Annotated in this window: 55 protein-coding genes and 2 pseudogenes (2 of these 57 only partly in view); 20 read left to right on the top strand and 37 right to left on the bottom strand. The window is 63.3% G+C overall.

From position 1 onward, the window contains the following. The 5 genes from ARUE_RS09350 to ARUE_RS24655 all read left to right on the top strand — a co-directional run. On the top strand, positions 1-280 hold the 3' end of the coding sequence (locus ARUE_RS09350) for an SDR family oxidoreductase (protein ID WP_014921561.1). The gene continues 461 nt to the left of window position 1, outside the view; only the last 280 of its 741 coding nucleotides appear in the window; its start codon lies off the left edge, out of view; the stop codon is at positions 278-280. A 73-nt stretch (positions 281-353) separates the two neighbouring features. Then, the gene (locus ARUE_RS09355) at positions 354-2615 is read left to right on the top strand and encodes a beta-glucosidase family protein (protein ID WP_014921562.1); all 2262 of its coding nucleotides are present in this window, start codon (positions 354-356) and stop codon (positions 2613-2615) included. Beyond that, the gene (locus tag ARUE_RS09360; protein ID WP_014921563.1) at positions 2612-3583 is read left to right on the top strand and encodes a nucleoside hydrolase; all 972 of its coding nucleotides are present in this window, start codon (positions 2612-2614) and stop codon (positions 3581-3583) included. The genes ARUE_RS09355 and ARUE_RS09360 overlap by 4 nt, the downstream gene beginning before the upstream one ends. Then, a complete protein-coding gene (locus tag ARUE_RS09365) occupies positions 3580-5922 on the top strand; it encodes a glycoside hydrolase family 3 protein (RefSeq protein WP_014921564.1) in 2343 nt (780 codons plus the stop codon). Before ARUE_RS09360 ends, ARUE_RS09365 begins: the two co-directional genes overlap by 4 nt. A gap of 80 nt (positions 5923-6002) precedes the next feature. After that, positions 6003-6131, top strand: coding sequence for a hypothetical protein (locus ARUE_RS24655; protein ID WP_286140327.1), 129 nt, complete (start codon positions 6003-6005; stop codon positions 6129-6131). Positions 6132-6577: 446 nt separating this feature from the next. On the opposite strand, the gene ARUE_RS09370 is transcribed toward ARUE_RS24655, so the two are convergent. Together ARUE_RS09370 and ARUE_RS24660 are read right to left on the bottom strand one after the other, a co-directional pair. Continuing rightward, positions 6578-6757: a hypothetical protein gene (locus ARUE_RS09370; protein ID WP_014921565.1), complete on the bottom strand. Its 180-nt coding sequence runs from the start codon at positions 6755-6757 to the stop codon at positions 6578-6580. A 5-nt stretch (positions 6758-6762) separates the two neighbouring features. Next, positions 6763-7002: a helix-turn-helix domain-containing protein gene (locus ARUE_RS24660; RefSeq protein ID WP_286140328.1), complete on the bottom strand. Its 240-nt coding sequence runs from the start codon at positions 7000-7002 to the stop codon at positions 6763-6765. Between the two features lie 87 nt (positions 7003-7089). Between ARUE_RS24660 and ARUE_RS09375 the strand changes: the two genes are divergently transcribed. Next, positions 7090-7518: a YbhB/YbcL family Raf kinase inhibitor-like protein gene (locus tag ARUE_RS09375; RefSeq protein WP_202949986.1), complete on the top strand. Its 429-nt coding sequence runs from the start codon at positions 7090-7092 to the stop codon at positions 7516-7518. Between the two features lie 103 nt (positions 7519-7621). Here ARUE_RS09375 and ARUE_RS23745 read toward each other — a convergent pair. Further along, positions 7622-7765, bottom strand: a pseudogene (locus ARUE_RS23745) (NADPH-dependent FMN reductase); the annotation flags it as partial. Positions 7766-8059: 294 nt separating this feature from the next. Next, positions 8060-8875: an SDR family oxidoreductase gene (locus tag ARUE_RS09385; protein WP_014921568.1), complete on the bottom strand. Its 816-nt coding sequence runs from the start codon at positions 8873-8875 to the stop codon at positions 8060-8062. A gap of 102 nt (positions 8876-8977) precedes the next feature. Between ARUE_RS09385 and ARUE_RS09390 the strand changes: the two genes are divergently transcribed. Further along, positions 8978-9637 carry a TetR family transcriptional regulator gene (locus tag ARUE_RS09390; protein ID WP_014921569.1) on the top strand — a complete coding sequence of 220 codons (660 nt, stop codon included), beginning with the start codon at positions 8978-8980 and terminating at the stop codon, positions 9635-9637. Between the two features lie 293 nt (positions 9638-9930). Here the strand turns inward: ARUE_RS09390 and ARUE_RS09395 are convergent, their stop codons facing one another. The 9 genes from ARUE_RS09395 to ARUE_RS09440 form a co-directional block, all read right to left on the bottom strand. Next, the gene (locus ARUE_RS09395; protein ID WP_051024952.1) at positions 9931-10668 is read right to left on the bottom strand and encodes an enoyl-CoA hydratase/isomerase family protein; all 738 of its coding nucleotides are present in this window, start codon (positions 10666-10668) and stop codon (positions 9931-9933) included. A gap of 463 nt (positions 10669-11131) precedes the next feature. Next, entirely contained in the window at positions 11132-11542 is a 411-nt protein-coding gene (locus ARUE_RS09400) for a Zn-ribbon domain-containing OB-fold protein (protein ID WP_043470093.1), read from the bottom strand. Between the two features lie 11 nt (positions 11543-11553). Further along, complete coding sequence (locus ARUE_RS09405) at positions 11554-12723, bottom strand: thiolase family protein (protein ID WP_014921571.1); 1170 nt, start codon at positions 12721-12723, stop codon at positions 11554-11556. A 1136-nt stretch (positions 12724-13859) separates the two neighbouring features. Beyond that, on the bottom strand, positions 13860-14489 hold the full coding sequence (locus tag ARUE_RS23375) for a TetR/AcrR family transcriptional regulator (RefSeq protein ID WP_014921572.1): 630 nt from the start codon (positions 14487-14489) through the stop codon (positions 13860-13862). 175 nt (positions 14490-14664) lie between these two features. After that, complete coding sequence (locus ARUE_RS09420) at positions 14665-15792, bottom strand: PrpF domain-containing protein (RefSeq protein WP_051024955.1); 1128 nt, start codon at positions 15790-15792, stop codon at positions 14665-14667. A 361-nt stretch (positions 15793-16153) separates the two neighbouring features. Next, positions 16154-16375 (bottom strand): hypothetical protein, encoded by a 222-nt coding sequence (locus tag ARUE_RS09425; RefSeq protein WP_162486141.1) that lies wholly within the window; start codon positions 16373-16375, stop codon positions 16154-16156. A 14-nt stretch (positions 16376-16389) separates the two neighbouring features. Continuing rightward, positions 16390-17898 carry an aldehyde dehydrogenase family protein gene (locus ARUE_RS09430; RefSeq protein ID WP_014921574.1) on the bottom strand — a complete coding sequence of 503 codons (1509 nt, stop codon included), beginning with the start codon at positions 17896-17898 and terminating at the stop codon, positions 16390-16392. Continuing rightward, positions 17895-19235 (bottom strand): CaiB/BaiF CoA transferase family protein, encoded by a 1341-nt coding sequence (locus ARUE_RS09435; protein WP_014921575.1) that lies wholly within the window; start codon positions 19233-19235, stop codon positions 17895-17897. Before ARUE_RS09435 ends, ARUE_RS09430 begins: the two co-directional genes overlap by 4 nt. Positions 19236-19248: 13 nt before the next feature. After that, positions 19249-20223 carry a CoA transferase gene (locus tag ARUE_RS09440; RefSeq protein ID WP_014921576.1) on the bottom strand — a complete coding sequence of 325 codons (975 nt, stop codon included), beginning with the start codon at positions 20221-20223 and terminating at the stop codon, positions 19249-19251. A gap of 166 nt (positions 20224-20389) precedes the next feature. On the opposite strand from ARUE_RS09440, the gene ARUE_RS23380 reads away from it, so the two are divergent. From ARUE_RS23380 to ARUE_RS09475, 7 genes are all read left to right on the top strand, one after another. Continuing rightward, complete coding sequence (locus ARUE_RS23380; RefSeq protein WP_014921577.1) at positions 20390-21037, top strand: TetR/AcrR family transcriptional regulator; 648 nt, start codon at positions 20390-20392, stop codon at positions 21035-21037. Positions 21038-21095: 58 nt separating this feature from the next. Continuing rightward, complete coding sequence (locus tag ARUE_RS09450) at positions 21096-21710, top strand: TetR/AcrR family transcriptional regulator (RefSeq protein WP_043470102.1); 615 nt, start codon at positions 21096-21098, stop codon at positions 21708-21710. 127 nt (positions 21711-21837) lie between these two features. Next, positions 21838-23079 carry a cytochrome P450 gene (locus ARUE_RS09455; protein WP_051024957.1) on the top strand — a complete coding sequence of 414 codons (1242 nt, stop codon included), beginning with the start codon at positions 21838-21840 and terminating at the stop codon, positions 23077-23079. Further along, entirely contained in the window at positions 23076-23945 is an 870-nt protein-coding gene (locus ARUE_RS09460) for an SDR family NAD(P)-dependent oxidoreductase (protein WP_014921580.1), read from the top strand. The genes ARUE_RS09455 and ARUE_RS09460 overlap by 4 nt, the downstream gene beginning before the upstream one ends. Before the next feature lie 30 nt (positions 23946-23975). Then, entirely contained in the window at positions 23976-24299 is a 324-nt protein-coding gene (locus ARUE_RS09465; protein WP_043470105.1) for a 2Fe-2S iron-sulfur cluster-binding protein, read from the top strand. A 14-nt stretch (positions 24300-24313) separates the two neighbouring features. Then, entirely contained in the window at positions 24314-25579 is a 1266-nt protein-coding gene (locus ARUE_RS09470; protein WP_051024959.1) for an NAD(P)/FAD-dependent oxidoreductase, read from the top strand. Between the two features lie 67 nt (positions 25580-25646). Next, positions 25647-26102, top strand: coding sequence for a nuclear transport factor 2 family protein (locus ARUE_RS09475; protein WP_014921583.1), 456 nt, complete (start codon positions 25647-25649; stop codon positions 26100-26102). Between the two features lie 17 nt (positions 26103-26119). On the opposite strand, the gene ARUE_RS09480 is transcribed toward ARUE_RS09475, so the two are convergent. From ARUE_RS09480 to ARUE_RS09530, 11 genes are all read right to left on the bottom strand, one after another. Then, positions 26120-26461: a hypothetical protein gene (locus tag ARUE_RS09480; RefSeq protein WP_162486142.1), complete on the bottom strand. Its 342-nt coding sequence runs from the start codon at positions 26459-26461 to the stop codon at positions 26120-26122. Beyond that, on the bottom strand, positions 26418-26639 hold the full coding sequence (locus ARUE_RS09485; protein ID WP_014921585.1) for a hypothetical protein: 222 nt from the start codon (positions 26637-26639) through the stop codon (positions 26418-26420). The genes ARUE_RS09480 and ARUE_RS09485 overlap by 44 nt, the downstream gene beginning before the upstream one ends. 552 nt (positions 26640-27191) lie before the next feature. Continuing rightward, a complete protein-coding gene (locus tag ARUE_RS09490) occupies positions 27192-27422 on the bottom strand; it encodes a hypothetical protein (protein ID WP_014921586.1) in 231 nt (76 codons plus the stop codon). Further along, the gene (locus ARUE_RS09495; RefSeq protein WP_014921587.1) at positions 27419-27634 is read right to left on the bottom strand and encodes a hypothetical protein; all 216 of its coding nucleotides are present in this window, start codon (positions 27632-27634) and stop codon (positions 27419-27421) included. The genes ARUE_RS09490 and ARUE_RS09495 overlap by 4 nt, the downstream gene beginning before the upstream one ends. Positions 27635-28532: 898 nt before the next feature. Beyond that, positions 28533-29744 carry a thiolase C-terminal domain-containing protein gene (locus ARUE_RS09500; protein ID WP_014921588.1) on the bottom strand — a complete coding sequence of 404 codons (1212 nt, stop codon included), beginning with the start codon at positions 29742-29744 and terminating at the stop codon, positions 28533-28535. Next, complete coding sequence (locus tag ARUE_RS09505; RefSeq protein WP_014921589.1) at positions 29731-30171, bottom strand: Zn-ribbon domain-containing OB-fold protein; 441 nt, start codon at positions 30169-30171, stop codon at positions 29731-29733. The genes ARUE_RS09500 and ARUE_RS09505 overlap by 14 nt, the downstream gene beginning before the upstream one ends. A gap of 52 nt (positions 30172-30223) precedes the next feature. Further along, complete coding sequence (locus tag ARUE_RS09510) at positions 30224-30976, bottom strand: SDR family NAD(P)-dependent oxidoreductase (protein ID WP_014921590.1); 753 nt, start codon at positions 30974-30976, stop codon at positions 30224-30226. A 10-nt stretch (positions 30977-30986) separates the two neighbouring features. Continuing rightward, positions 30987-31526 carry an SDR family oxidoreductase gene (locus ARUE_RS23385; RefSeq protein ID WP_014921591.1) on the bottom strand — a complete coding sequence of 180 codons (540 nt, stop codon included), beginning with the start codon at positions 31524-31526 and terminating at the stop codon, positions 30987-30989. A gap of 1 nt (position 31527) precedes the next feature. Next, complete coding sequence (locus ARUE_RS09520) at positions 31528-32673, bottom strand: thiolase family protein (protein WP_014921592.1); 1146 nt, start codon at positions 32671-32673, stop codon at positions 31528-31530. Continuing rightward, positions 32670-33110: a Zn-ribbon domain-containing OB-fold protein gene (locus tag ARUE_RS09525; protein ID WP_162486143.1), complete on the bottom strand. Its 441-nt coding sequence runs from the start codon at positions 33108-33110 to the stop codon at positions 32670-32672. The genes ARUE_RS09520 and ARUE_RS09525 overlap by 4 nt, the downstream gene beginning before the upstream one ends. Next, the gene (locus ARUE_RS09530; protein ID WP_014921594.1) at positions 33110-33940 is read right to left on the bottom strand and encodes an enoyl-CoA hydratase/isomerase family protein; all 831 of its coding nucleotides are present in this window, start codon (positions 33938-33940) and stop codon (positions 33110-33112) included. Before ARUE_RS09530 ends, ARUE_RS09525 begins: the two co-directional genes overlap by 1 nt. Before the next feature lie 569 nt (positions 33941-34509). On the opposite strand from ARUE_RS09530, the gene ARUE_RS24950 reads away from it, so the two are divergent. Beyond that, complete coding sequence (locus tag ARUE_RS24950) at positions 34510-34629, top strand: hypothetical protein (RefSeq protein ID WP_353580108.1); 120 nt, start codon at positions 34510-34512, stop codon at positions 34627-34629. A 50-nt stretch (positions 34630-34679) separates the two neighbouring features. Here the strand turns inward: ARUE_RS24950 and ARUE_RS09535 are convergent. From ARUE_RS09535 to ARUE_RS09555, 4 genes and pseudogenes are all read right to left on the bottom strand, one after another. Further along, positions 34680-35711 (bottom strand): annotated as a pseudogene (locus tag ARUE_RS09535) (DUF4192 domain-containing protein). A gap of 909 nt (positions 35712-36620) precedes the next feature. Continuing rightward, positions 36621-38456 (bottom strand): ATP-dependent nuclease, encoded by a 1836-nt coding sequence (locus tag ARUE_RS09540; RefSeq protein ID WP_081589133.1) that lies wholly within the window; start codon positions 38454-38456, stop codon positions 36621-36623. Between the two features lie 1142 nt (positions 38457-39598). Beyond that, positions 39599-40975 carry an MFS transporter gene (locus ARUE_RS09550; protein ID WP_043470118.1) on the bottom strand — a complete coding sequence of 459 codons (1377 nt, stop codon included), beginning with the start codon at positions 40973-40975 and terminating at the stop codon, positions 39599-39601. Positions 40976-41092: 117 nt separating this feature from the next. Continuing rightward, positions 41093-42658 carry a helix-turn-helix domain-containing protein gene (locus ARUE_RS09555; RefSeq protein WP_014921601.1) on the bottom strand — a complete coding sequence of 522 codons (1566 nt, stop codon included), beginning with the start codon at positions 42656-42658 and terminating at the stop codon, positions 41093-41095. Positions 42659-42765: 107 nt separating this feature from the next. On the opposite strand from ARUE_RS09555, the gene ppnP reads away from it, so the two are divergent. Further along, the gene (gene ppnP / locus ARUE_RS09560; RefSeq protein ID WP_017197464.1) at positions 42766-43137 is read left to right on the top strand and encodes a pyrimidine/purine nucleoside phosphorylase; all 372 of its coding nucleotides are present in this window, start codon (positions 42766-42768) and stop codon (positions 43135-43137) included. A gap of 940 nt (positions 43138-44077) precedes the next feature. Here the strand turns inward: ppnP and ARUE_RS09565 are convergent. Then, complete coding sequence (locus ARUE_RS09565) at positions 44078-45085, bottom strand: Lrp/AsnC family transcriptional regulator (RefSeq protein WP_014921604.1); 1008 nt, start codon at positions 45083-45085, stop codon at positions 44078-44080. A 120-nt stretch (positions 45086-45205) separates the two neighbouring features. Here ARUE_RS09565 and ARUE_RS09570 point away from each other — a divergent pair, with 120 nt between their 5' ends. From ARUE_RS09570 to ARUE_RS09580, 3 genes are read left to right on the top strand one after another with little or no spacing between them, the layout of a single operon-like run. After that, on the top strand, positions 45206-45934 hold the full coding sequence (locus tag ARUE_RS09570; RefSeq protein ID WP_014921605.1) for a DUF5058 family protein: 729 nt from the start codon (positions 45206-45208) through the stop codon (positions 45932-45934). A 19-nt stretch (positions 45935-45953) separates the two neighbouring features. Continuing rightward, positions 45954-46685 carry a hypothetical protein gene (locus tag ARUE_RS09575; protein ID WP_071162403.1) on the top strand — a complete coding sequence of 244 codons (732 nt, stop codon included), beginning with the start codon at positions 45954-45956 and terminating at the stop codon, positions 46683-46685. 59 nt (positions 46686-46744) lie between these two features. After that, positions 46745-48232 carry an amidohydrolase gene (locus ARUE_RS09580; RefSeq protein ID WP_014921607.1) on the top strand — a complete coding sequence of 496 codons (1488 nt, stop codon included), beginning with the start codon at positions 46745-46747 and terminating at the stop codon, positions 48230-48232. Positions 48233-48444: 212 nt separating this feature from the next. Here the strand turns inward: ARUE_RS09580 and ARUE_RS09585 are convergent, their stop codons facing one another. From ARUE_RS09585 to ARUE_RS09620, 8 genes are all read right to left on the bottom strand, one after another. Continuing rightward, on the bottom strand, positions 48445-49431 hold the full coding sequence (locus ARUE_RS09585; RefSeq protein WP_014921608.1) for a cyclase family protein: 987 nt from the start codon (positions 49429-49431) through the stop codon (positions 48445-48447). Then, on the bottom strand, positions 49428-49670 hold the full coding sequence (locus ARUE_RS09590) for a hypothetical protein (protein WP_014921609.1): 243 nt from the start codon (positions 49668-49670) through the stop codon (positions 49428-49430). Before ARUE_RS09590 ends, ARUE_RS09585 begins: the two co-directional genes overlap by 4 nt. Before the next feature lie 10 nt (positions 49671-49680). After that, complete coding sequence (locus ARUE_RS09595) at positions 49681-51018, bottom strand: TRAP transporter large permease subunit (protein ID WP_014921610.1); 1338 nt, start codon at positions 51016-51018, stop codon at positions 49681-49683. A 76-nt stretch (positions 51019-51094) separates the two neighbouring features. Then, positions 51095-51886: an NAD(P)-dependent oxidoreductase gene (locus tag ARUE_RS09600; protein ID WP_014921611.1), complete on the bottom strand. Its 792-nt coding sequence runs from the start codon at positions 51884-51886 to the stop codon at positions 51095-51097. Between the two features lie 15 nt (positions 51887-51901). Next, on the bottom strand, positions 51902-52534 hold the full coding sequence (locus tag ARUE_RS09605; protein WP_014921612.1) for an RraA family protein: 633 nt from the start codon (positions 52532-52534) through the stop codon (positions 51902-51904). A 47-nt stretch (positions 52535-52581) separates the two neighbouring features. Next, on the bottom strand, positions 52582-53583 hold the full coding sequence (locus ARUE_RS09610; RefSeq protein ID WP_014921613.1) for a tripartite tricarboxylate transporter substrate binding protein: 1002 nt from the start codon (positions 53581-53583) through the stop codon (positions 52582-52584). Positions 53584-53623: 40 nt separating this feature from the next. Further along, positions 53624-55126: a tripartite tricarboxylate transporter permease gene (locus ARUE_RS09615; RefSeq protein ID WP_014921614.1), complete on the bottom strand. Its 1503-nt coding sequence runs from the start codon at positions 55124-55126 to the stop codon at positions 53624-53626. Between the two features lie 2 nt (positions 55127-55128). Further along, complete coding sequence (locus tag ARUE_RS09620) at positions 55129-55632, bottom strand: tripartite tricarboxylate transporter TctB family protein (protein ID WP_043470122.1); 504 nt, start codon at positions 55630-55632, stop codon at positions 55129-55131. Positions 55633-55756: 124 nt separating this feature from the next. Between ARUE_RS09620 and ARUE_RS09625 the strand changes: the two genes are divergently transcribed. After that, positions 55757-56312 carry the 5' portion of an IclR family transcriptional regulator gene (locus ARUE_RS09625; RefSeq protein ID WP_014921616.1) on the top strand. The gene runs 245 nt beyond the window's last position, so the window shows 556 of its 801 coding nt (coding positions 1-556); the start codon lies at positions 55757-55759; the stop codon falls past the right edge of the window.

Raw genomic sequence — 56312 nt, forward strand, 5'->3', positions numbered from 1 at the left:
GTCTAAATTCGGCCTCCGCGGGCTGACGAAGAGTGCCGCGATCGATTTGGGTCCGTACAACGTGAGGGTGAACACCGTGCATCCGGGTCTCATCAGCACGCCGCTGCTGCAGGGTATGAAGTTTCCCCAGGACCACGTCGCACTTCACCGAATGGGGGAGATGAGCGAGATCGCGAAACTGGTCGTCTTCCTCGCAAGCGATGAGTCGTCGTTCTCGACGGGCGCCGAGTTCGTCGCGGACGGCGGAGAGAGCGCCGGCCTGGCCCACGCCGCCTCGTAGGACCGGTCGCTTCAGCAGTCCAAGGAGACATCGATCGAGCATCCGCTCGTGCACACCGGAGGAGAACCATCAGATGAACAACTACCCACTGATCGAGGGCCTGAGTCTCGAGGATAAGGCCTCGCTCATTTCCGGCTTCGCTTTTTGGAACACCACGGCGATCGAGACCTCGGGCATACCTTCAGTCGTCCTGTCGGACGGCCCACACGGGGTACGCCGCCAAGAGCAAGGGGCCGACCACCTCGGCATCAACGCAGCCAGACCGTCGACGGCCTTCCCGACAGCCTCCGCATCGGCCAGCTCATGGGACCGGGACCTGCTGGGCACTATGGGTGTCGCTCTGGGGGTGGAGGCTCGGGCCCTCGGGGTCGATGTTCTGCTCGGTCCAGGAGTCAACATCAAACGCAGTCCGTTGTGCGGACGCAACTTCGAGTACTTCTCTGAGGATCCACTCCTGTCAGGCGAGCTCGGTGCCGCTTGGGTACGTGGTCTGAAAAGCCAGGGAGTGGGGGCGTCGGTCAAGCATTACGTTGCGAACGACCAGGAGACCGACCGCATGAGCATCAGCGCCGAGGTCGACGAGCGTACCCTGCGGGAGATCTATCTCAAGGCGTTCCATCGAGTAGTAGCGAAATCATCGCCGGCCACAGTGATGGTCGCATACAACGCAGTGAACGGCGAGCCCGTCATCTCCAATCACTGGCTGCTCACTCAGATCCTCAGAGAGGAGTGGGCCTACGACGGCGTCGTCGTGTCCGACTGGGGAGCCGCCGCCTCAGACGTCGTCGCTGCAGTTCGAGCGGGCCTCGATCTCGACATGCCCGGAACAGGGGCGGGATCCGCCGCCCTGATCGACGCGGTGACTAGCGGCACCCTAGACGAGGCGATCCTCGATCGGGCGGCGTCCCGGGTCGTAGAGCTCGCGACGACCTTAGTCGGGAACCGCGCCCACGCGTCTGATCTTGACGTCGATGCGCACCACGCGCTGGCGAGGAAGATCGCCGAGCAATCCGGAGTTCTTCTCAAGAACGAAGGCGTCCTCCCGCTCACCGCAGAAACCGCCGGAACGATCGCCGTCGTCGGGGAGTTCGCGCGGACACCCCGCTATCAGGGTGCAGGAAGCAGTCACATCGTGCCGACCCGGCTCGACTCCGCCCTCGATGCAATCCGTGAACGAGCAGGCGATCGTCTCGTTCACTTCGAACCCGGATTCACCCTGGATGGAAAGCACAACGTCGAACTCGTCGATCGGGCCGTCGCCGCCGCTCACGACGCGACCGACGTGGTCGTGTTCCTGGGCCTGCCCCCCGAGGATGAATCCGAAGCTTTCGACCGCGTCACGATGGACCTTCCCGCCGACCAGCTCGCCCTGCTTCAGCGCATCGCATCGGTCAATGATCGAGTCACCGTGGTGCTCTCCAACGGGGGAGTCGTCTCCGTCGAACCCTGGCGCGGGAGCGTCGCCGCCATCCTCGAGATGTGGCTGGGGGGACAGGCCGCCGGTAGCGCGGCCGCCTCGCTCCTCTTCGGAGACGCGAACCCCTCCGGCAAGCTGGCCGAAACCATCCCCCTCGCCCTCGCGGACACATCCTCCTTCCACAACTTCCCTGGAAATGGCCAGACCGTCCTTTACGGCGAGCGAATCTACGTGGGATACCGGCACTTCGACTCGGTCCGCCACGACGTCGCCTACCCGTTCGGCCACGGCCTCTCATACACCAGCTTCAAGTACCAGGACCTCCGCGTCGATGTCATCGAGGATGCCCTGGAGGTTCAGGTCACCATTACCAACTCGGGACCGCGAGACGGAGCCGAGATCGTGCAGTTCTACTCCGTTCCGCCGAAGTCGGGAGAGGATCGTCCGACCCACGAACTCATCGGATTCGAGAAAGTCACGGTCCAAACGGGAGCCAGTGTCAGGGTCACCACACGCATCCCACTAGGCGACCTGGACTACTGGAGCATTAAATCCCGACAATGGGTGCGTGCCGACGGCGTGTACACGATCCAGGTGGCGGCCTCCTCACGTGACATCCGCTTGGAGGCTGGCATCGAACTTGTCGGCACCGAACCCGCACGGCCACTGACGCTCGACTCCGCCATGGGCGACTGGTTCGCCGACGCGGACGGTGCGGTTGCCCTGCAGGAGATGATGGCCCAGTTCGCGACGCGGGGCTCGGGCGAGTGGGATGACGCCACCCGGCCGCTAGTGCTCCCCATGCCGCTCCGCACCATCCTGCCGATGGCCGCGTCAAAGTTGCCGTTCCCCGTGCTGGGAGAGCGACTGCTTCAACGACTGTCTGAACTCCGGGCAGACCCGATCGGCCGGTCATGACAGCCGCCCGCCTGCCTCGCGCCCGGGTCATCGTCGACAACGACTTCGCGGGTGACCCAGACGATCTCTTTCAGCTGGCTCATCATCTGCTCTCCCCGTCCGTCGAGATCCCCTTCGTGATTTCCTCCCGGCTGCCCGCGAATCCGCCGGAAGCTCAGATCGGATCGATCGAACGGGGAGCCTCGGTCGTGGCCGCACTTCTCGAGCAGATGGGGCTCGAGGTACCCGTTCTCCGCGGATCCGAGCGGGACCGGATCGGCGATGCACCGGTTAGGTCCGAGGCGAGCGACGCAATCGTCGCCGAAGCGTTGCGCGACGACACCGACCTGCCCCTCTACCTCGTTCTGGGAGGCGGACTCACCGAACTCGCGAACGCCTATCTCACCGAGCCCGCCATCTCGCGTCGGCTCACGGCCATCTGGATCGGCGGTGCTGGCTACGCAGAGATCCAGCCTGCCGAACCCGGGGTGTTCGGGGCCGAGTACAACATGGACATCGACGTGCCAAGCGCCCAGATCGTCTACGCGTCATCCATTCCGCTGTGGCAGGTTCCCGAGGACGCCCAACGGCGTTGCCTCGTGTCTTGGTCTGAGCTGCGAGAACGGGTGGGAGGGCTGGGTGGTTTCGGAGCACATCTGATGGCTGCCCTGGACGAGTTCGCCGACCTGGTCGGTGTCCACGGGGGCCTGAACCTGGGGGAGACCTATGCTCTCGGGGACAGCCCGCTGGTCCTGCTAACAGCGCTGCAGTCGGCCTTCGACCCGGATCCGGCCTCGTCGGAGTCGCAGATTGTGCCCCGGCCGTCCATCACGGATTCCGGTTGGTACGGAGCAGCCCAGCCAGACCGACCCCCAGTGCGCGTCTTCACCCGATTGGACACCCGTCTCATGTTCGAGGACATGTACGCGAAGTTCGCCGCGCACGCCCGATCCAGCACGACGTCGTCGACCTCAAAGGAAGCAGAATGACACCCGACCAGATCCTCCGCAAACTCACCCTCGATGAGAAGGTCGCTCAACTCACGGGGGTCATGATGACCGATCTTCTCGCGCCGCCCGTGGAAGGGAGTGACGCTGCGTTCAGCTTCGACGTCGCGCGCCTCGCGTCCCTTCGTCCACACGGCGTGGGGCACCTCTCCATGGCGTGGTTCGCCGGGAGCACCCGCGAACGGCTCCGGAACGACGTGAGCGCCATCCAAGCGCAGATCACCGAAAGCGCTCCCTTCGGCATTGGCGTTCTCGTCCACTTCGAGGCCATCAGCGGCGTCACCCATCAGGCGGCCCCGCAGTTCCCGACCGCCTGGGCGCAAGCGGCGGCTTGGGATCCCGAGCTCATCGAGGCGCAGGCCGCGGTCTCCTCCGCCTACGTGCACGACGTCGGCGGGCACCTCGTCTTCTCGCCCGTCATGGATATCGCACGCGACCCGCGCTGGGGCCGAGTGCACGAAACCTACGGAGAGGACCCTGAGCTCGTCGCGCGGAGCGCGGTCTCCTTCGTACACGGGATCCACGGCCGAGGTGCGGCGCCGTCCGTTCTCGCCACCGGCAAGCACTTCCTCGGCTACGCGGCGTCGGAAGGCGGTCTCAACCAGGCGATAACCACACTCGGCCGTCGTGCCCTCGTCGATGAGTACGCTGAGCCCTTCCGTCGTGCGATCGACGAAGCCGGACTGGCCGTGGTCATGAACTCCTATAACGACATCGACGGAGTGCCGGCCGTAGCCAACCGCTGGCTGCTGACAGAACTCCTGCGCGACCAACTGGGCTTCACCGGCATGGTGGTCAGCGATTACGACTCGGTCAAGATGCTGGAGACGATCTTCCACACCGCCCGCACGCCCGGGGAAGCGGCGGCGCAGGCATTGGCCGCCGGCATCGACGCCGAACTCCCGTCCATGGACAGATTCGCCGGTCTCGCCGACGAAGTGCAATCCGGTCGCCTCGACGAACGAATTGTCGACCAGGCGGTCGAGCGTGTTCTCGACCTCAAGAACAGACTCGGCCTCATCCCCGGCTCGGCGCGGCATGCCGGCAGACCGGCACCTCCCGCTCACGAAACGGCAGCACTGGGAAAGCAGATCGCCGACCAAGCCGTAACCCTTCTCACGAACGACGGCGTGCTGCCGCTGAAACCGGGAACGCGCATCGTCGTCGTAGGGCCGGCCGCCGATGAACTGCGGATCCACTTCGGTGCCTACACCTCAGCATCGGATGCCGAGATGCTGCTCGGTTCGAGGGCACTGGCCGCCGGCGAGATCCCCGGCATCGACCCCGAGACGTTCGTCTTCACGGATATCTTCCAGGCACGCATGCCCGGGATCGAACCCCGTTTCGAAATGAACGCGCGGGCGGCGCACCCCGATGCACCCACTCTCCTGGCATCACTCCGAGCTCGCTCATCGTCCGTGGCGTGCCACCCTATCGGATCGTTCCTCGGGGACGCGAGCTGGGGTGACGAGTCGCTGGCGGCGGTACTCGCCGAGGCAGACGTCGTGGTCGCAGCGGTCGGAGAGCGCACAGGCTGGGTCGGGAACAACACGGCCGGAGAGGGCCAGACAACTGCTGAACCGAGGCTTCCCGGAGACCAGGAGAAACTGATCCACTCGATCGCTCAGTTGGGTGTTCCCGTCGTCACTGTTGTGGTCACCGGGCGGCCGCTGCTACTGGAAGAGGTCTCCCAGCAGTCGAATGCGCTCGTGCTTGCGCCTCTACTCGGCGAGCATGCCGGCCCGGCGATAGCCGACGTGCTCTTCGGAACCGTGAATCCCAGCGGGAAGCTGCCGAGCACATTCCCTCGATCGGTCGGTCAGCTGCCGATCTATCACGGTCACCATTACGGCAGTGGATACGACCATCCGTCGGGCACCCGACATGGGTACAACGATCTCGCGGACTCATCACCACTCTTCGCATTCGGGCACGGGCTGTCCTATACGACGTTCGACGTCACCGAAGCTGCCGATACTTCGGCGAAGGCCGACGAGTTGGCTCTGACGGTAACGGTGACCAACACAGGCAAGTGTGCCGGCTCAACGGTCATTCAGCTCTACGGCCGTGTGACCGCAGCGCCGGTCGTGCGTCCGGTCCGACAGCTACTCGACTTCAGACGGGTCGAGCTCGATCCCGGCGAATCGACTAGCCTAGCGCTCAGCGCCCCGGTGACGCGGCTGTCGTACACCGGTCTGGACGGGTCGCGGTATGTACCTGACGGCACCGTAGCATTGTCCGTCGGCCTAGCCTCCGATGACATCCGGATTTCGAGCACCATCGAACTGCCCCGCTATGAGCGATTGTACGGCCGCGTTTAGGCGGACGTCGCGATGCTCACTACTCCTACTCAATTCTTGCCATGTTCGTGGTCTAAAGCATCATCTCGGTAGGACCGCTGGTGACCTTGGAAGTAGAAGCATTCCAAACACGCCGCCGCGTACGTTCGTGCTGTATTGATAGCCCGGAGGCCGATCTCGGTGATGTGCTGGAGAAAATCAAGAAAGAGAAGTTTCGGGGCCTGTGCTGAGGTAGATCAACGTGCAGAGAGCCCGTAAGGCTGACGTGGCCACGAACAGGGTGGCGGCAGCCAACTAGTCCAAAGCGCCCCGGCGGCCATCCCTGATGGCAGCGAAAAGACGGCTGGTGCCGGCGTTCGAGAACTTGCCGGTGCACATCTGCTGACGTCGCCGCCTCATCAGACCCTGACAGCGTAGCTCTAAGTGCGGGGCTCAAGGGAAAAGCGCACAACCGATCCCCGAGAACAGCCCTTTTTGCAAGGCACTCCCACACTCGGGTTTCAGAAGGCCGATAATGGAAATTCCATAAAGCTGGAGGAGCGGCACCTGAGTTGCCTGAGACGAGCGTTGGCGGCGAACTGTGCGCGAAACCAATGGCGCGGCACCTGGCTGGCGACGTTTTGGGTGCAATAGAAACGTACGGACATCGTTCTGACGTAACCGCGATGCGTGAGAATCAGCCTGCGGCAGACCTGCCTCTGATGTGGATGGAGGTTCCAAGGAAGTCGCCGGCAACCTGAAGCAAGCCCACGGTATCGAAATAGTCCAGCGCCTGCGCCCGATGGAGAGCGTCATTACGGGCATCATTCAAGCGTTTCAGATCCTCGAAAGCCACGTCGAACTCAACGCCGGACACTTGGGCTATGTCAATGGAACGACCCAGCGTTGGTCCTCGGGTCCGCAGGAGAAGATGTCGCAGATCGCTGCGATGACCTGGAGGGCAACGCGTTCGGGTTTCTTACGTCCGCGCTGGCTGAATATAGCGAGATACCGCCTTGCGGACCGAAAAGTCCTCCATTCTCCGACAACACAGGCGTAAGAACTTTGTAGTGTGCATGACCCAAATGCGTATGATGCATATGTTGAGACTTGGGTATTCATTCCTCGTCATCGAGCGCTTGGCGGCCGCGATCATCGATCCCATACAGTGACTAATCCACTTACCTTGGAGGACAAATAGCTGTGCTTGTGACCAGCCCCGACTTCTTGACCGGCGGACGCTTAGACGACCAGTATGCTGCCTCCGGTGGTAATACCGAACCACGTATCCATGTCACCCAGGTGCCCACGGGCACGCGTGAACTCGCGCTTATTGTGCATGACCCAGACGCTCCCATTCCCTATGGGTTCACCCATCTACTTAGGTATGGCCTCGCCGGTGTTTCTGGACTGGCCGGTGCAAGCACTGCTCAGCGAGACGGCCTAAACGACTTCGGCCACCGGGGCTACGATGGACCGATGCCACCTGAAGGGCATGGAATCCACCACTATTACTTCTGGGTGTATGCCTTGGACAAGCCAGTTCTTGGGGAGCCAAGCCGCCTCGAATTCCTCAATGCGTACGCTGAGCGAATAATTGCCCAGGAACGCATGGTCGGAACGTACTCACGCGTCTAAGAAAAACGGTCTCGGTCGCCCCAACGGCAGCAATTGTGGATAACCATAGGAATTGTCCGGGGTCGTCGGCGACGCCGGAGCTACGCCTCTCACTGATTCCGGATCAGGTTCCTACTTCTGGGGCCCAACCCGGCGCGTAGCTGAAGAACGCGGCGGCCTTGTTGTTCCACTCGCCGAAGACGCAGTTGAGGGCGTTCAGCAGCGCCGAGGAGGTGATGTGGTTGTACTCCGGGGTGACGAACACGAAGCCTTCGAAGCGTGTGCTGGTGCTCGTAGGCGCCGAGTAGGGCCGGCACGGCCTGGTTTAGCAGAGGGGAAGGCGACCTCTTCGAGGTTGACGAACTCGTAGGTCGTAGAGGACCTCGCGGCGGACTGATGCTGAATCCAGCGGGCAACGGCCGGCGCCGTTGCGTCCCGGTGGGGTACTGCCCATGACGACTGCGATGTTCATGGAGTCATGAGTCTGCGCCCTCTGCGGATGCTGCTAGGGATCATAGGAATCCGCAGGCGGGTCATTGATCGACCCGCCTGCGATGGAGGACTATTTGCCTTCTGCTTCGCGGGAGATGGGGGCCCACTCGGCCCACTCTGCTAGGCGTTGCTGGTAGATGTGCGGGGCGATGTGGGTGGGCTGCTCACCGAAGAACACGCGCAGCGGGGCCTTCTCGGCGTCGATGACCTTGCGGATCGCGGACCCGAATCCGACGGGCTTCGGCTGAGGGCCACTGACCATTGAGGCCATGGCTGTATGGATGGCCTCGTATTGGGGCTGGGCATCGGCCACAACGGCGGACGCGCTGCCCCAGTCGGTGTCGAACCCGCCGGGCTCGACCAGGGTGACCTTGATACCGAAGCCCGCGACCTCCTGGGACAGGGATTCAGTGAGACCCTCTAAGGCCCACTTGGAGGCGTGGTAGCCCCCAAGGCTCGGGAAGGCGCCCACGCCGCCGATGGTGGAGATCTGGATGATGTGCCCCGAACCTTGCTCGCGGAGGATCGGTAGGACCGCCTGGGTGACATGGAACACGCCGAAGAGGTTGGTCTCGAGCTGGTCCCGCAGCTGCTGTTCGGTGATCTCCTCGACGGTGCCGAAAAGGCCGTAGCCGGCGTTGTTGATCACGACGTCGAGCGAACCGAAGGTGTCATGCGCCTGCTTCACCGCGGCGAAAACGCCGTCGCGGTCGGTGACATCGAGTTGGAGTGGGAGCACGGCATCGCCGTACTTCTCAACGAGATCGTTCAGGGTGTCCGTATTGCGGGCAGTTGCTGCTACCTTGTCGCCCTTCTCAAGGGCGGCGAGAACGAACTCACGGCCAAATCCCTTCGATGAACCGGTGACGAACCAAACCTTGCTCATAATGCTCCTTCAGAACCAAGCGCCCCTCTGGCGCCATAAAGTAACTATATGCCTATACTGACACCGAGTGTCAAGATCGCATCCAGCGGATATAATGGGTGAATGAGCGATACGACCCCGGTTCCGATCAGAGCGCGAACACGCCGTCTCGCGCAGACCGAACTGACCGCGGTGGCGCAGGACCTGTTCGTTGCGCAGGGCTACGACAACACCACCGTCGACCAGATTGCCGCGGCAGCAGGCATGTCCAAACGCACTTTCTTCCGCTACTTCCCCTCCAAAGACGACCTCGTGATCGGCAAGTACGATCTCTTCGCAGACCGGATGGCCGAGGCCTTGGATGCCCGCCCCAAGAGTGAGCCAGTGTGGGAATCTTTGCGCCGCATGTTCGACATCACCCTCGACTACGTTCAGGATGAGCATCAGCGCGCCCGGATCGATGCCATGGATGGGATCGTCAGGAGCACACCCCAGCTTTATGCCCGCTACCTGGAGAAGATGCAACGCGTGCAGGAACTCCTCGTCGGGCGCGTCGCCGTTCGCCTCAATGACGACGAACACAACCCATCGGACCCCAGGCCAGCCGCCATTGTGGGCGCGGCCTTCGCATGCATGCAGGCGGCCCGGCAGGCATGGTTCGCCTCAGATCGCAGCGAAGCGTTCGGCAGCTACCTCGACGACGCGATGGCCGCTCTGAAGATCGACCGCGCCAGTCGAATGACGGCCGTCGCCAGGGAGATCGGCGAACGGGACGTTAACTGACCCTCTGCTGTGAGTAACGCCACCATCCATTCAAGAGTGGCTCCCCGCTCCAGCCGGAGCCCGTCAGCAGATTCTGATACGAGGGGTTTCCGACACTCACCACGTTCGGGATGACGGGTCGATTCGATCAGGATGACTTCAAACTCTCTCGGAAATTGCGAATGGCCTCGGTTAGCTCCTCGGGGGCGTCCGTCTGCACGTTGTGTCCAGCGGGCCGCTCCACTGTGCCCGATGCGGATCGCTTCGTTTTCGACATCGGCCGCGCTCAATTGTGCCCACTTGTAGCGCGGTGGTCACTCCGGGCCCGCCGTTCGACGCGCGGATCCGATAAAGGCTGTCGACCAGGAGCCGTGCAGCAAGGCGTCGTTCCACTCCATGTGCTGCTCCGCGCGAATCGCGGCCTTGGCGACCGACAGGGCGAGGGGGTCGAACGCAGCGATCTTCTGAGCCAGCTCCTCGGCTCTGGGGAGCACTGCATCGGGTTCGACGACCTCGTTCACCAGGCCGATCCGTTGCGCCTCGGCGGCGCTGATCCGCTCGCCGGTGAAGACCATCTTCGCGACGTGCTTCTGGGCGATCCGCTGCACGGTGCTCGGACCTGCCAGCGACCCGTAGATGCCGTAGTTGATCTCCGGAATGCCGAATGTGGCGGTCGTGGAGGCCACCGCGATGTCGGAGTTGTTGACCAGGGTGATGCCGCCGCCGAGCGCGAATCCGTTGACCGCGGCGATGATAACGGCCGGGTGCACGGTGATCCGCTGTTGCGTGGCCATCCAGGTGGTGGGTGCGGCGGCGGTCGACGTCTCGGAGGTGGTGTCCTTGAGGTCCGCTCCGGCGCAGAAGGATATGTCGCCCGAGCCGGTGAAGATGATCGCTCGCGCACCGGCTGCCTCGGCGTCCTCGAGCGCCTTCCAGATGCCCCGCATCGACGCCCTATCGAGGGCGTTGCGCTTCTCGAGGCGGTTGAGGGTGATCACGGCGTAGCCGTCTTTGATTTCAAGAACGATGGATTCGGTGGGTTGGTTGGTCATGGAACTGTCGCTTTCATGTCGTGGTGCTGGCGGAGGGTAGGACGTCGTTGAAACGAACCGGCACGCCCGGCTGCGACGGCGGCGCATCGCCGCCGGGGATGGGCGAGATGAATTCCCTTGGGTGTACTGCGGATCCAGCAGAAGCTCGTTCGAGTCTTACCTGCAATCGGCGACAGAGCTCGTCGCGCGTCACCTGGGAGCACTCCGAGAGCGTCGCCGCGAGCTGATCGCGGTTCTCAATCCGATCCTCTTGCGACGGTGTCGACGTCGACCGGGCGTCGCGCCCCGCCGTTGTCTCTCCCGGTCAGGGTAGGTCCGGATATCGGCCGGCCGCGCTCCACGAGCAGACGCGTCGGCGACGGCGACGCCCAGCTCAGCTCAGCGAGATACTTCCCGCAAATCCCGACAGCCATGGAATCGCCGATCTCGACGACTCGCAGGGACGCGAGCGGCCACGAGAGGGTCACGACCGGGGCCGGAAGACCGGCATGGGCAGCGAGTCCGGACCGAATTCCGCGAACTCCGATTCGACCACGGAGTCGATGACGATATCGTCCTTCTCCACCCCGACGAGGGTGGTGATGAGCAGGGGGCCCTCGTCGAGTTTCACGGCGGCGACGATATAGGGGATTTCATCTTTGAATGCCGGTAGGTATGGCCGGTGGATCGCGATCCACGACCAGAGTCGCCCTTTACCGGAGACGGGAACCCATTCGACCTTGTCGCTCAGGCAGGTCGGGCAATTGCTCGAGGGCGGATACCAGAGCCCCCCACAGTCAACGCACTTCTGCACCGCGAGCACCCCTTCTCGGGCATACTCGAACTGCTTCTCTGTCCAGGGAGTAACGGTAGGGACGGGATGTTCGCTGAACATGGTGAGCCTCCTCAGGCGCGCTGGAGAATGTGAGAGGTGACGATGGGCGACACGCAGATGTACTGCGCGGTGTCGCAGTCGGACACCTGGCGTTCACCCCCTTCGCCGCGGAGCTGACGGACGGCCTCGACTTGCAGGCCCCATCCCTGCATGTAGCCCTCGCTGGTGTGGCCACCGCTCGTATTGACCGGTAGCTCACCGTCCAGAGCGATTCGTCCGTCCCGGATGAACTGCCACCCGTCGCCCTCGTCGGCGAAGCCGAAGTGCTCGAGCGAGAACAGGATGACGGGCGTGAAGTTGTCGTAGATCTGGACCGCGTCTATGTCTTGCGGGCCGAGGCCACTCTTTTCCCGCAGCGCGCGAGCTACCCGAACGGACGGCTCTTTAAAGAAGTCTTCTTTGGTGTAGTACGGTCCGAGGTCGCTGGAGGCCGCAGTCGCGACGATCGACACCGCGGGTTTCTTCAGATCGCGGGCACGTTCCTCGGTGGTGACGATCATGGCGACGCCGCCGTCGTTGATCATGCAGTAGTCGTACAGCCGGAGGGGTTCGGCGATGAAGCGGGACTCGAGGTACTCCTGTTCGGTCAACGGCTTCTGCATGACTGCTACCGGGTTGCGTCGCGCATTCTCGCGGTTGTTCAAGGCAAGTGGCGCGAGGGCGCCGTCCGGGACCGAGTAGTCGTGGGTGTATCGCTGGTACATCATCGACACGTAGGCGCCGGGGGAGGTCATCCCATAGGCTAGGTCGTAGAGGGCGTTGTTCGTGGCAGCGTTGTAGGCGCTGCTGCCTCCGGAGTCTCCGCCGTAGGTCATTCCCACGGCACGGCCGTTGTTTCCGTAGACGAGCGCGATCGTCGTGGCGAGGCCCGCCTCGATCAGGGCAACGGCCTGCTGGACGGCGACTCCTGCCATCCGGCCGGACCCCTCGTAGGCGTTGACGACGTTCGGGTGCTTGATGCCGGCCATGGTGCCGAAAGTCTCGTAGCTGGGGATGCGGCAGGTGAGGACACCGTCGATGTCGGCCGTGGTTAGGCCCGCGTCGTCGAGCGCCAAGCTGAGCGCCTCGATGCCGAGCGCATATTCGGTGCGGAAAGGGTCGCGGTCGCGGTAGATGGAGGCGAAGTCGGTGGTGGCGACTCCGACGATCACCGCCTTCCGCGAGGGGTTCTGGTCATACACGTGCTGAGTCCTTTCTGGCCGTCGCGGTCGACGGCATCGATGTGTCGCAGATGGGGAACCCGGCCATCCGGACGCCGTGAGGACTCAGGGCGCACTGATACGGGTCGGCTTGATGGGGTGGACGCCGTCGAAGTTGCGTCGTGCGGCGCGGACGACGCTCCAGCGCCACGATCAGCGCCTTGCTCGTTCCCCGGCGGAACAGGTTCGCGCGTGCGGCCCTTGAATGTCGCATGCTGGAGGGGGCTGAGGGCAGTCGGACAGCCCAGAGAAGCCATGCCCTTCGACGACGAGGTCCCTTGGACCGGTCAGATGTTCCATTACGCACTCCTTCGTACTAGCCGCAGGTGAGCCTTGCGCCATTTTACGTCAACTAGTTGGTTAATCAAGCGGGAGTAGGACAACCATGACGCGGGATTCGTTGCCGGGCCGATCCTGGACCTCGAACTTGAGGGCGCGGTCAGGGCGGCTCGGGAACGTGGGGCGCGGGAGGAAATCGCCGTTTCGACGCTCCCCTCGGGCCGGGCAATCCTGCCAGTAAACCGGAATCCGCTCCTGGATTTTGAAGATTTGGCCAGTCTCCGGAGGCGAACTACACCATGGTGATAGTCGGCAAAACGGAGGCTGCGCCGGATCTGGCCATCTAGCCTGGCTTCCGGCTGATACCTCGGATCGAGACGTCCGTCGGGTTCGCGTACTCGGCGACATCGCCGCGCATCCGGATGTCATCGCGCTGGCTTGGGCTGGCGAGGATCTTAAACTGAGCTCGGGGCCGATCGTGCCACGATCCTCGAGCAGTTGGGTGGCGCTTTTCCCACCAGCGTCTGCAAACCGATCTCCTCCTGGAGCCTGCCTGTCCCCGCCTCGGCTCGATCGGAGGCCCCCATTCCCGAATCCGCCGATCTGACCGGGTTCAGAGGGAACGCTGAGGACGCGGCGCACGCCGGGTTCACTGGCGTTGGGTGCCTCCATCTGCCCCAGGCGGAGGCAGCACGTGTCGCCTTCACATCGGACACGGCCGAGCTCGCCCGCGCTGAGGAGATGGTGGCGGCCTCCGACGACCGTGGCGGGACTGTCAGTGTCAACCGGAGTGTTGGTTAGACTACTCCCGAGCGCGCGTCCACGTGGCCGTAGGTCCTCTAGCGAGGGCCCATTCGCGACAATAAGTCGTTGACGAAAGCCTTCGTCCTGGCGTGGAATTCCGGGCCGTCGGCCTGGAGGCCGGTCAGCATCGAGACCACTTGTGGCACGGCCTTGACGCTGAGGTTGAGCAGGAAGAGGGTGAGGGCCAGCATCTCGGGGTCGATATCGTCGACCAATTGGCCGGCGTCGCGGGCTCGTGTGAACAGCCCGACCTCCGTTTGGTAGGCCCTAACCCGTCGCTCGTGCAGCACGATGTCGGCGGGCTCATCCGGTCCCCCGTATTCGAGTCCCTCCCACGCGAGCAGCCGCAGCCAATCAATCTGGGGGTGCGGGGGGTTGTCGATCAGGCGCGCAATGCCCGCTGCGAGGTCGGCATCCTGAACCTCGGTCCACATGGGGAGGCTCTCTTCGACCATTAATTCCAGCACCGCGGTGTAGAGCGCGCTTTTCGAGCCGAAGTAGTAGTAGATGAGCTGCTTGTTTACTTTTGCTTTCCGAGCGATTTCGTCCATGCGAACCGCCGCACGCCCGCGTTGGGAGAACTCCTGCGCAGCCACCATGAGGATGCGGCTTCGGCGGTTGGGGTCGTCCTCCGTCTCGCGCGGCTTTGAAGAGTGAGCAGTCATAAGCCCAGCGTAGCGCCCCGACTGTGGGAACCGTGGGCTCACGCCTATATTCAACTGAACGGTTGATGGCACAAGGGCGGTGCTGTCATATTGATTGCGCCGACGCGAAACTCGGCGAAGTACTTTGCACACATCCGGTTTCCAGAACCTTGAATCCCCAACAGCCGACTGACTGTCACAATAGGCTGTCGGACGATCTGTACGCGCCCGGGCGCGAGAGGCGAGCCGGGTCAACGGAGATTGCGCCATCAAAGATTCGGCGAGCCGTTCGTTCTACCTGCGCCCTGTGCACGGTCGGTTCCGGGTCATCACCGCTAGCAAGCACCTCAACTGAAAGCACGCCGCTAGGGTGAGCGATCCGGCAGTGCTCTAGCGGACCGCCCGCGACATCAGAGACGACCGACCCAGCCAAGGACGCTGCAGCACCTGTAGCTAAGGAGCCCGTGATCGGAAATGATGAGTGAACCCTCCCCATCCCGGTGCAGCGCGCATGCAGGTCGAACTGGACGTCAGACGGCCGTGCCGGCCCGACAAGCACAACCGCCGGAGTGATCGGCGAATCGATTCCGAGTTCCTGCCCTACAGCGCCGCGGAATGCATCGACCACCATCAGGCGCTCAGCCTGCCGCGCGAAGGACTCCCGATCATCCGAAGCCAACAGCCCGAACTGGTCCGCGCGCACGAACACGAACAGCCCCGTCATATCGACGAGGGTGTAATCGACAAGCCCAACCCCGTCTACTCGGCGGGAGTCCCTCCGATTACCCGTGGGAAGGAGCGACCCGGTGATAGCGCCCGCAGCGTTCCGGAAATCGAGCACAATCGGAGCGCCCGGGTTCGGCACACCATCGACAACGGCGTGCCCATCGGTTTTGGGCAGCCCCCGTTCAGTCTGGACCTTCGCAGCGAATATCTTGCCCGTATTGGTGTTGTGCACGCGCACTTCCGTGAGTTCGCCCGTGGCCGCCACCAGCCCCTCTTCAATCGCGAAAGGACCGATTGCTGAACTGATATTGCCGCAGAGGATCGTCCAGTCCACGAAAGGCACATCCACGCCGACCTGAGCGAACGTGTAGTCCACGTCGGCCCCAGGCACACTTGGTGGACCGACGAATGCGAACTTGCTGGTCAACATGTCGGCTCCGCCGATTCCATCGATTTGCCGACGATCGGGTGTCCCGAATGCGGCAAGCAGCCATTCATCCAGAAGGGCCGGGTCTCTGGTCGGCAAGTCGCGATCGTGGACGATGAGCGCCTTACTCGTACCGCCGCGATAAAGCACAGCCTTCGTTCGCAGTTGCATCAGCACTCCTTCGTACAGGCCTCTTTGGGCACTTGTTAACTGGTTAGTTAAGATCATACGGGCTGCCCGCCCGCAAGCTGATCAAATTGTCGAGATCGAGATGGGCGAAGGAGGCACCAGCCAGTCCACGACAGCGAGTGGCGTGCGGAGTCTGCGGCAGGTCGACGGGCCGGCACCCCCGAGAGACTGGCCGAAGACGTGGACCGGATCCGACGCCGCGTGCAGCCGCGCATTGCCATGGCGAGTCGATGTGGACGGTAGTCGAAGTCGTCCCACGAGGTGGAGTGGCCATGACCGGGCAGGTTGGCCACGATGCTCGATGCTCCGAGGCACAACGCCACGGCATCCCACGAATGTGCGTTCAGACCGCTTCCGTGAACAGCGGGTTGCGAGGCGGAGAAGCACCACACGACAGGAAGCTGACGACGGATGCGGCGTCCAGGGCCGACCCAGCTCGCTCGACGGCCGCGGGCGAATCGGCGGGGAGGCCGAGTCGCTCCCGTTCACGCGGAACGTCGGCGTGCACGTCGAGCGGATAGGCGTAGCGCCCGGGGATCGTCGCGGCGGCTGCATTCATCGTCACGCCCGCCGTTCTGCTCAGCCGACGCCGAGCCAGATCGACTTCGTCTCGGTGTATTCGTTGAGCGCGTCGGGGCCGAGCTCGCGACCGAGCCCGCTGTGCTTCATGCCGCCGAACGGTACGTTCGTGCTGAAGGCGCGCCACGTGTTGATCCAGACGACGCCCGACTCAAGCCGGCGCGAAGCGCGGTGCGCGCGCGAGACGTCCTTTGTCCACAGCCCAGCGACGAGACCGTACTCGGTCTCGTTGGCGATCGCGATCGCGTCGTCTTCGTCGTCGAACGGGATGACGGCTCCGACTGGACCGAAGATCTCTTCCCGGCGGATGCGGGAGCGCTCGTCGGGTGTGGCGTACAGGGTCGGCTCGACGAACCGACCCGTTTCGATACCCGGGACGTCACGGCCCGCGCGACCACCGGCGATCAGCTCGCACCCTTCGTCCCGAGCGAGGTCCAGATACCCCGTGACCTTTTCGAACTGGGGGCGCGATGCGAGCGGTCCGATGATCGAAGCAGGATCGAGTGGATCCCCGATGCGCACCTGCCCGATCTTCGTCCGCACTGCATCGATGACCTCGTTGTAGACGGCGCGCTGCACCAGCAGGCGCGACCCCGCGTTGCAGGCCTGACCGGTTCCCGCGACGATGCCGGTAACGAGGGAGGACGACGCCGCGTCAAGATCGGCGTCGGCGAAGACAATCTGCGCTCCCTTCCCACCCAGTTCCAGCGTCGTGCGGAGGAATCGGCGTGCGGCGATCTCGGCGATGGCTCCGCCGGTGGCTGTGGAGCCGGTGAAGGCGATCTTGTCGATGCCGGGGTGCTTAACCAATGCCGCACCCGTGGTGCCGGGACCGGTCACGATGTTGACGACGCCCGCAGGGATGCCCGCTTCCACGCCGAGTCGCGCCAGGAACAAAGTGGAGACCGGCGTGATCTCCGAGGGCTTGATGACGATCGTGTTACCCGCCGCGAGAGCGGGAAAGAGCTTCCAGCCGAGCAGACCGAGCGGGTTGTTCCACGGCGCGATGGCGGCGATCACACCGATTGGCTGGCGGAGCGTCCATGCTTCGTGGCCGGGCATGAACGGCTCGAGCGTCGAGCCGACGGCGCCGAGCGAGAGGTGCCCGAAGTACTCGGCGCTGTTGGCGACCGATCCGGTCGCGCCGCGCATCTCGGTGATCGTCTTTCCGTTCTCGTGCACCTGGAGACGGGCCAGCGTCTCCAGGTTCTCCATGATGAGCTGCGCCCAACGGTTGAGGATGCTCGAACGGGTCAGCGCGGGGGTCACGCTCCACGTCGTGAAGGCGTGACGGGCGGCATCCACGGCGCGAGCGACATCTTCTGCGCCGGCGACCGGGACATGGCCCCATTCGAGGTCGTCGTACGGATCGAAGCATCTGAAGGTCTCGCCGCTAAGGGAGGGGGTCCACGCGCCGTTGATCAGCAGCTCGTATGTCTGGTCCCGATCGACCTCGGGGAAGCGGGTGCTCTGGGTGGTGGCGGCGATCGGCTGCTGTGCAGTCATCATTGACCGGCCTTTCTGAGGGTCGTGCCGTCAGCGGGTTGCGATGGCGAAGTGGGATGGGATACCGCGAACAGACGGTCGGTGTAGATTGCGCCGGAGGCGCTCAGGGCCTCCAGCTCGGACTCGTCCAGACCGAGGATCTCATGCAGAACCTCCTCGGTGTGCTGCCCGAGTCGCGGTGCGGATCGGCCCACTTCAGCAGGGGTGCGCTCGAGGCGGCCGACGAATCCGCGGTGCAGGTGCGGATCCCCGGGGATGCCGCGGAAAAATTCCAGGTCGTGCAGCCCGGCGTCGGCCAGTACCTCGTCCGGACGCTGGACGGCCGCTGCGGGGACTCCGGCCGACTCCAATGCGGCGGCGAGCTCGCGCTTATCGCGCGTCGCACAGGCCGCTTGCAGAAGTTCGTCGAGTTCCGTGCGGTGGGTGAGGCGGTCAGCGGGGTGCGCGAAGCGGGTGTCGTCCGGTGAGACGGGGAGTTTGAGCACGCTGCATAGTGCGATCCACTCGGCATTCGTGCTCACCGAGAAGGCCACCCACTGATCGTCACCGCGGGCGGGAACCACGCCGCGCAACGCCGATGGGGGCTCGGGCCGGTTGGCCCGGCTGGAGCGGACGATCTCCTCACCGATCGCACTTGTTACCGCTTCCCGCTGCGAATGATCGACATGGACGCCTTCCCCGGTGCGATCGCGCAGGCGCAAGGCCGCCAGCGCCAATCCGGGCGCCACGATAGACACCAGCTGATCGGGGTAGTTGACGTTGTTGCCCGTCCACATTGGGGTGGATGCGTCGTATCCGGTGATGGACATCGCGCCGCCAATGGCTTCCAGCGTGGAGCCGAAGGACACGTAGTCGCGTTCCGGCCCGGTCGAACCCTGACTGCTTAGCGACAGCAGCACGATGCGGGGGTTCGCCTGTTTGAGGCGGTCGAAGCCGATGCCGAGGCGCTCGAGAACTCCGCGGCGGAAGTTTTCGACGACGATGTCAGAGACTGACGCGAGCCGTAGGAACAGCTCGCGGCCGGCGTCGGTCTTCAGGTCGATCGCAACACCGCGCTTGCCGCGGTTGACGGCGTTGAACGCGGGACTGGCGTTGATGTCCTTCGTTCCCCCCGCCGACACCTGAGTCCAGTTGCGGAACGGGTCGATGTACGTGGTCGCCTCGACCTTGATGACATCCGCGCCGAAGTCGGCGAAGACCTGCGACGAAGCCGCTCCGGCCGTGATGATGCCGAGGTCGAGGACACGCACACCCTCGAGGGCGCGCTTCGCTGCGGACGCGCCTTCCTGAAGCGGAGTCGTCTGGGTCGCGGTGGGAGCGATTTCGATGCTGTCGATCATGTGGATCTCCTCTTCAGTTCGCGTGGCGCTCGGGCGCCGCGCTGCGGTCCGCGTTGAATGTCACGGGCAGTGCCGGCTGCAGGCCTGCGCTGTCACGCAGCGGAACCAGGAACCCGCGCTCCTGATACTGCGCCGATTCGTGCAGGTCGGACGCGTCGAAGATCGGCCCGGCGGGCACGCCGACCGCCTGAAGCCGTCGGTACAGGTCATCGCGTGTGACGTCTTGGCATAGATCGCTGATGGTCTCGGCGAGTGCGGAGGCATGAGCAACGCGTCCGGCGTGCGTGGCGAACCGGTCGTCGTCCAAGAGCTCGGAGTCGAGAACCTGACGTATCGCCGGCCAGTCGGTCTCGCGGTAGTAAAGACCGAATTGCCCGTCGGTGCATCGGGTGATGATGGGTCCGGTGCGGTCTCCGCGCACGAGCGGTCGGCCGACCTGCTCGTAGACGCGGCCTTTCCATTCGATGTACGCAGCAACCTCCACGAGAGACGTCTCGACGACCTGACCGCGACCGTCCTGGTCGCGGGCGTGGAGGGCAATCATCGCAGCTGTGAAGGCCGCTATCCCCGCCGTGTACGAGATCTGGTGTCCGCCCATGGGGAGTGGCGCCCCCTCGGCCGTGCCGACGAGCGACATGAGGCCTGAGCGCGCCTGCGCCAGAAGGTCGCCGGCCGGGCGGCTTGCGGGCGCGCCCGGCTCGCCGGTGTCAGTGATTACGACCACGATGGTGCGTTCGTCCACCTGCGTGGGGCGATGTGAGGCGAGGACGATGTCCGCGGCCGCCCACGCCTCAGGCGATGCGGGGGAGGGATCAATGTCTTTGCCGTCGTCGAGGTAGTCGCGCAACGCGGTGTCAGTGCCGGGGCGATCACCGAAGACGCTGACGCGCGCACCCAAGCCAGCGAGGTACTTACCACAGAAGGCCAAGGCGACAGAGTCATCGATCTCGGCGACGAGAATTCCGTCCAGGGGACGCGGGACGCTCATCGAGCGCCTCCGCATCGACGCACGAGCGCTGTTCTTGTGCTTATGGGCATGGTCACATCCTCCTTGATGGGGTGGAATAAACATAACCAACTAGTTGATAAAATGTCCAGTCCGCGTCTCGCTATGCCCGTCGCTCGGGTCTCCGGTGATCGCGGTATCATGCAGGATGCAACAAACCGCTGAACATTCCACGCAAGAACGCATCCTGCGCGCGGCGACGGAGGAACTTGCCGAGCACGGGTTCGCCGGCTTGCGCACTGACCGCGTCGCCGCCCGCGCGGACTGCAACAAGCAGCTGATCTACTACTACTTCCGCAGCAAAGCGGGGCTGCGCTCCGCCGTGCTGGAGCGGATGGCCCTTGAGGCGCTCCCACACTGGGAGCGTCTGGATCAGGTTGACCTGCCCGATGCCATGGCGCTCAATGCCCAGCAATACGGCTCCTCGCGTGGCACCCCCGACTACCGCCGGCTCCTCGCATGGGAGGGGGCTGAGCACGTTATCGGCGAGTCCGAGATCGTTCAGGAGGAAGTACGCAGTGCCGCCTGGCACCGGCTCGTGCGCGCCTTCGAGGCCGCGCAGGCCTCGGGCCGGCTGCCCGCCGACATCAACCCGTCGGTGATCGCACTCCTTTTCGGGCTTATGAACATCGCGCCGACGACGCTCCCGCAACTGACGCGCCTTGTGACCGGGTTGGAGGCGGACGATGCGCGCTTCGCAGAAGATCTGGTGCGGACGATCCACTTCCTTGGGTCGTCGATCCTGGCCGACCCTGCGACGGTCGACGAGCCTGGGTTGGACAGGCGGCCGGCGTAGCGTGCCGCCGAGGGTTTCGCGCGGACCCGGACGCGCCGGTGTCTGTAATGTATGAGAAATGCAGACTCCGCGTGACCCCGACCCCACCGCCCCGATCACGACGAGAGATCGGATCCTCCGAGCGGCTTCCGCAGAGCTAGCTCGCGCGGGTTTCGCCGGCGCTCGGATGGAGACCATCGCACAGCTCTCCGGAGTGAAGAAGCAGGTCATCTATTACTACTTCCCCAGCAAGGTGGAATTGGCGCGAGCGGTGCTCGAGAAGTCGAGCGCGGATGCCGCGGACTTCTGGGGCCGGTTTTCTACGTCGTCGCTTGCCGAGATCTGCCACGCCGCCATCGACCAAGCGCTCGTCGGCGCCGAGGGCATCAGCAATTTGGTGTGGGAGGGCCAAGAGTACGCGAACGCGCACAGTTCCGACTTTCCGATCGTACCGGAGCGCGCGGCTAGCCTGCGTCGCATCGTCGAGACGATCTCGACCGAGCAGAGAGCCGGCGACCTCCGCGCGGACATCGACCCCGAGTACCTCGGCCTGCTCCTCGTGCTTCTCACCACGACGCCCGCCGTGCTGCCTCAGGTGAGCCTTCTGATGGTGGGCCGCGAGTGGAACGATCCTACTTTCACGCGCGAGTGGCATGCGCTCGTGGACCAGGTTCTTGAAGGTCTTCGCCCCTAATCAAGGCCCGATTCAACTCTCTTCCAGCTTCGCCTCGAATTCACCCTTGATGTAACTGACTAGTTGGCATATGGTTGTTTAGCACTGCGACATCGCGTCGCACGCCAAATGATTCAAGGAGGAATCGATGTCGATGACGATGAATGGCACGCAGCTTCCAGACCTGACCGATCCGCATACCTTCGTCCCCGGTGTCCCACACGAGGGATTCGCCCGGATCCGCGAGCTGCCCGGACTGCACTGGCAGCCAACGGAAGTCGGTACGGCCAACGGCGGCTTCTGGGCCGTCACGAGGTTCGCCGACATCCTCGAGGTGGAATCGAACCCCGCCTTGTTCTCGTCGCAGCCCGGATCGGCTTGGCCGATGTCAAATCTGCCGATCGATCCGGTGCTGAACCCCGCGTACAACAACCTGATGTTTATGGACCCGCCGCGACACAGCAGCGTCCGACGCGTTGCGGCCGCTGCATTCGGTCCGCGCGTGGTGAAGAACTTCGACCCGTGGGTGCGCGAGATCGTGGTCGAGATCCTCGACCACATCGAGACCCTCACTGAATTCGACTACGTCCTCGAAGTCGCGCGGACGATTCCCTCGTATGTGATCGCCCGCGTCCAGGGCGTGCCGCGAGAGGACCGCCAGTGGATCGTGGATCAGACCCTCGCGGCATTCGAAGGTCAGAACGCCGGCGATCTGGGCGTCGTCACGAAGGTGCTCGAGGACACGTTCACCTACTACCGAGAGAAGCTCGTGCCCGGCAAGCTGAAGAATCCCGAAGACGACATGACAAGCGTGCTCATCCACGCCGCCGAGCGCGGGGAGATCACCGAAGCAGAGGCGTATGACTTCCTGAATCTCTTACAGGCAGCCGGATTCGAGACCACCCACACCCTTATCGGTCAGTCGATGCGGCTCATTCTCGAAGATCCCGACATCGCCGACAAGACCTACCGCGGTATTCGCGAGCTCGGCGCGGACAAGGTGACCGAAGAGCTCCTCCGCATAATCACGCCGGCCATGTTCATGTCGCGCACGGCGACCGCTGACACGGAACTTGCCGGCCAGACGATCCGCAAGGGCGACCTCTTGAACCTGTACTTCATCGCGGCCAACCGCGATCCGGCGGTCTTCGACCGCCCCGACGAGTTCGACCCCTGGCGCACCGAGACCGCTTCGTTGACGTTCGGAAGCGGTGCCCACCGCTGTATCGGCAACGCACTCGCCAAGCTCGAGCTGCGCATCCTGTTCGAAGAGATGGCGCGTCGCGACTTCCGACTGACGCTGAACGGCACCCCGGAACGGGGTTGGTCGACCTTCATCAATCAGATCCGGTCGCTCCCGGTCGCTCACGTGGATGGGCGGGCAGCATGACCTCGTCAACTCAGGAGGTCGCCGTCGTCACGGGCGCCGGCGCAGGCCTCGGCCGGGGGATCGCCCTCGAGCTGGCAGCACGGGGGACGCGTGTCGTCGTGACCGACATGGACGACAGCGCCGGTTCTTCGACCGTCGCCTCGATCGAGGCCATCGGCGGCGAGGCGGTCTTCGTCCACGTCGACGCCCGAGAACCTAAGGATCTTCAGGTGGCGCTGGAGACCGCCGCGAGTCGATTCGGTGCGGTCACGGTCGTGGTGGCGAATGTCAACGCCGACGGCGGCGGAGGGCGGATCTGGGAGCACGATCTCCCCAAGGTTCGCCACCTCTTCGATGTCCTCGTGTACGGTACGTTCGTCACCGTCCACGCGAGCGCCCCGACTCTGATCGAGAGCGCCGCGGCCGGGCTCCCGGCGCGCCTGCTGATCGTCGGCTCCGAGCATTCCCTCGGGGTGCCGCCCCATGCGTTCGCGGCGAGTGCGTATACCACCGCGAAGTATGCAACGTTGGGCGTGCTCGACACTGCCCGACGGGACTTCGAGGGCACGGGAGTCACGACGACTCTGCTGGCACCGAGCTGGGTACGCACTGAGAAGGTGAGGGAGCTCGTTCGCTCCTCCCACGATCTAGCGCGCTCCATCGAGCCGCACGCGCAGAACACGGACGTCGTGGCCAAGCAGGCCATCGACGGCCTCCTCGCCGGTGACTACATCGTCGCCACCAATCCTGTTATCCGGCAGTTCGCCCTGGATCACGCCCGCGGCGTCATGTCTGCCGTGCAGATGCTTCCCGTCCCTACGGCCGAAGAGCACGCGCACGATGGCGCGGGCGACGCCGCGAAGTGTCCGGTCATCGGGCACTTCTAACCCCAACGCTACACCCGAGGAGATATACCAATGCCCGACGTCATCTACGTGCAGCCCGACGGCTCCCGCCGGACATGCACGAACGAACCCGGCCGGAACCTAATGAAGGTGGCCGTCGAGAACCTCGTGCCCGGCATCATCGGCGAGTGCGGAGGAGATCTGTCCTGTGCGACGTGTCACGTCTTCGTCGACGCGGACTGGACGGAGCGGCTGGAGCCGATGGGCGCGGATGAGGAATCGCTTCTCGATGTGACCTCGGAGGAGCCGACCGAGGCTAGCCGTCTGTGCTGCCAGATCATCCTCTCCGACGCTCTCGACGGCATTGTCGTCCACGTTCCCGAAACCCAGCGTTGAGTAAGGAGTCGGTCATGTCAGCACACGCTCTTGACGAACGAGTCGTCGTGGTCGGGGGTGGACAGGCGGGAGGCGAGCTCGTGGCTCGCCTCCGTGCCGGCGGTCACGCCGGTGAGATCGTACTCATCGGGACCGAGCCCCACCTGCCGTACACGCGTCCGCCTCTGTCGAAGACCTTCCTCCGCGGCGAAGCGCAGGCCGAGGAGCTGTTCCTGCGCTCGGCTCGGTTCTACGAGGAGCAGGACATCACCGTCCTGGCGGATACCACCGTAAACAGCATCGATCTGCACGCCAAGACTCTCGAGTGCGATGACGGCACATCCCTCGCCTGGGACAAGCTCGTTCTCGCGACAGGCGGACGCCCGCGCCGGCTTCCCGACGCCACGCTGAACGATGCGTCGAACGTCCACTATGTGCGGACGATCGACGATGCGGCTCGTCTGCGGGCCGGAACGCGGCCGGGTACCCGGTTTGCCGTGGTCGGCGGGGGGTACGTCGGCCTGGAAGTCACCTCGGTGCTCCGACGGCTCGGAGCGGAGGTCACGGTCATCGAGGCCGCCGATCGACTCCTTGCCCGAGTGACCTCTCCGCCGGTGTCCGAATTCTTCCGGCAACTGCACGAGGAAGAGGGCGTGGACGTCCGTCTTGGCTCACAGGTCGAGAGCTATGAGTACGTGGATGGCGATGTCGCCGCGCTCCGACTTTCCGACGGGTCGGTGATCGAGGTGGACCAGGTCCTCATCGGCATCGGGATGATTCCGAATGACGACCTCGCGCGAGCAGCCGGTCTCACGGTGGACAACGGCATCGTGGTCGATGAGTACTGCCGTGCCGGGTCGGACGTCTACGCCATCGGCGACGTCTCACGACACCCCGATCCCCAGAACGGTGGATTCCGACGCCTCGAATCGATGCCCAACGCGGCTGCGCAAGCGCGCCACGCCGCCGAGGACATCCTTGGCACGCCCGCCCCGTATGTCGACGTTCCGTGGTTCTGGAGCGATCAGTACGATATCAAATTCCAGTGCGCCGGTCTGAACACGGGCTACGACGAGATCGTGGTCCGCGGCGACATCACCATCGGTAGCCAATTCACCGTCTTCTACCTGAAAGACGGCCGTGTCTGCTCCGTCGATTCCCTCGGACGTCCCGCCGAGTACGCGGCGGGGAAGGCGCTGATCGCCGGCGCAGCACCCGCAGACCGGCAAGCGTTGGCGGACCCGTCGATCCCGCTGCGCGCCAGTCGCCGCTCGCGCGAGACATCAGTCGGCATTCGCTAGCAGCGCTTTTTGCTTGTGACACCCCAACTGTCCCGTTAAGGACGATCCATCGCAAAGGAGCGAAATTATGAATCGATTTGCCGTTACGCATCTCACTGACCCCGACCAGACCGAGGTGACGAGAAGGACTGTCACCTCCTTCTTCACTGCGCAGATCGCCGGAGATCACGAGGCGGTGTCGAAGGTCGCGTCCCCGGATATGACCGTCTGGGTCCTTGGGGATTTCTGGTGGAGCGGTATGCACGACCTGGCGGACATGGCGGTCATTCGCGATTCGTGGGTGGGCGGCCTCAAAGACGGCGGTGCCGACTTCTCTGTAGAACTCGTGTCGGTGCTGGCGGACGGTAATCGCGCTTCGGTCGAGACCCGGATCACCGCGACGTGGGCAGATGGTCGTCCGTACGAAAGCCTGTGCCACATCGCCCTGGATGTCGCGGACGGCAAGGTCGTCGGGTACCGAGAGTACTTCGACACTGCCTATGAGGCGACTTTCCGCCAGGCGGAGAGGCCAGCCAACGCCTGACGAGCGGCGCTCAGAGGTCACCGCCCATCGTACGCATCGCGCGGTCGAGGACCAAGGCGAAGGCCTTGCCACTTGACCGCGCGTGCGCGTGCGCCACACGCCGCAGCAAAGGCTGCGGCCACCAACGCCGATGTGTCCAGCGGATCGACCGGGTTGCCGTTTTGCTGACGAAGCACTTCTACGGCCACTTCCTGCGCCCGCTGTATCCGCCCGAGGTAGCTCGCTCGAAGCGTGATGCTGCTGTCGACGATGCGCATAAGCCCATCGGCCCGATGTGCACAGCTGAGGTCGGCATCAATCACGACCGGCATTTCTTCAGGGTTGGTATAGCCGTTCTTCGCGCCTGCCAGGGGCTGCAATTGGACGGTCCAAAACTTTCTCCTCGAGGTAGCAGGTGAGGGCGCCGATGATGCCGAAGTTCTCGGCTCCGCTGAGTTGGGCGGTGACGGTGCTAATATCGTCTGCCCGGTCGATGAGGTCTCTCTGTCCGATGTCGAACACGGCAAGAATGGAGAAGCGGGGGACTTGCCTTTCCACGTACTCGCCGTTCTCGTCCTCTTCGGTGCCTTTCTTTGTGCTGTAGCCGAAGATCCGGATGGCCTTTCTCTTTTGCGACCTTTACGGCCGAGCGACTGTCACTTCCGGAACCCGGCGACGCGGGACGCGTCGTGCATCTGGAACGGTATCAGCAGCAGCACATTGTTCAATGAGTAGGCGTGAAATGAGCGGGCGAAGTTCAGGAACGCTGCCTAACGATTGTCAGCGGCCATAAAGAATTACCCAGAGGTGGCCGGGGGACCTACTCGCGGGTGGCCTCCTCGGCTGCCCGCCGGTGGTCACCAATAGACGGTCGTGCTGGCCGCCTGTGGGAAGGGCTCTCTTGAGTTAACCATGATCTGCGGCTCCGCCGGAGAAGCACCGCGCCTGGTTTCCGGCAAGTCTTCAGTGTCCTGCGGGGCCGTAGCGTATCGCCCGAGATGTCTAAACGCCCGTGGAAGCCACGTCAACGAACGGGTGGGCCCACGGCGTGTCTCCGGGTATCTCTTTGGCCCGAACGGAGGAAAGGGCGGGAAAAGTGTCCGCAGACCGTCACGCACTTTGGCGTCGGGAGTCGAGTTGATTCGTGTAGCCAAATGGGACGGCATTGCTGAGACCGACGACGAAGTGCCCATCTCCGAGTCGGTTCACCAAGATGCCGTGCGTCCTTTGCCGCCTGGCGCTCTCGATCATCCGGTCGACTGCCGCAGCGATGCTGCGGTCCATGGAGGCCCTGTCGCGGACCTTGATTTCGATGGGTTCCACATCCTGCTTCATGTTCACGAAGGGATCACTTCGCCGAGTGGGACGGGTCGGGCGGTATAGCCCCGCGCTTTTTCATACAGGGTTCGAGGGTCGACGCCGTAGGCTTCCAGCCAGAGGGCGTCCGCAGCAACGGCTACGTCCTTGACATACCCGGTCCGGACAGTTCGGCCCTCTTTCTGGACCTGGACCTGCCTGCCGGCCAATTCCTTCCAATCTGGATGGTCTCCCATTGAGCTGCCTTTCAATATCGCAATTCATTGTTTTGCTTGTGACTGCGGTTTAATGCCCGGGAATTCCCAACCATCGAGTCGACTCGAACCAGCATCTGCAGTCTGAGCTAGGAAGCATCTGGCTGTCACTATCGGTCATGTCGCGCTCCATAGTGGCGATTCAGCCACGCCAATTGGGTGACACACCCCCAGGCCTTAGCGCTCTCCCCAGCGCGGGTCTTCGCTTACGATCGTCGGACGATGGCGCGGCGGCTGGTGATGGCGGGGTTGTATAGCCCACACCGAGTACGTTTCGGGTGGCCGTCTATGGGCATCCTTGATGGCCGTAACCTGGTAAACCTCGTGGCCGCCACCGGCACCGAACTGGCCGCCTGTGGGCAGTTTTTATGGGCGCTGACTAACGATCGGAGGCCGCAGAAGTTCTTGCTTGGTCGCTGATTGAGTTGTGGAGCGCTTTCGCCTGCGCCTTCTTCTCCTCGATCGTTCTGCCCGGTCGCCAGGCACAGGTCATAATGCTCATCGTTCTCTCCCTGCTTTGACAAGTGTTTTTTTGGTGCCTTCCGCCGACAGAAATCGATAGTGAGCGGAAGCGCCGTTTTGGCGACCAGTTCCGGCGAAATATGCCCGTAGAGCGCTTCCAAACCGGTCGGTCACGGTTGGCGCGGAGCGAACTAGAATGACCGACCCGGTTAGGTCACAAACGACCTCGAAGGTGCTGCGCCGTGCTGCGGCTCCGCTGTAAATCCCTATTGGTCTTATCTTCGCCCACCCGGTATTGCGGGGGCGCGGAGTCGGACTGCGTCGACAGCCGTTCACGCTGATTGCTCCGGCGATGTACACTCCCCTGGTCGTCACTCGCAGGTGACGACCAGGGGAGTGTACTGTTTCGCGGCGGTGCTCATACCGGCGCCGAGCTGAGGACCGCCCCCGACCCGAGATTCATCAGACCACTCACGACGACGACGTTGTCGGCCTTCTTGATTTGCCGCTGACCGGCGCGGCCCTGCACCTGCAGAGTGGCCTCGACCCAGTGGCCCATGCCATGCAGACGTCCCTGGCTGAGATTGCCGCCATGGGTATTAATCGGGAAGTCACCCTCGATGTCGACCCGGCCGCCTTGGATGAACTCGAACGCTTCGCCCTCGCCGCAGAAGCCCAAGCCCTCGAGCCACCAGTAGACGTCGGGGCCCCATCCGTCGTACAGCATCGCGGCGTCGATGTCAGCGGGAGTGAGGCCCGACGTGCTCCACAGGCTGTCGCCGATCGTCGCGGCGGTGTGCTGCATCTGCTCGAACATCCGCGGTCCGATTCCGCTGCCCAGACCGCTGATCGATCGCGGCTCGATCCCCTTCTTGATTCCGGACTGACCGAGGCCGGTGATGTACGCGGGCGGATTCGGAAGATCCTTCGCCCTGTCGGCGCGGGTGAGCACGATGGCTGCCACACCGTCCACGGGGATGTCGCAGTCGAACAGGCACATGGGGTCGGCGAGCATGCGCGCGTTCATGTACTCCTCGACGGTCAGGGGCGTGTCCTTGAAGAAGGCGTCCGGGTTGCGGTTCGCGCCCCGGCGCTGAGCCACGGCGAGCGTGGCGAGGTGCTCCCGCTTCGCGCCGTATTTTTTCATGTACCGCATGTAGGACGGTGCGAACTCCGCGATGGATGCCGACTTGCCATAGGGAAGGGTGTACGCGAGGCTGCCCGGCGCCAGCGACTCCTCGTGCGTCGCCTGATAGCTGCCGCCCGCCGAGAAGGACATCGCCCGGAAGACGAGCGCGTAGTCACATCGCCCGAGCGCGATCGCGTGCGCTGCCTGCTCGATAGCTGTGCTGACATTGCCGTTCTGCGTCTCGGCCCACCAGCGCACGTTCTTCAGCCCGAGGCTGTTGACCATCCAGGCCATACTGACGAACTGGGTGCCGTCGGTCGGCCCCTCGGGGAACTGGGGAAAGGTCGCCGCACCGTCAATGTCGTCGAGCTCAATGCCGGCATCGGCGACCGCGGCGAGGACGGCATCCTTCGCGAGCAGGCCCAGCGGACGAGGCAGTCGGCGTCCGATCTCGGAGTAGCCGACGCCCACGATGGCGACGGGGTTATCAGGACTGAACATCGTTGTCTCCTTGCAAACGGAACTGGAGCAGCATCTCGTCGCCGCGTGGCTCGAAGTCGGCGATCACGGGCAGATCGATGTCGAGATCGTCGAAGTCGAATTCGCCCAGCAGATTGGTGACCAGCACCAGCGACGGCTGCTCGTCGAGCGCGACCGAGACGAGCACGTACGGCGTCTCTTCACGGAAGGCCGCGACCCAGGTCTGGTGCACGCGCGTGAAGCCATAAATCCTGCCCTTCCCCGACACCTCGCTCCACTCGAAGTCCTCGCCCAGACACTCCTGGCAGAACATCTTCGGCCGCTGGCTGTACCATCCGCAGGCGCTGCATCGGTACAGCACCAGCCTGTGTTCCTTCAACGCGTCCCAGTAGGGCCGGTCGGCTTCCGCCGGCAAGGGGATCGGCTTCTGCAGCAGTGCATTGGTCATGGCGTGGAGTTCTCTCTGATCGAAGATGTGTCGGTTTCGCAGTGTGCTCAGCTCAGGCCGGGCGCGTGTAGAGGCTCTTGCCGCCGCAGACGTAGAGCACCTGACCGGTCGTCGAGGCGCCCGCGGACCCCGCGAAGTAGGACACGGCCCAGCCGACGTCCTCAGGCGTGCCGATCACTCCCGTGGGCTGCGCGGCGAGGAGGCGTTCCATGACTTCCGGTGTCTCGTTGCGGATCAGGGGGGTGTCGATGAGTCCCGGGGCAATGGCGTTCACCGTGATTCCCAGGCGGGCGAGCTCGATGGCGAGCGAGCGGGTGAACGAGACGACGCCGCCCTTAGATGCCGCGTAGGCCGACTGCCCGAACCACCCCAGCCACGCACGAGATGCGATATTGACGATCCGTCCCGACCGGCGCTCCCCCATGACGCGGGCAGCGGCGCGTGAACAGTTCATGGTTCCCGTGAGGTTCACCGCGAGCGTGCGGTTCCAGTCCTCGTCGGTCAGCTTGCGGATCGAGCCGTTGATGCTGATCCCGGCGTTGTTGACGAGGATGTCGAGGGGGCCGCGGCGCTCCTCGTGGGTCGCCACCATCGCGTCGGCGGCCTCCGCCGACGTGACGTCGGCGGCGACAGAGAAGGCGCGCAACCCCGACTCCGTCAACTCCGCAGCAGAGCGTTCCGCACCCTCGGCGGACCTGTCGGCAATCGTCACCACGGCTCCCTGCGAGGCGAGTTCCGTGGCGATGGCGAGCCCGATTCCCTGGGCACCGCCTGTGACGATGGCGGTCTTTCCGTATAGATTCATGATTGTTCCTTCACACGCTCAGGCTGGAGAGCAGGCTCGAGCCTCCACAGCAGAAAAGGATCTGCCCGGTGATGTAGCTGCTGCGCGGATCGGCGAGAAAGGCTACCGTGGCGGCGACGTCCTCGGGCGCTACGCGATAGGGGAGAAGAGTGCGCACGTCGTCGATCGCCGGATCCGTCGGCGCGACGAGATTCACGCGCACCTGCGAGGGTGCGAGTTCCAGCGCAAGACTGCGCACCAGCGAAGCCAACGCACCGGCAACTGCCGCTGCCTCGGGACGGCGTGCGCTGCCGAGCTGATCACGGCCTCCCACGACAACGATGGCGCCGCCGCCGGCGCCGGCGTCACGGAACCGCCAGCGACGCGCGTCGGCCATCAGGTCGCTCACGATACTCGGGCGAACCTGGCCGGAGTACAGCCCCGCGTCGAAGACGACAGCGTCGAAGGGGCCTTCGGAGTTGGTGGCGACCTCCCAGCCCGAGGCGCCCATCTGGGCCAGCACGGTGTCGGTGAGCATGGTCGGCTCCGAGCCGACGTGGATGACGGGCATGTCAGATCTCCGCGGTGAGGATGTGGACGGAACACGCACCGTTGTCGACTCCGAAAATGCCGCCTCCGGTCGTGTGGGTCAGAGCGACCTGCGCGCCGGCGACCTGCAGCGGTCCGGCTTCCCCGATGAGCTGCCAATAGCTCTCGGCGATCTGGCTGACACCGGTCGCACCTAGGGGATGACCGCGCGAGAGCAGCCCGCCGCTGGGACTGACCGCGACGCGGCCGTCGAGAGCGAAGTCGCCGTTGGCAACCGCACGATACGCGGTACCCCGCTCGGCGATGCCGATTGCTTCGGCGTGTAGGAACTCGGCGACGGCGAACGCGTCGTGCAGCTCGACGATGTCGAGGTCCGTCGGCGCGATGCCCGACATCTTGTATGCCGCCGACACCGCGCGCTCGGTGATGTCCGGCCACGTCATGTCTCGGAACGAGGTGTGGAACTGTCCCGAGAGCACCACACTGGCCCGCATCCGTACGGCCGGCGTGCCCAGCTGCTTGGCGAAGTCTTCGCTGCACAGGAGGATCGCCGCGGCGCCGTCGCTGTTCGGGCAGCAGTGGAAGAGGCGGAAGGGGTCGGCGATGGGTCGCGACTCATCCACTTCTGCGGAGGTGACGGCGGTGCGCAGGTGCGCGCGCGGGTTGAGCGACCCGTTTCCGCGGTTCTTCACCGACACGTTGGTCAGGTCGGAGACCGTCGCCCCCGTCTCATAGAGGTAGCGCTGAGCGCGCATCGCGTACGTCGCCGGCATGACGACGCCCTGGTCGATCTCGATGTCCGCCGTCGACAAGGGGAGCGTCCCGCCACCGAACTGGGACAGGCTCTCAACTCCGACGACGAGGACCGCGTCGTAGGTGCCGGCGGCGATCGCCTGCCACCCGAGGTGCACGGCCGAGCCACCGCTCGCGCAGGCGTTCTCGATTGTGAACACGGGTTGCCCGGAGACGCCGACACGCTGCAGGATGCGCTGGGCGACGAGGGATCCGCCATAGACGGATCCGACGAACCCGGCGTCGATGGACTCGGGCGACACGCCGGTCTCGGCGAGGAGCATCGCCGCGGCCGAGACTCCCAGGTCCGTGGTCGTCATGTCCTTGTGCTTGCCGAAGGGATGTACCGCCGCACCCGCGACGTAGACGTTTGTCATTTCCGTTCACCTTCCGACTCGGCCCGCCCCGCCGCGGGGTGGGCCACATATGAAATGAGGGGGGTGCCCTCGCTCTCGCCGATCTGGCCGACGGCGAGCTCGACCGGCGTTCCCGGTACGAGGGCGTCGCCCGACTCGGTGTGCGCGAGAATGCGAACACCATCGATGTCGACGTAGCTCAGGACGTAGGGGGCGGGGAATTCACGCGGCCCAACGCGCACCACGGTCGAGGCGTACGTGACGCCCGTCGTGCCGCTCGCTACATCGGCGAGATCGGTGCCCGCGCAACGCGAGCAGATGCTCACCGGAGGGAACCATCGGCTCTCGCAGGCGTGGCAGTGCGTGATGCGTAGGTGGGCACCATCGGCTTCCTCGGTGAAATACTCGCCGGCGACGACGGTGATCGCCTGCCCGTCGCGTTCGATCTGTGTGCTCATCACTGTCCTTCGTAAGAGGGGTCACGCCGTTCGCCGAAGGCTCTGCGGCCTTCGGCGCGGTCCTGGGTGTCGCGCAGAAGTCCCCACATGGCCTGTTCCATCGCGATCGCGTGGCTCAGCGGCACGTCGTAGCTGCGCCGAGCGAGCTGGCTGATGGCCCGCGTGGAGAGCGGACCGTTGGCGGCGATCCGTCGTGCCAGCGACAGAGCCGCATCCATCAGCTCGTCCGGTTCGTACACGTCGCTGACCAGACCGACGCGGTGTGCCTCGGTGGCGTCGATCCGATCACCGGTCAGAAGCATTTTCATTGCGACCGCCTGCGGCACGGCCCGCAGCAGGTGCGAGACGCCGCCGACTGCCGGGAGCGTGGCCCACTTCGCTTCGGGGAGTGAGAAGGTCGCGTTCCTGGAAGCGATGCGCAGATCGCAATCGAGCGCGATCTCGAGTCCGCCTCCGGCGGCGTGCCCGTTGATCGCGGCGATGAGGGGCTTGCCAACGTCGATCTCGCTCACAGTGATAGCGCGGACGTAGCCGCCTGTCGCTACACCGACCTCCCAAGGATTTAGAAGGGATGCCGCGAACGGGCTCGTCGTGGCCGGCGCGCTCTTGAGGTCGGTGCCTGCGCAGAACGCTCGCGAGCCGGCGCCCGTGATGATGGCGACGGAGAGAGAGCCGTCGTCGCGGAAATCCTGAAGGACGTGACGGAAGCGCACCATCGATTCAGGGTCGAGGGCGTTGTGCACGTGCTCCCGATCGAGACGGATGAGGAGGATTGGACCGTCGCGCTCCGTACTGATACCCCCGGGCTGATCCTTTGCGGTGTCCGACATTGGACGCTCCTAACTGGACGGGCGATTTCGCGGTTGCAGCCTCATCGGTCACCACCGCAGTGTCTGGGATCCGGATCCCGCGCATCGATACTGCGCTGCAGGAGCGGATAAGATCGATAGTAACCAAATAGTTGATTGAGTGTCAATCCTCGGGACCACTACCTCTCGGGGCACTCTTGACCGAGCGGACACTCCGGAAGACCAGGCAGCTCACCGCGCTGGGTTCCGCAGTCTTTCCCGGTGTCACTTTTCAACGAAGCGAGCCGCGCTGGTACGCCGTAACCACAGCAGAGTCGATTAAATCCAAGCTATTTAGAATTGGCGGGTATTCGGTACTGACCTACCAGAAGGCTGCGCTACGGTTTGGGCTTGACCGCGTCTCTCGCGGACTTAGCGTTGGGGGAAGCTACGTAATCCCCTGCGTAAAGGGGGAACAAATAAGGAGAGATCTCTAAAGGCAAGACTACTTACCGCGGTGGTGGCAGCAGCGTCCTTCGTCCCGCTATTGCCCCTAGGAGTCCCTTCCAATGTGGTGATGGCCTCGTCTTTGGAGCACTGCTGGGCAGGGTGTGCCACCAGGCCCACAGCTGATCATCCAGGAGCCTGAAATTTTCTGGGGCGTCATCGTCTCCATGTACCCAGACAACATCATCCGGCTGCTACTCAATCTGCCACTGGTTGGCGTTTGAACGCCGATAACGGAGATTCGATCAACCTGCTCAGTCTTGGAAGAAGTGGTTTATGGCATGTCGAGTCGGGTTTTGTGGGCGGTGTCTTTGTTGGTGTTCCATCCGGCGATGATGCCGGCTCCGAGCATTTGGTCGGTGAGTCTTGCGAAGCGGTAGCTGGGGTCGGTGTCGAGGGCGAGTTGCATGTATTGGTGTGCTTTGGAGCCTCGGCCTTCCCAGCAGTTGATGTAGCCGATGGTGGTGAGGATTGGTGCTGCGTGTTGTGGGCTGGTTCGTGTGTAGACGTGGATGAGGAGTTGTTGTGCCCATTCGATCCGTGACCATTGGGGCGCCGTTTCGATTTAAGCGAACAGGATGTGTTGGGGTGGTTCGTTGATGCCGGGGACGTCTGCCATGAGCCGGTCCCGGATGTGCGGGAACTGGAAGTTTGCGATGAGCGCGGCGCAGTCCTCGTCGGTAGGGAAGTCATTGCTGTCGAGCATGTTCTTCCAGAGTTGGCTCGCCTGCCTCGCTGCTTGGTGGGGCGCCTGGGCTCGGGTGGTGGTCATGCGGGTTTCGACGGCGGTGGCGTGGTCTGCTTCTTGGGTCGGCGGTGGAAGGATGATCCGGTTGGTGGGTTCGATGGTGCTGCCGCGGTAGATGAACTCGGCGTTGACGCGGCTGTATTTAGTGGTGCTGATGGGCAGGCTGATGTCTTGTCCGGGTTCGCTGTCGTAGGGGGAGTAGCTGTTGTCGCTGACGAAGACCCCGTCGCGGATGGTGATGCCGTTTCCGGCGAGGACCCCGGTGAGCGCGGCAATCGTGGCTGCGTGCGGTTTGGGCTGGCCGGGTTCGCAGTGCTGGGAGGTGTAGAGGGCGAACACGATGCTCGAAGCTTGGGTATCGCTGGCGAGGTAGCTGCTGACGGTCCTGGCGTAGGGGAGTTCTGTTCCTGGTTGGCGGGGAAGGTCGATTCGGAGGGTGGCTCCGACCTTGCCCTTGTCCAGGGTGATGCAGACCAGGCTCTCCGTGGGCCAGAACCCTAGCGTGTGCCCGATGAAGCTGAGCAGGTCGGCGGGGTCTTTATTGGTGAGCGCATTCATTGTCCTTTTCCTTTGATCGTTGTGTCTTTGGCCTTTGCGCCGTTCTGATAGGGGACTTGTGCGCTACTAAGGAGCTGAAACGCGACTAGGGTGACCGGGCCAGGTCCTCGGCAGGGGCCAACTGGCGTGGGAGCGCTGAGCCAATTTCCAGGATTGGGAATCGGCGCGGTGACGCCATGGTTGCGCGGAGGCCCATCCAGCGATGACGGGGATATCAGAATGACAAACAGCGGTGTTGCTTCTGGCTATTCATAGGCAGGCTGATGCGCGACGTCATGACGTGTGCGGTCGTATTCTGCGGCATGCGCCATCGCTACGCCGGAAGCGGCCGGGGGCTGCTTCACCTTCCGATATATGCGCCGTTATCGGCGGGGCCGAAGGCCCGCCTTTGCTGGGTGGCTTCCCGGGGCTCTGGGACAACTTCGACGCCGCCGGATGCGGACATGCCCGAGCCCGCCATCTGGTTGGGTACGTTCTGCCTGTTGCAGAAATGCCGCCCCCGGTTGAAGTCCATGCAAGGTATCGGCGTTTCTGAGCATGGCTATCCCGGGGTGGGTCAAGCCCGTGACTGCGCTGGCACGGAGCCTTGCGCCAGTCACCCGGAAGAACGAAATCTTGGTTGACCAGGCTGTGGTGGGTGACTTGAGCATCGTTACCCTGGTTCCCGCTCAAGGACCCACCTCGCCTGGAGCCTGGACCTCAACGTGCCGCGACCCCCTAGTTCCATCGGCTAGGTAGACCTTACGGAGTAGGATGACTTCCGCCGGAAGGCGTCACCGTCATCCGGCGGCAGACAAGGCAATGCCGGGAGCTCGGATCAGTGGGAGTTAAAAGTAGCGGCAACTGGCGACACGCGTGGGAATCTCGGGACCCCGTAGCCACCACGGTTATGGACCCGGGCCTCTGCGTCTACTGCTTCCAGGAGGTGAGAGGGACAACGACCTCCATCAACTTGTCAATCTGTTTCTGCACCGGAGCCGCGTTCTGTAGACCCCTCTCGAGTGCGGTTGGTAACCAGGTTTTGCCTTTGTGGACGCCAAGGCTATGGCCGAAGCTCTCAAGTTCCCCTGCTTGCACGAGGACGACGTTTTGTTGGGCGAGGCCTTTGACTAAGCGTGCAACGGCTTCCGTTTGGCCCACGTTCCGACGCATCAGCTCATCCACCCCGTGGTGTTTGACTTCATCCCACGGGCGAGACTGCATTTTGAGTGCATCAGCGACTCGTCTACGGGCATCACCCTCGAATAGCGCGCGCGGGTTTTCGAGGATCAGGGCGTCGAACACTGCGGTGGCACGGGCGCTGACGGTGACGACGTTCTCGGACGAAAGCGCGGCGTTGAGAGGTTGTACGACCGAGCGCCAGGCTTCGTCCAAGTCGGACCAGTCACCGCCGGTAGCTTCAACAATATTCTTGAGCACGGCCCGATTGTCTAAAACGTCGAGGTCTGGCATGGCCACAACGGGGACGTTGAGCGAGCGCAGCGCTTTGGCTAAACGGGGCATGTTGCTCGTGCCGCCTGTCGGGATAAAAAGCACCTCGGTGGCTGGAAGTGGCGAAGCCTGCTCCTGACGATCCAAAAGTTGGTTTTCGTGCACGTCCAAAGCCGCCTCGTAAAAGCGGCAGTCACGTTCAGCTTCAGCAAGAATTGCAACCTCATGAAACAGCCCGTCCAGCACGTGGCTGTATTTGAGGATTGGGTCTTTCATAATTCTGCGTAGGTCTTCGGACCTGAGCTGGTGGGCTTTTGTGGGGCCATCCTGCTGCCTTACCAGGCGCACTACCGATAGCGGGGACTCGGCGTTCACCAGCCCGGCCAGGATATTCCGGTCGTGGGTCGCCAGGATAAGTTGGATACCCTTTTCAGCGGCGATCTTTCCCAGCACTTGACCCAATGCGAAAGCTTGAGGTGGGTGGAGGAAAGCCTCCGGCTCGTCAATGATGAGAACGGGGTAAGTAGCAGTGACCAGCGGAATGAGGATATTAATGAGGCTCTTCATGCCGTCACCTTGTTCCGACAGTTGAGGTAGTGCTTCGACGTCGAGTTGGTAGGCCGTGGGGTCGTCGTACTGTCGTTCGGGGCGCGGTGCGGTCGGCGTTCCAACACGGAGAACGAGCTGGGGGTTAAGATCGTCCAGGTGTAGGCGCTTCTTGAGAATCTTGAAAGTGATCGCATTGAGCTCGTCCATCAGCTCTCTGCTCTCACTGAGCAGCTGGAGGGGCTCGGTTGCCGGGGAAAGGACCGTACCCTTCTTGCTCGACGGAGTGATATCCCGCTGGCCTGCAGGCAGGTGCTTCACGAAGAAGCGAAAAAGTGTCTCTTTCTGAAACTCAGCCCCGTAGCCGTGAGGGGACGTAAACAGAAAGCCGTCGACAGGTTGAAAGTCCCCGAAGCGCTGGAATTGGGCGCTGGACGGCCTTTGGTCGTCGAAGTAGAACTGGGCATGCTTCAACAGCCAGTCTCCGAAGTCTTGAACATCGCCTTCGATTATCCGCTCTACACTGCCCACGATTTGCCGGACAGCGAGTTCGTGGCCTTTGGCGTGCAAGTCCAGCTCGCGGAGCATGGTCGATTTGCCGCAGTTGTTGGCGCCAGCTATCACCGTTACACCAGCTGGCTCGAACTCGATTTTGTCTCCGCTCTGCAGGTGCGCGGTACCTACGCCGACGTTCACCTTGTTCGCATCGCCACGTACTTTTCCGTGGGTCTTCAAGAGCTCGTCCAGCTTGGTTTCTCGTAATGACATGAAAGAAACCTACCGGGAGCCTTGGCCAGCTGACGAAACCATTCGTGACGGTGTGTATCTGACGAATAGCGTCTGGCCACAGTCGCATCTCACAGGAATTAGAAATAAGGCAGTGTGGACAATGTCCACACTTTCCGGCACTTCCCTGTGTTTTCAAGGCCTGGAATCCCGTTCGAGTCCCACCTCGGGCACCGCATAACCCCTCGTCAGAGGGGGTTATTGCTTTTATCTGTTGACAGCGGTTGACAAGTCCCTCTGATTGGGTGTCCCGGATGGTGCCTGGCCGCGGGGTGCGGCCTGTTCAGTTTGAGTAGGGAAGCGGTGTCGGCGTCCTGGTGGTGGGCGTTCCGCTTGCTGTGAGCTGGGGTTATATGTTCCTCTCTTGGTTCGTTCGGTAGGTCGTGGTTGTCCTGCACCTCTTCGTGGTAGGGGTGCTGAGCACGACATGACTTCGAGATCCTGCGTCAAAGATCTTGGGTTCGGCTCGTTCCTGGAGTGAGGACACTTCACCGGTGTAGGTCTTTGTCAGGCCAAAGAGGGGTCTGTGCATTGTCCACACTGAGATCTTTCGTATTGTGACTGCTTGCGGCCATTGGCTCTTCCCCCTTGGGCCTTCATCTGCTCATGCATGTGAGCGGCAGTAGCGACATGACGCGGGTCCGGAAGCGCTCTACATGTGCAGGTTCATTCCGAAGTGAGAGTTCGGCGGCCACGGGCGGGCGAGTGCTATCAAATGGGTCCTGGCCTTGTCATCGAAGCGCACTGCGAAATCAAGCGGGACGCGGGCCCGACGCATATGACCGCTCCCAATGGTGCCTCCGGAACATTGCAGTTCACGCGAATGTCGGCTTAGCACGTCGGAGCCGGCCACGGATTGCCGAGAGGGCCCCTCCGGAGCGGGTCGTTTGACGACGAGTTTTCAAGAAACCTCGTTTCGGCTCTTCGACTCCAGGTGCTCAACGATTGGCAGTGTCGGCCGGGGGCACGTCTAGGTCCAGAAGGCAGGGAATGCCGGCAAGCGCTGCTTCGGACAAACGCCGCGGGCGATTACGCTGCTCTGAAGGCACGCGTACGGGCCGGACAGCATTACCCGAGGTGCTGTCCGGCCCTGCCCATAGTTCCGAAAGACGAGTCCTGCGGTGTTATGGCGCTGTAACGTGGGGGACCGATTGCTTGCGTACTTCAGCTTGCTCGTCGGCGAGGGGTTTGCGTGCTGTCTCCGCGCTCATCAGCAAGCCCACCAGGGAGAGCACACCGATGCCCATCAGGAAGAACGCCGGCGAGCTGGGGTTGCCTGTCGTGGCGATCAGCCAGGTGCCGATAAGCGGTGCGACGCCGCCGAAGAGCATGGCGCCGACGTTGAACGGCAACGCGAATCCGAGGTAGCGCGAGCGGGTGCCGAACAGTTCGGTGAAGAATGAAGGAAACACTGCATCGTTCATGGCGAAGAACATGAGCGAGACGATGAGGACCGCGGAGGCGAGGACCACGCCTCCGAAGGAAAGCAGGGTCATGATCGGGTAGCTCAACACGATGAAGGCGATGCTTGAGATCATCAGCGTCCGTTTGCGGCCGATCCGGTCGGACAGGCGGGCGGCCAGGGGTATGAAGATGATGTGGGCGACGAGCCCAATCGTGACTACCAATGTCGCGGTTGCTTCGCTCATTCCGGCTTCTTCGATGAGGAACGAGGGCGTGTAGCTGAGCAGGAGGTAGTAGGCGCCGGCATTGAGGGACATGACGAGCAGTGCCTTCAGCATTGAGGGGAGGCTCTTGCGGGTCTCGGACCAGCGGTTTGAGGCCGGAGGCTGATCAACTGCGCTCTGGCGCTGCTTCTTTTCGAGTTCCAGCACCCGGCGGAACTGCGGGGTGTCTTCCAAACGCAGGCGAAGCCAGAGGCCAACGATGCCGAGCGGGCCCGCGATGAGGAACGGGATCCTCCAGCCCCATTCCTGCATGAATTCCGGTGAGGTGCTGGCGTAGAGGATGGTGGCCATGAGCGAGGCTGCCAGGAACCCGGCGGCAGCTGCGATGGGTACGACACTTGTTAGCAGTCCGCGCTTGGCGGCGGGGGCGTACTCGGCAACGAAGGTGCCTGCGCCGGCGTATTCGCCGGAGGCTGAGAAGCTCTGTGTTACGCGGAGCAGAAGGAGCAGGATGGGTGCTGCGATGCCGATGGTGGCGTAGTTCGGTATGAATCCGATGAGGAAGGTGGCTCCGGACATGAGGATGATGGTCGTGGCGAGGATGCTCTTACGGCCGATTTTGTCTCCCAGGCTGCCCCAGACGAAGGCTCCGAGCGGGCGTACGAGGAACGATAGCGCGAACACTGCGAAGGTGCTCATCAGGGCAACAGCGCGGTCCTCCGGGGGAAAGAAAACTATTGCGATGGTGGTCGCGAGGTAGCTGTAGCTGGCGTAGTCGAAGTACTCCAACAACGTGCCGAGCCCGCTGGCGATGACGACTCGGCGGAGTATGGATCGGGGGACGGAATCTGTGGTGGCTACGGTGGTGGGCATGGTGTCGTTCCTCATTTGAGTACCGGATCTTCGCGGTGGGTCCGCAGGATGTGACGACCATCATGGCAGCTAACGTCAGCCCGGAATATGGCCTCGGCGGCGAATCCCCACTGTTAGTTATGGCCCTTTAGGTGAAGTACCTACGCTGTCGCGGAAGCCCCTGACTTTCAGGGCGAGCCAGAGCTCGGTCTGAGCATCGATTCCGTCCAGGTCGTGACCGGTGATCTGGACGATCCGCTGCATCCGGTTCCGTACTGTGTGCCGGTGGACTCCCATTCGTTCGGCTGTCGCTTCGACGGATCGGCGCTCGAGAAGCCAGGTGTGCAGTGTGTTCAGGAGCGCTTCGCCTCCGCGCGAGTTCTCGATGGGGGCGAGGACAGCGCTGGAGAAGGCTTCCAGGTATTCGGATGGAGCGGCGTTGATCAGGAACTCGTGCGAGGCTCCGTCGACGTACTCGATGGGGGTGCCGGCCCGACGGCTGGTCTCCAGGGCCAGGGTTGCCTGCCTGATGCTGCGGGCGGAGTGCTCGGGAGCGCCCCTGGTGCCGATCCCCGTGGGGACGTCGAGGCCGTAGTCAGCCAGGGCCTGGCGGGGGTCCACAGTTGCCAGACATTCGACGATGCGGTGACGGTGCCGTATAAAAGGGGCGGCGAGGACGACTGCGAGATCGTCGATGAGCACTTCGGCATGGGTCTCATTGCGCGCTTCGATGCTCACGCCCCGCAACGGGCCTGAATCTATGCCGATGCTCCGGAGGAACGTCCGGGCGCTGCCCGGCTCCGTGAACGTCAGGAGGCGGGCAAACCGTTCGGCGCGCTTACGGCGCGCAGATTCGTCGAGGAACCACACGCGTTCGAATTCGAGTGCCAGGAGCGAACGTAGTGCTGGCGCGGCGAGCTCAGCCGTCTCCTGGCCCGTCGGGATACGGACGCAGAACCCCCGGACAGTGTCATTGCCTGCGAACGGGAAGACCTCGACCGTCTCTTCTACGCCGGCGGATGTGCCGTCGGGATCCGCGACCAGTTCGGTGGCTGACAGGAGGAGTTGCTCTCCAAGTCGTGGTGCTTCACGTCCGGCGAGGCGTTCGCTCAAGGGCGCGAGCAGGATCGAAGGAAAGGCCGAGCTTCTGGCCATGACCCTCCCGAGACGATCGAATACAGCCACCGGCTCCTCGGTCCGTTGCTGCCAGCCGGACAGCAGGTCCCCAAACGAGCCGCCGCGGGCCACAATTGCTGTGATCTCCATCTGCAGGTCGAGCGGCCGTCTGAGCGCTTCCCGTTGTCCTTCCGCGTGCAGGACGGCGATGGTGTGCGCGATTCGCCCGAAGTCGGCGATGTCACCGGTCAGCAGTGGCAGGTCATTCTCGCTTGCCAGAGCCAGCACCTGCGCCGGGAGGCGCTCGAATGCGGCCTCGGCGCCGAGGCCGATGATGAGCCCCGAGGCACCGGCGCCCGTGGCTTCCGACAGGAAATTCTTCCAGGCTGTCCAGTCCTCACCGATGTGCAGCCCGCTGGTAAGCACCATTTCGCCGCCGTGGAGTCTCGGAAACGGTCCTTTTCGCTCGACAGCAATGGGGACACCGGCGGCTCGTTCAACACCGGCGCCTCCGTGCGCCGTCGTCAGCCCAAGCCCTGAGGTGGAAGCAAGCTTGGCCACCGTGAACGCCGTCAATTCAAGTGCCATGGCCCCATGTTAGCGACGATCAGGCGGCATTTCTGTACGGGCCGGCCATTATTTGGTTAGCTAAGAGTACGCCCCGGCGATGGTCTGGAAAGGATGGCTTCAATAGTGTGATTCGCAGCAGGCCGCACCAGCGAGCCGAAGACCGCAACTGCGAATGGGAGCATGTGATGATCGGCCAGAACGAGTACTTCGAGGGACAAGTACGAAGCCTTGAATTCAAGAACGAGCAGGGAAACTTCACCGTCGGGGTGATGGAGCCCGGTGAATGGAAGTTCGAAGCCCCCGTCAAAGAATGGATGCACCTCGTCCGCGGAACCTGGGATGTGCAGCAACCCGCCGGTCAGGGGGAGTGGACAACCTACAAGGAAGGCGAACGGTTCGAGGTTCCGGGTGGTACCGACTTCACCGTCCGCGTAAAAGACACGGTCGCCTACCTCTGCCCCTACACCGGTGAATTCCTAGGTCACCTGGACATGTAGCATCCGCAACTGCCTGAGTACTGACACAAGTGAGTATGTGTTGGACTGACCTCAATAAAAGGAGCCTGGCGCCAAGCCGGGCTCCTTTTAGTTGCGCCCGTGCGGGCCTTCACCTCTATGGGCGAGGGTTATATGTATCCGTAGCGTGACTCGACGGCTCAGTGGGCAGTCCGCTAAGCCGTTAATCAGTCAAGGTCCGTTGCCCTTGCCTCGAGGTAGACCCTGACTGCATCGATCAGGTGGCCGATATGTTGAGGCATCAGCTGGCCCCCCATATCTGCCGGGGTTGGCCGGACGGGCCTGGACATACTCTTCGGTCTCGTTTCGGCGAGGTAATTGCTGAAGAAGGTGCTTCCACTGTGTCGAATTGTTCATTCGTTCTGGCAATTAGAGAGCCGCCGCAACTCGGTTTGCTCTTCCGACCGGCAGGCAATCTGCAGAGGCGGCAGCACCGATTTCCCTGCGCAGGGTATGAGTGTGCAAGGGTGCGTCAAGTCCCTGCTTCTCGGTGTTCGATCGAGCAGAACAGGGCGTGGACAATGTCCACACTCTTCATCTCGGATTGCCTTCTGCAGCCGCCGGATTGGCCCGGATTCCGTATGTTTCCGCCACTTGCCTCGAGTCTCCCCGCCTGCGTCATCTTTCAACGAAGCAGATTGGATTTCTTGGGTGACCGCGGTGTTGCCCCTCTGCGGGTGCCGGCTGGTTGGTCGCCGAATGCTGGTAACGGAGGTTCTCCGGACTTTCCGAGTTCGGGTCCGGTTACCCGACAGACTGCGTAACCTCGACTGACTTCGAGCAGGTCTGGTCCTGCAGCGTTGGCTTGCGCAGCACGGATAGTTTGCAATCGAATATGCACGCGTACCCATAAGCAGCCGGGGGAGGGGCCTATTCGCTCTCCCCAGCCAGGCCGAGAATTTATGCCGCGGACGCCGGCGGCCTAGCTAGGCGGCGGCACGTAGCGGTCGGTGAAGCGGCCCGCGTCGTCGAGCAGATGGCCTAGCCGCTTGGACGTGCGCAGAATGATTTGGCGCCTGATTTTGACGCCTGTCTGGGAGAGTGAGTCGATCTTAGCCTCCAGGACGTGCAGCACACCTAAATTACGCAGCCACACGTCGAACGTCAGGTTGGCCAGTCCTGCTGCAGTGCCGACGTACCGGACCTCCGGGTGGGTGGTGAGCGCGGACGCCACGGAGCTGAGCTGTCGAGGTGGGACGTCCATGAAGTACCAGATGTGCACCGGCCAGCCGGACCAGACATTGACAACATCGGTACGCAACCGGTACTGCTGGCCGTGCAGCAGCACGGCAACGGCGTCGTGGATTTTCTGCTCACTAACCCCTAGGTCGCGAGCCAGCACGGCGGCCGGTGTGCGGGCGTCCTGTCCAAGCGCGGCCATGAGGGCGACGCGGAATTGTGGGTCCAGCGCCCGCGCGGCTCTGGCGCGGGGCGGTTGCGGGCCGCCGATCCGCGCCACCTCCTCCGGATCCAGCGACCGCACGTTCCATCGTTCGCCGGACTTCAGGACAGACGTAGCCATATGCGCCCGCACGTCCCGGACCCCCGGCAGCGACGGCAGGGTCTCGAGCAGTAGTGCCGCCAGCGCGGCCTCGCTGGGTGCGCTGAGTGTTGCGATAAGGCAGGTGCCTGAGGCTGCGGCATCCAGCGTCAGCGCCATGGGGAGCTCGGAGAGGATAGCCGTGGCCATAGCGAGCGAGCCCGGCTCCAGATCGATCTCGGCGAACGCAGTGTTGCCGCTGCTGTTGATCCACGAGGGGTGACCGATGGCCCGGACCAGACCAGCATCGTGCAGCCGCGCATAGCGCCGGGCCAGTGCTGCTGGGCCGACAGACAACGCCCGTGACAGTTCGCTCCAAGGCGCCCGCGGCGAAATTTGAAGTGCGTGAATCAGGCGCGCATCCTCATCAGAAATCGAGATGTCATTCATTAGGAAACCCATTTTCACAGATTCAGCGTCATTTACCTAGCGGAAACCGACTGTTGTCAAACTCACTTTTGACCCGCCCGCTCTAAGGAATGGGACCCTACGAGGTGAAAGGAGCGCTCCATGGAGGAAGCTGCCCCAACCCTGGCCGAGACCGTCAACCACCCACTGCTGTGGATCGGCGCCATCACGGTGCTCGTGGTAATTCTGGTTCAAAGTGTCATCTATCTGAGGGCTGCCAAGGCCGCCGCGGCCGAGGTGGGCATGCCCGCCAAGCAGGTACGCACCGCGTTCCGTGCCGGGGGCGTTTCAGCCATCGGCCCATCAATCGCGGTCTGCTTGGTGGCACTCGCCCTGCTGCCGCTGTTCGGCAGCCCGAGCACGATCACCCGCATCGGTCTGATCGGTTCCGCCGCGTACGAAACAATCGCGGCCAACCTCGCCTTAGGCACCATGGGCTCCGCCCTCGGCGACCCCGGCGTGGATGGCAACATGCTGGTGACCATGTTGCTGGCGCTTGCCATCGGTGGCAGCGGCTGGATGGTGGTCACGCTCGTGATGACCCCCGTCATGAAGCGGAGCATGGCGGCAGGCACCAGCACAAAGACCGCCCGCAAGCGCTCCGCACGCTGGTCGGTTCTGCCCACGGCTGCCCTGATCGGCGCGTTCTTCACCATGGGTCTGAAGGAGGTGGCGGCCAGTTTCGACGGTGCCATCGTGTTCGCTACGTCCGCGCTGATCATGCTGGCGCTTACCCTGCTGGCCAAGCGGCTGAACAAGCCGACCCTGCTCGAATTTGCGCTCGGTGCCGCCATGATCGTGGCGATCGCTGTGGGCTATCTCATCTCCTGACCTTCTGAGAGGACCAAGCATGTCAAACACCTCCGCGCGTACCGAAAGTCCCGGCACGACACTAAACCCTATGGCGGGCTACGACCGCACCACCTCCTTGTGGGGACCGATCACGATGCTCGCCGGCATGGCGGCCATGCTGATCGGCCCGATCCTGATGGTCTTTGTAGGCGGATACACCATCAGCCCCGGGACGCTGGTCACCGCCGTCGTCGCGATTGCGCTGGTCATGGGCGTGGTTTGGGTGATCGAACCGATCTCCTATTTCCCGATCCTCGGACCAGGGGCCATGTACCAAGCTTTCCTGATCGGCAACATCTCCACCAAGCTGCTGCCCGCCGCGGTCACCGCCCAAGGCCGCATCAACGCCAAACCGGGAACTCCGCAAGCACAAATCGCCGCGACCCTGGCGATTTGCTCGGCCGCCATCATCCACGTCGTTGCGCTCGTGCTCGTCGTCGCCGTCTTCGGGCAGTGGCTGTTGACGGCCATCCCGGCCGACCTGCTCGCCGCCGTCACCAAGTTCGTGGTTCCTGCGGTACTGGGCGCCTTCCTGATGCAGAACATCATCAGCAACCGGAAGCAACCGAAGGTGCTCATTGCCGGCCTCGTCGTCGGCGTCCTCGTCATCTACGTGCTGGTGCCGGCGGTGCCCGCGCTGGCCACCGCCGCCCCACTGTTCGGGGTGGTCCTCACCGCGGCCGCGGTGATGCTGACCTTTAGGCCGAAGCCAGAGGCCGACGCCCAGTAGGGCCATTCCGCCTTGCTACCGCGCCACAACGCGTATCCAACCCCTTCGAAAGGAAAACAATGACCATCGACAGCACCATGACCGCTGGCACCCTGGACACAGACCACCTGACCGCGCTCACCGAACGGACGGCGGCGGCCGCCCCTGAGTTCACGGCAATGGCCGACGCAATCTGGGACGACCCGGAAATGCGCTGGGAGGAATCCCGCGCCCAGGAAAAGCACCAAGGTGCCGCCCGTGCGCATGGATTCACGATCACCGAGAAGGTGGCCGGCATCCCGACGGCGTTCAGCGCAGAACGTGGCACCGGCGGGCCCGTCATCGCGTTCTTGGGTGAGTACGACGCCCTGGCTGACATCAGCCAGGAGTCCGGGAACCCCGAGCGCACCCCGGACCCGGCGAACACCTCCGGCAACGGGCACGGCTGCCACCACCACCTGCTCGGCTCCGGTGCGCTGCTGGCCGCGGTGGTTACCGCGGAGTACTTCGAGGCGGCCGGCATCCAGGCCCGGGTTCGCTACTACGGCTGCCCCGCGGAGGAGGCCGCTGCCGGCAAGACGTTCATGGTCAAGTCAGGGGCGTTCAACGACGTCGACGCGGCCGTGACCTGGCATCCAATGACCCTTACGCGAAGCCGCCAGTCCCTGACGTTGTCGTATTCGCAGGTCTACTTCCACTTCACGGGCCTTGCAGCCCACGCGGGGGCGATGCCCCATCTTGGGCGCTCCGCGCTTGACGCTGTCGAACTGATGAATGTCGGGGTGAACTTCCTGCGGGAGCACATGCCCGATTCCGCACGGGTGCACTATGCGATCACCGATGCCGGTGGCCGTTCCGCCAACGTGGTCCAGGCCCACGCCAGCGTCTACTACGTGATCCGGGCCGAGGACACGCGTCAGATGCGGGACCTCCAGGAACGAGTAGAGAAGATCGCCCGCGGCGCCGCATTGATGACGGAGACAGATTTGGAGATCGAGTTCGACGGCGCGTGCGCCGAGGTGCTCCCCAACGAGGTGCTCGAGCGCACCCTGGAGGGCGTACTGCAGCAGCTCGGCCCCGTGCCGTTCGACGCCGCCGACCAACTCGCCGCCTCGGAATTCGCTGTCGGGCTTGACGCCCGCGAGATTGCCGGGTCGAAGCGGCTCGCCGGCTGGGACGTGCGCGATGAACGCGCCCTGCACGACGAGATTGCCCCGTACCTTCCGGAACAGCCGCGCCCGCAGATGACCGGCTCCACGGATGTGGGCGATGTGAGTTGGGTGGTGCCCACAGTGCAGATCTCGTCCGCCACCGCGGCGCTGGGCACTCCATTCCACGCTTGGCAAACCGTGGCGCAAGGCAAAATGCCGGCAGCGCACAAGGGTATGATCCACGCGGCCACATCCATGGCGGCCATGGCCACTGCCATCGTCACCGATCCCGAAATCCTGGCGGCGGCGCAGCGGGAGCACGCGGAAATACTCGCGCTAACACCGTACCTGGAGCCGATCCCCGACGGCGTCGTAGCTCCACCTCTGCGCACCGCCGGCCGCTCGGCTACACACTAGCCCTCCAACAGTTGGACCCCCGGCCGTGTCGGGGTGGATGGTCAGAGGCCTTGCGCTTTCCGGCATCTACCCCGACACGGTTGCGCCCTATCGATACCCGGCGTGCGAATTCTGCTGAGGCGGGAGGTCGCGATCGTTACCTTTCGAGGCGACCACCGGGAAGATGTCAGGTCGATGATTGGGGCAAGTGACTGCTGCCAGTCCCGAAATGATCAAACCAGTGCTGTGGCGTTGGCGGGTGAGCCTGTGGCTCCGACGATGTTGAGGGGCTTGATGCTGATCAAAGCATCCCAGTTCCCTGTTGAACGCATGTACCGGCTGAGCGGACCCAGCTTCCAGAGTTCACCAAGGGGCATTCCAAGTTTGGCGAGGAGTTGCTGGTGCATCATTCCGTGATCGTTGGGTGCAGTATTTTTGAAGGGACTGTCGGGAACGGCAGGAAGGCATTCGAGGGCAAAGTTGTCGGCCGCCACAAGGGCAAGCTGGTTGTCCCATGCCCACGCTACGAATTCGTGTGATTGGGCAATGCCCGTAGCGCGGCGGCTTTCCCGCAGATCCTGCTTGTGGCCGGGAGACAAGGCAAGGAACCATTCGCACCAGCCGGTGTGGAGCATCAGGATGTCGCCTGGCCGGAGGGCGACGGACTGCTCCGACAACGCCGAGTGGATCAGGTCCAGGGTGAGGGGTTCTCCGGCGGCGTGGTCAATGGACGATCCGTGGGCGGACCGGTAGCCGTCAAGATCCACAAGAACGCCGCGGCCCACAATGGGTTCCTCGGCCCAGCCCTGTATCCCCAGTTCCGGAGTGCCTGCCTCGACACGGTCATCCGGGGTGCCGTTGTAGAAACCGACGTCGTCCGCCCTTCGGTGCCTAAGCCCGTCGATCTGCGTAGAGCCCTGAAGGAAGTAGCCGTCCAGGTAGTCGTCCCGGTGGGCAGGGTGCGATGAGTAGATCGTGTGGCGTGGGGCGCCGCGCTTCAGCGACATCCCGGGGTCGAAGGCGTCCGCGGCATAGTCCAGGCCAAAGGCCGTCCCTGCCCGGATGCAGTCCCGCGCCTGTAGAACGGCGTGCGGGCTGATGAACGACGGCGTCCCGCGGGTTTCATCGGGAAACAGTCCCCACGAGGTGCCGGCGAGGTTCCCATTCCGTTGGAGCAGCTCGGCGAAGGTGGGGTACTTCCCGTTGGAGGTATTCGTCACCGGCTCCGGGCCTCCTCGGGTTGGCTTTGCTTTTGATGGCGTTTATAGCTGAGGAGGAAACCGGCGATCGCGCAGATGGAGGCGGCGATGCACATCGGGTCCTTCAAGGAATCGTTGAGGAACGTCAGCCATTCGCCTTGGCCCAGCACGAGGGAGACGCTTTGTCCTGCCACGAACACCACCCCGCCCAGGAGCAGGGCGGCGAGTGTGAGGACGAAGATGGTTTGGATGAGTTTCACGGAAACTTCCTTAGACGGGCAGGATGCCGAGGATGATCAGGACGCCGATGCCCAACAACGGCAGTGCGTAGTGGGTCAGTAACCGGGCGAACGTCGTGATGGGGTTGACGTCGGCGATCCCGCAGGCAACATACAGCGGCGCACCTCCGGGCGGAACAGCGGCTTCACACGATGAAAAGACCAAAACAGCCACCGCGGCAGTCGTCGCCGGCACGCCGGCGGCTACCAGCGTGGCTACACCAACGGTCCCGACGGCGGCCATGGTCGCCGTCGCGGACAGGGGTGCAGCCACGGCAATCACGATCAATCCAATAAGGATCGCGAGCAGCCACAACGGCAGGTTCATCTGATGGAGCAACGTGGTCATCTGCTGCGGCAAACCTGTAGCGGCGAGGGCATTGGCACCGGCAAAAGCAAACACCACGGTGATCCCGACAACACCGAACCTGGGCGCGGAACTCTCCAGGAGCTTCCACCAGTCCTGTCTTCCACGCGGCAGGCGCTTCCAGCCGAGCAGTGCCCCTGTGATGATGAGAACCACCGGGATCCAAACAATGACGCTGACAGACTTGGTGACATCACCGCCAGTCCAGTCGGACAACGCCGTGGCGATGGCCCCGGAAGTGATGATCAGCGGAATGGCAACCACTACGAAGAGCAGCAGGGTGGCCCATCCCTGGCGGAAAGCGGTTGTCACAGTGAGTCTGTGTGCCGCATCCAGCGGAGCCATCGCGCTCTTGCGGATAAGCAGCCATGTGACTATTAGCCGGTGCAGGAAGCACCACAGCCCACCGAACAACAACGGCAGCACGAGATCGTTGATGTTCAGCAAGGGTCCTACCGTGGCGGATCCCACTAGGACGAACATGGATGCGCTGAAAGGGAACGTGATGCCCATCCCCGCGTTTCCGGCCACCAAGGTAGCGGCTGCGGGCTTGTCCAGCTTGGACTTTTCCATCCAGGGAATGGTGACAGAACCAACGGTTGCTGCGATGGCTGCTTGGTTGTGGACCACACCTCCCAGGCCAGCGGATGCCACGGTGGAGACCCACGCTGGACCACCTTTGACTCCGCCGATCAGGGAGTTCAGCAGGTCAATGAGACGATCCAGCACGCCGGACCTGTCCAACAGGTGGCCCATGAAAACGAAGGCCATGGTGGCGTACACGATCTCATCGGTCACTGCAGAGTAAAGCGATTTCCAGCCGATCTGCAGGGCAGCGGCTCCGGTGAAGGGAAGTATCACGAGGAAACCGATGATCATGGCTTCGCCGACGCTGCGCTTGATGAGGGTAGTCCACAGCAGGATGACGGCCAAGTAGGCGCCGAGGGCCCAAATGCCGATCATGATGCTGCTCCTGGAAGAAGGTGTGCTGGTGAGTGGGTCACCGTTGGTCCTGTTCTGATTCTTCCCGATGCCGGACTCAGCGCAAGGCTGCGGCGGCTTCTGTGGGTTCTGTTGCCATGCGTGCGAGGGCAGCCGCTGATGCTGTGGTCATCTCTGCGGGCACCTCCAGGTCCGACGACAGGTAGTGGGCTGTGTCCTGCATTTCCTTGGAACGGCGTTGGGCATGTTTTGCAGTGCCGGAGAGGAACCGGTCTATCACTGCTTGCCCGTCACCAGCCAGTTGGCCGGCGATCTGGCCGCGGATCCACTCTTCGAGACCGGCAGCTCTCCCTGCAGTGACTGCTTCGACCACTACGGAGGCAAGGCCTTTCATCAGGACGCTGCGGAGCAGCTTGTGTGCCATGGCAGCACCAGGCTCGCCGTCGGCGATTTCGACGTGGGCGCCTAGCGGGCCGAGCAGGTCGGCCACCGCTCCGGAGCCGGGTCCGCTGACCATCAACGGTGTCTTGGCCCCCAGGGTGGGGACGGGTCCAAGGATCGCTACGTCGGCGAAGAGTGCTTCGCTGGGCACCTGCCCAAGTTCCTGCATAACGTGCGGCGAGGACGACGTGAAGTCTGCGTAGCAGCTGCCGGCGGGCAGCACGGGCAAACACTCCTGGGCAACGGCCCGGGCGGCCGCTGCGCCTGTAAGCACCAGGACGATGTCCGCATTGGCGCAGGCTTCCGCGGCCGTGGTAGCCCGGGTAACACCGGCGGGAGTGTTTGGGGCAACGGGATCGAATCCGCTGACCCGGTGCCCCGCGGCAACCAGGGCGGCCGCGTAGGTGGCTCCGGCCTCACCGAGGCCGATGACTGTGCAAGCTGTCATGTTCGTCTGTCTTTCTTACTTTGCCCGGTCCGCGATGATGGCGGCCCTGCGGTTCGTTTCGTCGGCGAACACGGCCTCGGCGGCCTCGGCCACGTTTGCTGCCTGTTCACGCGGGATGATGACGACGCCGTCGGAGTCGCCGATGATGATGTCGCCTGGCATGACGGGTACGCCTCCAAACGAGATCGGTGTCCCCAGGCGGGACGGTCCGTTCTTGTAAGGCCCAGCGGGGGTGGTTGATCGGGCAAAGACGGGCATCCCGATTTCCCCAAGAGTCTCGGCGTCCCGGGCTGCGCCGTCCAGTGCGAACCCGGCGATGCCGAGGTTGATGGCGCGTTCCCCGATGAGTTCTCCTAACAGGGCCCGGGACTCGTCTCCGCCGCCTGCGACGACGATGATGTCGCCCGGATGGGCGAGCTGCAATGCGCGATGAATGCCCTGGTTGTCGCCCGGGCGGGTCCAAACCGTGAAGGCCGGACCGGCAATACGTGCGCCTGGCCATATGGCCTGGATGGCCGAGTCGGCAACCCCCAGACGGTCCATAGCATCGCCGATGTTCGCAGCCGGCAGCTTGGCAAGTCGTGCAAGCACGTCCCCGTCGGGGCGCGGGAAATCGGCGTCGATATCTTCAAGGACTGGAGTTGTCATGATGTGGTTCTTCCGTGTGTGGTGGTGGGATGGGAAGCCGGCTTGGTTCAGTCGGCCTTCTGAACCAGCGGGAGGACCTTTTTGAAGTCTTCTTCCTGGCTTGCCCAGAATTCCTGGTAGTCCTTGCCGGTCAGGTAGCTGGTCTGGAGTCCGAGGTCTTCCATCTTCTGGACCACGGTGGGATCTTCGATTGCTTTTTGGATGGCAGCCTCCAGCTTGGTAGCCACAGCGTCCGGCAAGCCTGCCGGTGCTGAGTAGCCGCGAACGGTGCCCGCTTCGACGTCGTATCCGGATTCCTTGAACGTAGGCACGTCCGGAAGCGAGGGTGCGCGTTCGGCCGTCATGACGCCCAGTACCCGTGCTTTGCCCTGCTTGCTGAGGTCGGTGACGTCGCTGACGTTGGCCACCAGGATGTCCACGTGCTTCCCCAGGAATGCCGTGGTTGCCTGTGAGGCGCCTTCAGAGAAGTGCACGGGTGCAAACTCCGCGCCGGTGGTTTCCTGCAGTTGCGCCAGAGCGAAGTGCTCGCCGGTCTGCAAACCGGTAGTGCTGGCCGTCATGGACTTGGGTTCTGCCTTGGCAGCGTCCAGGAGTTCCTTCAGCGTCGTGTACTGGCTGTCCGGCTGGACGGCGATCACCGTGGGATCGATAACCTGCCGTCCCAGGGGCTGGAAACTGTCGCGGGTGTATTTCGCACCGCGGGCCGGGTCCAGGGGCGAGACGACCACGGACGGGGATCCTGTGGCGCCGATGGTGTAGCCGTCGGCCTTGGCGCTGGTGAGCTGCGTGTAGCCGATCTGTCCGCCGGCTCCCGGTTTGTTGACGACCTCAACGTTGGTACCAAGTTCCTTCTCCAGGATCGGCTGGACCAATCGGGCGGCGGTGTCCACGGCTCCTCCGGAGGAGAAGGAGACAATTAGTTCGATCGACTTTCCTTTCTTGGGGAAGTCGTCGCCTGCGTTGTTGGCGGCGCCGGGGTTGGAGCCGCAGCCGGTGAGCCCGATGAGGGCGGCAGCAGCGAAAGCTGCGGCGATGCGTGTGCGTGTCATGGTTCTTCTCCTTTGAAGGGGGATTACAAATGGGTGGTGTCTAGGTTTCCGGGTCTTCGTTGAGTGCTTTTGGCTTTCGGAGCTTGAGGAGCGGGCTCAGGATGATCAGGACGCCGATGCCGATCAGGACCACCGAGATGGGGCGGTTGACGAAGATGCCGAAGTCTCCTTGGGAGATTTCCAAGGACTCGCGAAGTGAGCGCTCCATAAGTGGTCCCAGCACGAGTGTCAGGACCATGGGAGCCAGCGGGATATCGAGGTGGCGCAGCGCCAGGCCCAGGAGGCCGAACCCGATCATGACGAAAACATCGAAGACGTTGAAGTTGATGGTGTAGGCGCCGATGACCATGAACAAGAGGATCAGTGCGGTGAGGATGGAGGCCGGTACCCGGAGAATTGACGTCCAAAGGCCCACCAAAGGGACGTTCAACAGGAGCAGCAGCAGGTTGCCGATGAAGAGGCTTGCAATGATGGCCCACGCAATTTCCGAGTGCTCGGTGAAGAGGGTCGGCCCCGGGGTTAGTCCTTGTTGGAGGAAGGCGCCCATCAAGACGGCAATCGTGGGGGAGGCGGGAATGCCCAAGGTGAACAACGGGATAAGGGCAGCGTTGGCGTGGGCGTTGTTGGCGGTTTCCGGTCCGGCGACACCTTCGATGGCGCCCTTGCCCAGCTCGTTGCGGTGCTTGGAGAACTTCTTTTCGGCCCCGTAGGCCAGCAGTGAGGAAACGGATCCTGTCATGCCTGGGATGAGGCCAAGCCCGAATCCGATGCCTGTTCCGCGTGCCATGGATGGTGCGCTGCGGCGCCATTCGGTGCCGGTCGGAAGCAAGGAGCGCATCCCAGGTGCGTGTACGGCAGCAGCTTTGGAGTCTTTGCGGTAGGACAGTATTTCGGAGAGGCCAAAGACGCCTACGATCACGGCTACGAAGCTCACGCCGTCCAACAGGTTGTCCGAGCCGAAGGTAAAGCGGGGCGCGCCGGCCACGGGGTCGATGCCCACCATGGAGATCAGCAGGCCCAAGCCACCGGAGATAAGAGCTTTGACCATGGATTTCCCGGCCAATGCGACAAGAAGGGAGATTCCAACCACCATGAGCGCGAAGAACTCCGGAGGGCCGACCAGCAGTCCTAACTCACCTAGGGGTTTTGCGGCTGCCACCAAGCCGAGGGTTGCGATGGTTCCACCAACAAAGGACCCGACGGCGGCGATGGTCAGTGCCGCTCCAGCTTTGCCAATCTTGGTCATGGCGTAGCCGTCAATCGTGGTGATTGCTGAGGCGGCCTCGCCGGGTGTGTTCAGCAGGACGCTGGTGATGGTTCCGCCGTACGCTGTGCCGTAGAAAATGGCACACAGCATGATAATCGCCCCTGTCGCGTCGAGGTTCATGGTGAGGGGGATCAGCAAAGCGACGCCTGCCACGGGGCCGATGCCGGGCAGCACGCCGATGATGGTGCCGAGCAGGCAGCCCAGGAAGGCGAAGATCAGGTTCTGCCAGGTCAACGCGGAAGCGAATCCGTTGGCCAGTTCGTTGAGGGTATCCACGGTTAGAGTCCGATCGAGTTCAGGACGGAAATTGCGGCGGTGGGCAATGCCACGTTGAGGCCGTAGTTGAAGGCGTAGAACGCTCCTACACTGCCGGCGAGGGCAATGATCAGCGATGACACCCATCCGCGGCGGCTTCGTATTTTCAGGTGGTACATCAGAAAGAGGAACATGCTCAGCTGAAAGCCGATCAGGTCCATGACTGCGGCCAGGAGCGCAAGGCTGACGACGACGGCGATCACCAGCCCTCGGTCAACTCCCTGCGGGGTTTCGCTTGGCTGCCGCAATTCCTGAACCAGCCAGATCGCTGACATGGCTACCAGTAGCCCGCCCATCGCGAAGGGAAACATCCCGGGGCCCGGGCCCAGGGAAGTCCATAGGCCTAAGTCGATAGAGCTGACCAAGACATAGACCCCCACTAAGACGAAGGCCCCGATGCCCGCCAGCACGGTGGGAGCAACACGTGTCCCGCGCTGGGGCTTGGTCATAACTGACTCCGTTGTCATTGGTTTTTCCTTCATACATTCCGTGGTCATTCATTTCATAGAATGAAAGAACATTGCGTCTGAAGAAATAGTGACAGGAGCCACATGTGATGTCAAGCGCAAGAAAATTACATAGGATGAAACAATGACCGTCAGTTCAACACACTCCGCCGGTTCCGCCGAAGATGGCCCCAAGGCGGCAAACATGCGTTCCCTTTCGCGGGCCTTGGAGGTGTTTGCAGAACTGCAGCGCGCTGAGCGGCCTCAGCGGCTTAGTGACCTCGCCAGGACCTGCGGCATGAGTCTGCCCACGACGCTCAGAATCCTCCGTGTCCTTCAGGATTTCGGCATGGTCAGCCAGACTGACAAGACCTATCGCGTCGGGCCGGCGGTTCTTCCTGCGGCCCGCAGCTTCCTGGAAAACGATCCGTTAGTAGTTGCGGCACGGCCCATTCTGCAGCAGGTTGCCACGCAGACGGCCCGGACAGCGTCTCTCTACACTCGGCTTGGCTTCGAGCGGATTCTGGTGGCACGTGTGGATGGTGACTCGCCACTCCGGTATGACCTTCCCTTGGGTAAGAGGCTGCCTCTTACCGTGGGTGCCGCGGGAAAAATCCTGTTGGCCTCGGCTTCCGCGGAGGAACTGCAACAGGTTGCCGTGGCCGCCTCCGCGTCTGGCCACGAAAGTGCTGGGTTTACCG

It is taken from the genome of Arthrobacter sp. Rue61a, from assembly GCF_000294695.2.
In the GTDB taxonomy this organism is placed as follows: Bacteria; Actinomycetota; Actinomycetes; order Actinomycetales; family Micrococcaceae; genus Arthrobacter; species Arthrobacter aurescens_A.

What these genes read in the sequence shown, in the direction of transcription:
- ARUE_RS09355 (WP_014921562.1), top strand. Translation starts at nt 354, where the DNA reads ATGAACAACTACCCACTGATCGAGGGCCTGAGTCTCGAGGATAAGGCC.
- ARUE_RS09360 (WP_014921563.1), top strand. Translation starts at nt 2,612, where the DNA reads ATGACAGCCGCCCGCCTGCCTCGCGCCCGGGTCATCGTCGACAACGAC.
- ARUE_RS09365 (WP_014921564.1), top strand. Translation starts at nt 3,580, where the DNA reads ATGACACCCGACCAGATCCTCCGCAAACTCACCCTCGATGAGAAGGTC.
- ARUE_RS24660 (WP_286140328.1), bottom strand. Translation starts at nt 7,002, where the DNA reads ATGAATACCCAAGTCTCAACATATGCATCATACGCATTTGGGTCATGC.
- ARUE_RS09385 (WP_014921568.1), bottom strand. Translation starts at nt 8,875, where the DNA reads ATGAGCAAGGTTTGGTTCGTCACCGGTTCATCGAAGGGATTTGGCCGT.
- ARUE_RS09390 (WP_014921569.1), top strand. Translation starts at nt 8,978, where the DNA reads ATGAGCGATACGACCCCGGTTCCGATCAGAGCGCGAACACGCCGTCTC.
- ARUE_RS09395 (WP_051024952.1), bottom strand. Translation starts at nt 10,668, where the DNA reads ATGACCAACCAACCCACCGAATCCATCGTTCTTGAAATCAAAGACGGC.
- ARUE_RS09400 (WP_043470093.1), bottom strand. Translation starts at nt 11,542, where the DNA reads ATGTTCAGCGAACATCCCGTCCCTACCGTTACTCCCTGGACAGAGAAG.
- ARUE_RS23375 (WP_014921572.1), bottom strand. Translation starts at nt 14,489, where the DNA reads ATGACTGCTCACTCTTCAAAGCCGCGCGAGACGGAGGACGACCCCAAC.
- ARUE_RS09420 (WP_051024955.1), bottom strand. Translation starts at nt 15,792, where the DNA reads ATGCAACTGCGAACGAAGGCTGTGCTTTATCGCGGCGGTACGAGTAAG.
- ARUE_RS09430 (WP_014921574.1), bottom strand. Translation starts at nt 17,898, where the DNA reads ATGATGACTGCACAGCAGCCGATCGCCGCCACCACCCAGAGCACCCGC.
- ARUE_RS09435 (WP_014921575.1), bottom strand. Translation starts at nt 19,235, where the DNA reads ATGATCGACAGCATCGAAATCGCTCCCACCGCGACCCAGACGACTCCG.
- ARUE_RS09440 (WP_014921576.1), bottom strand. Translation starts at nt 20,223, where the DNA reads ATGAGCGTCCCGCGTCCCCTGGACGGAATTCTCGTCGCCGAGATCGAT.
- ARUE_RS23380 (WP_014921577.1), top strand. Translation starts at nt 20,390, where the DNA reads ATGCAACAAACCGCTGAACATTCCACGCAAGAACGCATCCTGCGCGCG.
- ARUE_RS09450 (WP_043470102.1), top strand. Translation starts at nt 21,096, where the DNA reads ATGCAGACTCCGCGTGACCCCGACCCCACCGCCCCGATCACGACGAGA.
- ARUE_RS09455 (WP_051024957.1), top strand. Translation starts at nt 21,838, where the DNA reads ATGTCGATGACGATGAATGGCACGCAGCTTCCAGACCTGACCGATCCG.
- ARUE_RS09460 (WP_014921580.1), top strand. Translation starts at nt 23,076, where the DNA reads ATGACCTCGTCAACTCAGGAGGTCGCCGTCGTCACGGGCGCCGGCGCA.
- ARUE_RS09465 (WP_043470105.1), top strand. Translation starts at nt 23,976, where the DNA reads ATGCCCGACGTCATCTACGTGCAGCCCGACGGCTCCCGCCGGACATGC.
- ARUE_RS09470 (WP_051024959.1), top strand. Translation starts at nt 24,314, where the DNA reads ATGTCAGCACACGCTCTTGACGAACGAGTCGTCGTGGTCGGGGGTGGA.
- ARUE_RS09475 (WP_014921583.1), top strand. Translation starts at nt 25,647, where the DNA reads ATGAATCGATTTGCCGTTACGCATCTCACTGACCCCGACCAGACCGAG.
- ARUE_RS09495 (WP_014921587.1), bottom strand. Translation starts at nt 27,634, where the DNA reads ATGGGAGACCATCCAGATTGGAAGGAATTGGCCGGCAGGCAGGTCCAG.
- ARUE_RS09500 (WP_014921588.1), bottom strand. Translation starts at nt 29,744, where the DNA reads ATGTTCAGTCCTGATAACCCCGTCGCCATCGTGGGCGTCGGCTACTCC.
- ARUE_RS09505 (WP_014921589.1), bottom strand. Translation starts at nt 30,171, where the DNA reads ATGACCAATGCACTGCTGCAGAAGCCGATCCCCTTGCCGGCGGAAGCC.
- ARUE_RS09510 (WP_014921590.1), bottom strand. Translation starts at nt 30,976, where the DNA reads ATGAATCTATACGGAAAGACCGCCATCGTCACAGGCGGTGCCCAGGGA.
- ARUE_RS23385 (WP_014921591.1), bottom strand. Translation starts at nt 31,526, where the DNA reads ATGCCCGTCATCCACGTCGGCTCGGAGCCGACCATGCTCACCGACACC.
- ARUE_RS09520 (WP_014921592.1), bottom strand. Translation starts at nt 32,673, where the DNA reads ATGACAAACGTCTACGTCGCGGGTGCGGCGGTACATCCCTTCGGCAAG.
- ARUE_RS09525 (WP_162486143.1), bottom strand. Translation starts at nt 33,110, where the DNA reads ATGAGCACACAGATCGAACGCGACGGGCAGGCGATCACCGTCGTCGCC.
- ARUE_RS09530 (WP_014921594.1), bottom strand. Translation starts at nt 33,940, where the DNA reads ATGTCGGACACCGCAAAGGATCAGCCCGGGGGTATCAGTACGGAGCGC.
- ARUE_RS09540 (WP_081589133.1), bottom strand. Translation starts at nt 38,456, where the DNA reads ATGTCATTACGAGAAACCAAGCTGGACGAGCTCTTGAAGACCCACGGA.
- ARUE_RS09550 (WP_043470118.1), bottom strand. Translation starts at nt 40,975, where the DNA reads ATGCCCACCACCGTAGCCACCACAGATTCCGTCCCCCGATCCATACTC.
- ARUE_RS09555 (WP_014921601.1), bottom strand. Translation starts at nt 42,658, where the DNA reads ATGGCACTTGAATTGACGGCGTTCACGGTGGCCAAGCTTGCTTCCACC.
- ARUE_RS09565 (WP_014921604.1), bottom strand. Translation starts at nt 45,085, where the DNA reads ATGAATGACATCTCGATTTCTGATGAGGATGCGCGCCTGATTCACGCA.
- ARUE_RS09570 (WP_014921605.1), top strand. Translation starts at nt 45,206, where the DNA reads ATGGAGGAAGCTGCCCCAACCCTGGCCGAGACCGTCAACCACCCACTG.
- ARUE_RS09575 (WP_071162403.1), top strand. Translation starts at nt 45,954, where the DNA reads ATGTCAAACACCTCCGCGCGTACCGAAAGTCCCGGCACGACACTAAAC.
- ARUE_RS09580 (WP_014921607.1), top strand. Translation starts at nt 46,745, where the DNA reads ATGACCATCGACAGCACCATGACCGCTGGCACCCTGGACACAGACCAC.
- ARUE_RS09595 (WP_014921610.1), bottom strand. Translation starts at nt 51,018, where the DNA reads ATGATCGGCATTTGGGCCCTCGGCGCCTACTTGGCCGTCATCCTGCTG.
- ARUE_RS09600 (WP_014921611.1), bottom strand. Translation starts at nt 51,886, where the DNA reads ATGACAGCTTGCACAGTCATCGGCCTCGGTGAGGCCGGAGCCACCTAC.
- ARUE_RS09605 (WP_014921612.1), bottom strand. Translation starts at nt 52,534, where the DNA reads ATGACAACTCCAGTCCTTGAAGATATCGACGCCGATTTCCCGCGCCCC.
- ARUE_RS09610 (WP_014921613.1), bottom strand. Translation starts at nt 53,583, where the DNA reads ATGACACGCACACGCATCGCCGCAGCTTTCGCTGCTGCCGCCCTCATC.
- ARUE_RS09620 (WP_043470122.1), bottom strand. Translation starts at nt 55,632, where the DNA reads ATGACAACGGAGTCAGTTATGACCAAGCCCCAGCGCGGGACACGTGTT.